The sequence below is a fragment of the Microbacterium sp. zg.B48 genome, from assembly GCF_024623505.1.
Taxonomy (GTDB): Bacteria; Actinomycetota; Actinomycetes; order Actinomycetales; family Microbacteriaceae; genus Microbacterium.
This window is the reverse complement of the sequence record NZ_JANJFE010000013.1, coordinates 57672-112513: the sequence shown is the minus strand read 5'-3', so window position 1 is coordinate 112513 and position 54842 is coordinate 57672. Positions and strand designations below refer to the sequence as shown.

Below are 54842 nucleotides of genomic sequence, written 5' to 3'. Positions count from 1 at the left end.
AACTCGCTGTAGACACCCGCTCTCGCACGCGCAGCCCAGGCTCCGCGTGCGACTGCACGAAGGGGTCCCGCCGATTCGGCGGGACCCCTTCGTCGTCCGCCACGGGTGTGCCCCCGCCGGTGCGGCGGCCCGTCGCAACCGCGCGCGGCGCGCGGCTGCGGCGTACCGTCGGAGGATCCGCACCGCGAGAGGACGGCCGCCATGCCCGCCACACTGCAAGACCTGCTGGGGATCGACGAGCCGATCGTGCTCGGGCCCTTCGGCGGGGCGTCGTCGGTCGAGCTGACCGCGCTGGTGAGCGACAGCGGCGGTCTCGGCTCGTTCGGGCTGTACGGGTACCCACCCGAGCGCATCCACGCCGTCATCACCGGACTGCGCGCCGCCACCGACCGGCCGTTCGCCGTCAACCTGTGGGTGCCGACCGGCGACGAAGTGACACCGGCGGACCTGGACCTGCAGCGGTTCCTGGATGTCCTGGCGCCGCTGTACGCCGATGTGGGGATGCCCGCTCCGACACCGCCGGCGGCCTTCCTGCCTTCCTTCGATGACCAGTTCGACGCCGTGCTGGATGCCGCACCGGCCGTCGTCAGCTTCGTCTTCGGCGTGCCCGCTACCGAGGTGATCGCCCGTGCGCATCGGCGCGGAATGGCCGTGCTGGCCACCGCGACCACCGTCGCCGAAGCCAGGGCACTGCACGAGGCGGGCGTGGACGCCATCGTCGCCAGCGGGATGGAGGCGGCCGGGCACCGGGTGTCGTTCCTGCGCCCCGCCGAGCAGTCGCTGGTCGGGCTGTTCTCACTCCTGCCTCAGGTCGCCGACGCCGTCGGCGTGCCGGTGATCGCGGCCGGCGGCATCGCCGACCGGCGCGGCGTCGCGGCGGCGTTCGCGCTCGGCGCCGTCGGCGTTCAGGTGGGCACGGCATTCCTGCGCACCCGCCAGTCGGCGGTTCCGGATGCACACCGCGCCGCCATCGCCGCCGCGGACGACACCGCTACGGTGCTGACCCGGGCGATGAGCGGCCGCCTGGCCCGCGGCATCCCGAATCACGCGATGCGCGAGATCGAGACCGGCGGCCTGATCGCCCCGTTCCCGGCACAGAACTGGTTGACCGGAGCCTTCCGCGCCGAGGCGGCCGCGCAGGACCGCGGGGAGCTGCTGTCCCTGTGGGCGGGTCAGTCCGCCGCGCTGACCCGCCACGACGACGCCGCTGACGTGTTCGCCGAGCTGCGTGCCGGCGTGCCCGGCTGAGGCGGCGGCGAAACGCAGCGTAACGATATGCGCTCGCCCGCCGGGTCGCGTGATGTACTGGTTCGTCCTGCCCCCAGCAGAGCCGATATCTCAGGAGCACCACAGCGCATGTCACGTCGTACCGTTTTCGCCGCCATCGCCCTCGCCGCTTCGGCCGCTCTCACCCTCTCCGCGTGCGGCGCCGGTTCAGATCCTGCCTCCTCCGCGCCGGCCGACGAGTTCGATCTGGTCCGGGCCGGAACCCTTACGGTGGCGACCGAGGGCACCTACCGACCCTTCAGCTTCCACGACGCATCCGGCGAGCTCGTCGGCTTCGACGTGGAGATCGCCGAGGCCGTCGCCGAGAAGCTCGGACTCGAGATCTCGTTCCAGGAGACGCAGTGGGACGCGATCTTCGCCGGTCTGGAGGCGGGCCGTTTCGACGTCATCGGCAACCAGGTCTCGATCAACCCGGAGCGCGAGGAGAAGTACCTCTTCAGCGAGCCGTACTCCGTCTCGCCGGGCGTGATCGTCGTCCCCGAGGACGACGAGTCGATCTCGAGCTTCGCGGACCTCGCCGGAAAGACGACGGCACAGTCGCTCACCAGCAACTGGTACGAACTCGCCCAGGAGAGCGGTGCCACCGTCGAAGCTGTCGAGGGCTGGGCTCAGGCCGTGGCCCTGCTCGCGCAGGGACGGGTGGATGCGACCATCAACGACAAGCTCACCTTCCTGGACTACGAGACCACAGACGGCCCCACCGGCCTGAAGATCGCCGCCGAGACCGACGATCCGGCCAGCAGCGCGTTCACCTTCACGAAGGACAAGCAGGCGCTGGTCGACGCGATCGACCAGGCGCTGGGTGAACTGCGCGAGGAGGGCGTGCTCGCCGAGATCAGCGAGAAGTACTTCGGCGCCGACGTCACGTCGTAGTCGCGGTGACACGGCCCGCCTCCTCGCGCGGCCGTGATCGGTGAGGAGGGGTGATGAACGAGACGTGGACCCTGGTCGTCGACTCGTTCTGGCCCCTGCTGTGGGCGGGACTGCGGGGGACCATTCCGCTGGCGCTGGCCTCGTTCGCGATCGGATTGGTGCTCGCCCTCGGCGTCGCCCTCATGCGGATCTCGGGGAGTCGCGTGCTGTCGGCCGTCGCCCGTTTCTACATCTCCGTCATCCGGGGCACGCCGCTGCTGGTCCAGCTCTTCGTGATCTTCTACGGGCTGCCCTCGCTCGGCATCGTGGTCGACCCCTGGCCGGCGGCGGTCCTCGCCTTCTCGCTGAACGTCGGCGGTTACGCCGCCGAGATCATCCGCGCCGCCATCCTGTCCGTCCCGAAGGGACAATGGGAGGCCGGTTACACCGTCGGACTCTCGCACGGCAAGCAGCTCACACGGATCATCCTCCCGCAGGCTGCGCGAGTGTCCGTGCCACCGCTGTCCAACACGTTCATCTCGCTGGTGAAGGACACCTCGCTTGCGTCGCTGATCCTGGTCACCGAACTGTTCCGTCAGGCCCAGACCATCGCCGCCTTCACCTACGAGTTCATGATCATCTACCTCGAGGCGGCGCTGATCTACTGGCTGTTCTGTCTGGTGCTCTCGGCCGGACAGGGTGCCCTGGAGAAGAGGCTGGACCGCTATGTCGCCCACTGACGTTCCCGGCTCCGATCCGCTCGCTCCACCGGCGGCCGCCCTGGCCGGACCCCTGCTGCGCGTGCGCGGACTGCAGAAGAGCTTCGGCGCCAATCGGGTGCTGAAGGGTGTGGACTTCGAGGTGCAGCGCGGCGACGTGGTCTGCTTGATCGGTCCCAGCGGGTCGGGCAAGACGACCGTGCTGCGCACGTTGAACGGGCTGGAGACGCCCGACGGCGGTGTGATCGAATTCGCCGACGCCGAGGTGACGGACTTCTCGCGCCGCCCGTCCAAAGCACAGCGGATGGCGCTGCGCGATCGCTCCGCGATGGTGTTCCAGCACCACAACCTCTTCCCGCACCTGACCGTGATCGAGAACGTCATCGAGGGTCCGGTCCACGCGCACGGCGTGCCCAAGGCGGTGGCGGTGCAGCGGGCCGAGCGGCTTCTGGACCGGGTCGGTCTCGCCGACAAGCGCGACGCGTATCCGTTCCAGCTGTCCGGCGGACAGCAGCAGCGCGTCGGGATCGTCCGCGCCTTGGCTCTGCAGCCCGACCTGCTGTTGTTCGACGAGCCCACCGGCGCGCTGGACCCGGAACTGGTCGGCGAGGTCCTCGTGGTGCTGAAGGAGCTCGCGGACGAGGGCTGGACCATGGTGATCGTGACCCACGAACTCGCCTTCGCCCGTGAGGTCGCGGACGAGGTGCTGTTCTTCGACGACGGCGTCATCCTGGAGCGCGGTGCGCCCAAGGCGCTGCTGGCCAACCCGACGCACGAGCGGACGAGGCGTTTCCTGGACCGCCTCCTGCGTCCGTTCGAGGACTGATCCGGCCCCGCGCCGCCGCGTCGGGAGCGGTACGGCAGACTCAGGCCGTCACCGCCCGATGAGCGCGCGCGTGCGTCGCGTCCGCCCACGGGCTCCACACGAACCACGTGGGCAGTGCCGCGACCAGCCGCGGCGAACCGCTCACCGAGATCGCCCCGGACCGGACCGCATCCTGCCAGCGACGGTATCCCTGGAAGACGTCGGCGAGATCGCCGGTGGCCATGGTCACCACCAGGTCGACGCTGAAGCCGGGATGCTGCGTGCACACCGACACCGCGGCGTGCTCGAGCACGAACCAGATCGTGTCCGGATCGGGTGCGGTGTGGCGCCACTCGATGACCGTCCGCCGGGGCGGGAATCGCGCGGTGTCCACCCTGCGATGCATCCACCACATGAGCGTCGTCGGCTCCACGTCGTGCGGCTCCAGGTCCTCGAACAGCCACTCGATCGCCCAGCGGCCCAGACTGTCCAGAACCCGCTCGAGGTCGCGTCCGGCGGGCGTGAGGTGGTACTCGCTGCCATGACCCGTCGGCGACGGCCATGTCTCCAGCACGCCACTGCGCTCCAGGTGCCGCAGGCGCTGCACGAGCAGGGAGCGCGAGATCCCGGGCAGGGCTCGCGCGATGTCGTTGAAGCGCGTGTTGCCCAGCACCAGCTCGCGCACGATCAGGGGCGTCCAGCGGTCGGCCATGACCTCGCTGGCCATCGCGATGGGACAGTACCGTCCGTAATCAGCCATGGCTCCATGGTCCCGCCGCCCATGCCGCCGCGGTAGTCCGGAATCTGGACCGGCGGAGTCCCGATCGTGCACTGGAGCGTGGGCTGCTCCCCGGCGGATGCTGTCCCCATGAGCACCATCGAGAGCATCCAAGACAGCGCAGCAGGGAGCGCTTCGGCTTCCCTGACCGACCGTGCGAACGGCATCGGTCCGATCCTCGCGGCGAACGCGGCGCGCCACGATCGGGAGGGCACGTTCGTCGTCGAGGCGTACGACGCCCTCAGGGAGGCAGGCCTGCTCAAGGCCGCTGTCCCCAGGGAGCTCGGCGGCGACGGGGCGAGCATCCGCGAGCTGGCGGACCTGCAGCGCACGCTCGGGCACTACTGCGGGGCGACCGCGCTGGCCAGCGCGATGCATCAGCACGTGACACGCTTCACGACCTGGCGATACCGGCGAGGTCTGCCGGGGGCCGAAGCGACCCTGCGCCGCATCGCCGACGAGCAGATCGTGCTCGTCTCCACCGGCGGGGGCGACTTCACCCACCCGACCGGCCAGGCCACCCCCGTGGCCGGAGGTTATCGCGTGAGCGGACGAAAGCGCTTCGTGAGCCAGGGCGCGGTCGGCACCGTGATGTCCACGATGTTCCCCGTCGCTGACCCGGAGCGCGGCATGCGCGTGCTGAACATGGCCATCCCGTTCGCCGCGGACGGCATCGTCCGGGCGGAGAACTGGGACGTGCTCGGCATGCGGGGCACCGCGAGCGACGACGTCGTGCTGACCGACGTGTTCGTCCCGCATGAGCGCGTGCTCGCTGACCGCCCGTACGGAGTCATCGATCCTCCGCTTCAGGTGATCGCGGGCATCGGGTTCGCGATCATCTCCGGTGCCTACCTCGGTGTCGCCGAGGCGGCGTTCGCTGAGGCCGTCGCGGCGGGTGCACGGCATCCCGATGACCTGACCGTCCAGCGGTCGCTGGGGCTCATGCGCCACCGGCTGCAGGTCGCCTCCTGGGCGCTCGCAGGCGCCCTGACCGAACTCGGCGACGATCCGACGCCCTCATACGACGCCTTCCTCGCTGTGATGGCGGCCAAGGCCGAGATCGCGCGCGCCGGCGCGGAAGTGTGCGATCTGGCGATGCAGGTGGTCGGGGGCGCGGGCTACTTCACGGGTTCGATCGTCGAGCGCTGCTATCGCGACATCCGCGCGGCGGCCTTTCATCCGCTCACCCCCGAGGCGACGTTGCTCGCGGCCGGACGACACGCGATGGGCCTGCCGCAGGAGTGACGCGCCTGCCGGCTCCGCGCGGGCGTGCCGTCCTGCTACCGCACGTCGAATGCGCGTTCGCCGGTCGGGACGGCATCCGTCACCCGCGCCTGGTCGACGCGCGCGCCGGGCGGGCCCTGCGCCATCCAGGCGAGGACCTCGTCCACCTGCGCCGGAGTCCCCTCGATCTCCGCTTCGACCGTGCCGTCCGGGCGGTTGCGCACCCACCCGGCGACGCCGGCGTCGACCGCGATCATGCGCATCGTGTAGCGATAGCCCACGCCTTGGACGTCCCCGCTCACGATCACGTGCACACGTTTCATTCCTCCATCGTGGTGCCCGTGGGGGTGTGCCGGCCAGTGGCGGGTGCGAGGATGCAGTCATGGGAACCGTCGATGACTACCTCAGCGGACTCGACGACGCCGACCGCGACGCGATCGCGCACGTCTACGCCATCGCGCGCGAGGTGGTCCCGGACGCGGAGCAGGGCAAGGGCTATGGGATGCCGGCGCTCGTGTACCGCGGCAAACCGCTGATCTCGGTGATGCGTGCCCGCAGGCACATCGGCGTCTACCCGTTCAGCCCGGAGGCCGTGACCGGAGTCGCCGGGGCGGTCGAACAGGTGGAGGAGTCGGGGCTGGACAAGGGCACCATTCGCTTCCAGCCCGACCACCCGCTCCCGGACGAGGTGGTCCGCGAGCTGGTGCGCCGGCGCCGCGACCAGATCGACGGCTGAACCCCGCCCATCGGGCTCAGTGGGGGAGGATCAGGCTGACCCCGATGCCGACCATGACCAGGGCGATGACCGCGTCCAGGATCCGCCACGCGCGCGGTGTGCCGAGCCACCGGCTGAGGTAGCGGGCGCCGAAGGCGAGCGCGAAGAACCAGATCACGCTCGCCGCCATCGCGCCGGCCGCGAAGAGCCAGCGCGCGTGGCCGTGCGTGCTGGCGATCGAACCCAGCAGGAAGACGGTGTCCAGGTACACATGCGGGTTCAGCCACGTCAGCGCCAGGCACGTCAGGGCCACCGGCAGGGCGCGCGGGGCGGCGCGGGCGATGAGCGCCGACGCCTGCGGTGTCTGCGGGGCGACCGTGGTCGCCCGCGGAGACCGGTCGAGGGGATCCGAGGGGGTCTCGGTGGGCGCGAGCGCCCCGCCGGACGGGCGCCAGGCGCGACGCGCGGCGAGCAGCCCGTAGGCGAACAGGAAGGCCGCGCCCGCCCACCGCACGACGTCGATCAGCCACGGCACCGCGGTCAGCACCAAGCCCACCCCCGAGACGCCGAGGGCGATGAGGACGGCATCCGAGATCGCGCAGATGGCGGCCACGAGGACGACGTGCTCCCGACGCAGGCCCTGACGCAGCACGAAGAGGTTCTGTGCGCCGATCGCGATGATCAGCGAGAAGCCCAGCCCGAGGCCGGCGAGCGCTGACGAGAACATACTCCGACGCTACGGTCCTCACCCTGATGAGTCCAACTGAAGATTCTACAGATGCATTAGCATCGCTTATCATGCGTATTCCGCTGGACCTGGCTGAGACCGTGGCGGCCGTCGCCGACGAGGGCACGCTGGACGCCGCGGCCCGCCGACTGCGGCTGACCCCGTCGGCGGTCAGCCAGCGCATCAAGGCACTCGAGGAGCAGCTCGGCCGCGTGGTCCTGGTGCGGTCCAAGCCGGCCCGGCTCACCGAAGCCGGTGCGGCCGTGGTGCGGATGGCCCGACAGGTGGCACTGCTGGAGCACGACACTCTCACCGAGCTCGGCGCGGGCGGCGACGAGGGTTCTCGCACGTCCGTCCCGCTCGCCGTGAACGCCGACTCGTTGGCGACCTGGTTCCTCGAGCCGCTCGCGCGGCTGGCCGAGCGGCATCCGATCGTCTTCGAGCTGCACCGCGAGGATCAGGACTTCACCGCCGCGCTCCTGGAGTCGGGCACCGTGATGGGTGCGGTGACCTCGCGCGCGACGCCGGTCGCCGGATGCCGCGTGAGCACGCTCGGTGCGATGCGGTACGAAGCCGTCGCCACACCGGCGTTCGCACGACGATGGATGCCGGATCCCGCGTCCCCGGCGACGCTGGTCGACGCGCCGGTGGTGGACTTCGACCGTCGCGACGACCTGCAGACGCTCTGGATGCGGGAGTGCGGTATCGACGAGTCCCTGCCCGCGCGGCACTACGTCCCCGCCTCGAACGATTTCGCTGCTGCCGTGCGCCTGGGCCTGGGGTGGGCGCTGCTGCCGACGTTCCAATCGCAGGCGGGCCTGGCGCGCGGCGACCTCGTCCGGCTCGGCGGCCCGCCCATCGACGTGCCCCTGTACTGGCAGCAGTGGAATCTGCGTTCCGCGCTGCTGGGCGCCATCGCGGACGAGGTCGTCGCCGAGGGTCGCCGGGTGCTGCGCCCGATCCGCGCGCAGGCCGCCGGCTGACTCAGTCGTCGCTGACGCGCAGGACGATCTTGCCGCGCGTGTGGCCCTGCTCCAGCTCGGCGTGCGCGGCCGCCGCATCCTTGAGGTCGAAGACGCGGTCGATGTAGACCTGGACGGCGCCGGAGTCCAGCAGGCGTCCGATCGTCGCCAGCGCGCTGCCGTCGGGAGTGACTTTGAAGCTCGTCGCCCTGACGCCGGCCGCGGCCGCGGCGGCGGCATAGCCCGGCCAGGAGCCGGTCGGCACGACCATGTACAGTCCACCCGGTCGCAGCACGGCCAGCGATCTCTCGCCGGTGTTCGCCTTCGCGTTCCCGACCAGGTCGATCACGACGTCGACGTCGGCGACGACATCCTCGAAGCGGGTCGTGGTGTGGTCGATCACCACCGATGCCCCCAGCTCCCTCAGCCACGCGGCGTTCCGCGCCGAGCCGGTCGCGGTGACGTGCGCGCCGAAGTACGCGGCGAACTGCACGGCCAAGTGGCCCACACCGCCGCCGCCGGCATGGATGAGCACCCGCTGCCCTTCGTGCGCGTGGGCGGTCTCGACGACCAGACCCCATGCGGTCAGGGCAGCGAGGGGAACGCCGGCGGCCTCCACATGCGACAGCGCCGCCGGCTTGCGCGCCACCGACTGCGACGGCACGACTGCGTACTCCGCATAGGTGCCGCCGGAGCGGGGGAAGGCCACCATGCCGTAGACCGGCGTCCCGGCGGCGAGGGGATGGGAGTCGTACGGCGAGGTGACCACGATGCCGCTGAAATCGAAGCCCGGCGTGGCCGGGTAGTCGCTGATCGCGGCGGACACGCCCGCACCGGCACGGGTCTTCGCGTCGATCGGATTGACCCCCGCAGCCACGACCCGCACGAGCAGCTCGTCCATCACCGGTGTGGGGACGGCCACGGACGCCGCGCGCAGCACGGTGGGGTCGCCGGTGGTCTCCATCACCGTGGCGCGCATGGTCTCGGGCGGGTCTGCCACCGCCGCGGTGGGCGCGGGGGCGGATGCGGATTGCAACGGCCGGAATCTCATCGCACGCTCCTTAGGAGTGCGCGTCGTCGTCGGCAGCACTCGTTGCCTGGTCCCCACAGTCAACCCTGACTATGTCTCGTCCGTGTTACGCGGGTGCTACCGGCCGGCTAAGCCGAGCCGGCCGCCGCGCAGCATCAGGGGTTCTCGCCGGTCGTCAACGAGTGCAGGAGCCGCGCGAGGTGGCGGATGTCTTCGACGGACCACTCCTGCAGGCTGTCCAGCAGCGCGCTGTCGTGCGGCTCGCGGGCCGCGGCCAGGCGCTCGATCCCTTCCGGGGTGGGGGAGAGGAGGCTGGATCGACCGTCGGCGGGGTCGGGGGTGCGGGTGACGAGCCCGAGCTCTTCGAGCTCGCGCACCGTGCGACTCACCTGACCCTTGTCGGCCGTCAGCGATTCGGCCAGGCAGGAGAGGGTGATGCTCTCGCGGCGGACGATCGTGGTGAACACCTTGTAGGCGCCGGGCAGCATGCCCGGGCTCACCCGCTCGGCGTTCTCGGCGATCAGGCGGCGGATCCGCGTGAGCAGTTCGCCGAACTCCGCCTCGAGGGCGCGCACCGCTTCGGTGCGCGCCTCTCGGGACTCCGGGTCCACCATGGCCGTCGACATCAGCCGCGGCGGGTCGCGGGCCTGCCGCCGACCGATCCGGCCGGCGCGTCCTCCGCGGTCGCCGGGATGGAGCCGGTCGCAGCCAGGGCCGACATCCCCTCGGCGGTCGTGATCGTGGCGAGGTCCGCCTCACCGGCGGCGATCCGCTCCGCCGTCGTCATGCGGGTCAGCGGCACGTTGGGCAGGAAGACGATCGCGATCAGGCTGATGATCGCCAGCGGCACGGCGATCAGGAACGACTGCGCGATGCCCTGCGCGTAGATGTCCTCGACGATGACCCGCACCGCGGTCGGCAGCAGGCTGACCTGGGGGAGCGTGCCGGACTGGAGCTGTTCGGCCACAGCCGCGCCATCCGCACCCAGATTCACGATCGCCGCGGTCAGCGCGTCCTTGCTGGAGGCGAACAGGCCGGTGACCGAGGTCGCCAGTGCGGCACCCATGACCGAGACGCCGATCGTTCCCCCCAGGCTGCGGAAGAACGCCACACCCGAGCTGGCCACGCCCATCTCCTCGGGCTTGGCCGTGTTCTGGACGATGAGCACGAGGTTCTGCATGGTCATTCCCACGCCCGCGCCGAGCAGGAACATGTACAGCGAGACCAGCACGAAGTTCGTGTCGTACCGCAGGGTGGACAGCAGCACCGAACCCGCGATCAGCAGCACGCTGCCCACGATCAAATAGATCTTCCACTTGCCGAAGCGGCTGATCAGCTGACCCACGATGATCGACGAGAGCAGCAGACCGCCGATCATCGGCAGCGTGAGCAGGCCGGCCTCGGTCGGGGTGGCGCCGCGGGCCATCTGCATGTACTGGCTGAGGAACACCGACGTGCCGAACATGGCGACACCGGTGGCGATGGAGGCGATCACCGAGAGCGTGTATGTGCGGTTGCGGAACATCGACAGCGGCACGAGAGGCTCGCGCGAGCGGAACTCCACGATCACGAACAGGATCGCACCGACGAGCGCGCCGCCTGCCATGAGGATCGTCTCAAGGCTCCACCAGTCGAACGTGTCGCCGGCGTTGGTGATCCAGACCAGCAGCAGCGAGACCGATGCGGCCAGGAGCACGATGCCGAGGTAGTCGATGCGCGCCTTCTTCTTGGGGCGCGTGGGGATGTGCAGGGTCAGCTGCAGGATGATCAGGGCGGCGATCGCGAAGGGGATCGCGACGTAGAAGTTCCAGCGCCAGCCGATGCCATCGGTGATGAACCCGCCGAGCAGCGGTCCGCCGATCGTGCCCAGAGCCATCACGGCGCCGAATAGGCCCATGTAGCGTCCGCGCTCCCGGGGGCTGATGATGTCGGCCATGATGATCTGGCTCAGCGCGGCCAGACCGCCGGCGCCGATGCCCTGCGCGGCGCGGAACGCGATGAGCGTGCCGGCGTCCTGCGAGAAGCCCGCGGCCGCGGTGGCCAGGACGAAGAGGATCAGTGCGATTTGGATGAGCACCTTGCGGTTGAACAGGTCCGCCAGCTTGCCCCAGATGGGGGTCGAGATGGCGGTGGTCAGCAAGGTGGCGGTGATGACCCAGGTGAAGGCGGCCTGATCGCCGCCGATGTCGTGGATGATGACCGGAAGCGAGGTGGAGACGACCGTCGCGGCGAGGATCGAGACGAACATTCCGAGCAGAAGGCCGGACAGCGCTTCGAGGACCTTCCGTCGGGACATGCGCGGCGGTTCGGTCGTCAGCGCCGAGGCAGGGGTATTGACAGACGCCAAGAGCGGGGCCTTTCGAGCGTGGAGACGTGCGCGGCGACGGTGACGCGATGGTTGACTGTAGTCAACTATATCGCAGATCGTTGACTCGCGTCAACCAATTCAGTCGGCCAGGGCGAGGGCGCGGAAGGGCTCGCGCGGGGCCGGTGGCCGCGGCATCCGTCCGTCGGGGTGTGCGCTCGGCGGGCCGGCGAGCGGCCGCAGGGTGGTCCGGCGGTGCAGCTCGTCGATGAGCGACGTCGCCAGGGCGACCAGTTTCGCGATCTCGACCTCGTCGCGGTCGACCCACTCGCAGCGAGGCTCGTCGCCGACCGGGACGAAATCGCTGTGCTCCTCCCACGCCACCAGGGTGCGCTCGGCGCCCAGGACATGCTGCTGCCACCACACCTGCCGCATGTACGGGCGGGGGATGCTGCGCCAGGACTTGTTGGTCGTCTTGATCTCACACAGGATGACGCGGCCCTGGGCATCGACGACGACCCCGTCGGGGGTGGCGAGGTGACGCTTCTCGACGACCGCGTGGAACAGCGCGCTGGAGGGCAGGATGCCGTGGGTCGCGGCGACCCAGCGGGCGATCTCGGGCTCGCGGATCCGGCCGTGGGCGGTGTAGGCGTTGCCCGAGAATCCGGAGCCCATGAGCTTCGCGTCGGCCGCCTTGGCGATGGCCTTCGCCGAGGTGAGCGATGCGACATCCGTCGCAGTGATGCCGCGTGAGCGAGCCCGGACCCAGGCCACCCGGTCGCGGGAGTCCGCGACGATGCGGGCGGCGAGTTCGGGGGTCACGTCTTCGAGGGTAACCCCGCAGGCGGACCCCGCCCGGCCGACATGCCCGGTCCGCGCCGGGCCGGACCGCATCCGCAGCGCGCCCCTTGCGCGCGCTGCGGACGGTGGCAGGGTCGGTGTATGGACACCATCACCGCAGACCAGTTCCGGGCGGAGCCCGGCGTCGAGGACTGGCGCCCGGGGCAGGCCGGCGCGATCGCCGAGTTCAAGACCGGAACCTTCGCCACGGGGGCGCGGCTGTTCGCCGCCATCGCCGAACTCGCCGAGGCAGCCGATCACCATCCCGATGTCACGGTGACCTACCCGAGGGTGACCGTGACGCTCATCACGCACTCCGCGGGCGGCCTGACCGCGAAGGACGTGGCCCTCGCGCGGCAGATCTCCGCCGCCGCCCGTGACCTCGGTCTCGCGCCGACGCCCCGCTGATCCGCAGTCCCGCTTCTCCTGCCCCGCGAGCGCACGGCGTGCCGCCGAGCGCACGGGGTGCCGCCGAGCGCACGGCTTGCCACCGGTCAGAAGCCGTGCACCCGACGGCAGGCCGTGCAGTCGGGAACGGAAGGGCGGCGTGCGCGCTCCTCCCCCCAGGAGCGCACGGCTTGCCGCCGGTCAGAAGCCGTGCACCCGACGGCAGGCCGTGCAGTCGGGAACGGAAGGGCGGCGCGCGCGCTCCTCCCCAGGGGAGCAGGGCGTGCCGCCTATCCCGATTCGCCTGCGCACCGCCGATGCGGGGCAACGGACGCCGGATGCTGAGGCATGCGCCGCGCTGCGTCGATCCCCGACCTGAGTCTGCTCGTCCGCTCCCGCACGGCCCTTCTGGCTGGAGGCTGGACGGAGCGGTCCATCCGGCTTGCGGTGGGCAGCGGCCGGCTCCGGGTGATCCGTCGCGGAGCCTTCATGGACGCGCAGGACGCCGCCACGCTGTGGCCGGAGGCGTGGCACCTGGCGCATGTCATCGCCGTCGCACGTGAGGCCACCGGCGACGGGGTCATCTCGCACGAGTCCGCGGGTGTCGCATGGTCGCTGCCGCTGTACCGCCATCGACCGCTCCGCGTGCACGTCACCACTCCGGCGCCGTCCCGCATCTCCAGTGGCGCGGACGTGATGAGGCATGTCGCGCCGCTCCCGGCGTCGGACATCGTCGTGCGCCACGGCATCCGCTGCACTTCGCTCGAGCGGACCGTCTTCGACATGGTGCGCACCCTCGGACCGGACGCATCGGTGGCCGCTGCCGACGCCGCTGAGCGGCAGTTCGCGCTGCGCGGCCGGGTGTGGGACGAGGATGCCGTCGCCTGCTGGCGCCGATCCATGCGGGAACGGGTCACCGCGGCGTCAGGCGCACGGGGGATCCGGCAGGCGCGGTGGGTGACCGCGTTCGCCGACGGCCGGGCTCAGCTGCCGGGGGAGAGCGTGAGCCGGCTCCAGCTGATGCGGCTCGGCTTCGACGCGCCGCAGCTGCAGGTTCCGGTGGCCGGGCCGGCGGAGAACACGTATTTCGTGGATTTCGGGCTGACCGACGTCCGCGCATTCGGCGAGTTCGACGGCAAGGACAAGTACCTCGACGTCGCGATGCGCCGCGGCGTCGCGCTCGAGAAGATCCTGCTCGAGGAGAAGCGCCGCGAGGACTGGATCCGCGGAACGACGCAGTGGCGATTCGCCCGCTGGGAGGACGAGCACAGCGTGACTCCGCAGGCGCTCGCCGCACGCCTGGCGTCTTTCGGCATCCGAGCGCCGGGCTGATCCGGTACCGGTCCGCGCGCGAGTGCACGACTTACACGCGAGTGCACGGCCTTCCGACACCGGAAAGCCGTGCACTCGACGCTACGCCGTGCACTCGACGCTGAGTCGGGAGGGACTCAGAACGCGGCGACGCCTGCTTCGGCGACGGAGTGGTCCTGTTCGCCGGAACCGCCGCTGACGCCCACCGCGCCGACGACGACGCCGTCACGCACGAGCGGGATGCCGCCGGCGAAGATCGCGACCTTGCCGCCGTTGGTGGCGTGGATGCCGTAGAACTGCTGGTTCGGCTGCGCGTTGTCTCCGAGGTCCTTGGTGGAGATGTCGAACGCCTTCGAGGTCCAGGCCTTGTTGATCGAGATGTTGACGCTTCCGATCCAGGCGCCGTCCTGGCGCACATGCGCGACGAGGTTGCCGCCCGAGTCCACGACGGCGATGTTCATGGGCTGGCCGATCTCGTCGGCCTTCTGCTCTGCGGCGGCGATGACGCGGCGTGCGTCTTCGAGGTTGACGTTGGTCATGGGTGTCTCCTTGGTTCTGCCCGGGATGCCGGGAACTGCGTGGTCGGGTGAGGTGGAAGGTCAGGCGGCGATGTAGCCGTTGGGGTTGAGGACGAACTTCGTGGCGGCGCCCGCATCGAACTCGGCGTAGCCCTGCGGGGCCTCGTCCAGCGTGATCGCCTTGGCGTTCACGGCAGCGGCGATGTGCACCTTGTCGTGCAGGATCGCCATCATCAGCTGCCGGTTGTAGCGCATCACCGGGCACTGCCCGGTGGTGAACGACAACGACTTCGCCCAGCCGGTGCCGAGACTGATCGAGAGCGATCCGACCTTCGCGGCATCATCCACTGCGCCGGGGTCGCCGGTGACGTACAGGCCGGGGATGCCGATCGCGCCACCGGCGGCGGTCACGCTCATGAGGGAGTTCAGGACCGTCGCCGGGGCCTCTTTCGCCTTCGCGCCGTGCCCTTCGCTGCGTGCCTCGAATCCCACCGCGTCGACCGCGGCATCCACTTCGGGCACGCCCAGGATCTGCTCCAGCTGGTCGGGGATGGACCCTTCGCCGACGTTCACCGTCTCGCAGCCGAAGCTGCGCGCCTGGGCGAGACGGTCCTCGTTCAGGTCGCCCACGATGACGACGGCGGCGCCGAGCAGCTGCGCGCCGGCGGCCGCGGCCAGCCCGACCGGCCCGGCACCGGCGATGTAGACGGTGGAGCCGACGCCGACGCCGGCGGTGACGGCACCGTGGAATCCGGTCGGGAAGATGTCCGAGAGCATCGCGAGGTCCAGGATCTTCTCCAGAGCCTGGTCGCGGTCGGGGAACTTCAGCAGGTTCCAGTCCGCGTAGGGGACCAGGACGTACTCGGCCTGACCGCCGACCCAGCCGCCCATGTCGACGTACCCGTACGCGCTGCCCGGGCGGTCGGGATTGACGTTCAGGCAGATGCCGGTCTTGCCCTCCTTGCAGTTGCGGCAGCGGCCGCAGGAGATGTTGAAGGGCACGGAGACGATGTCGCCGACCTTGATGAACTCCACACCCGGACCGACCTCGACGACCTCGCCGGTGATCTCGTGTCCGAGCACCAGCCCCTCGGGGGCGGTGGTGCGTCCCCGGACCATGTGCTGGTCTGATCCGCAGATGTTCGTCGCGATGGTGCGCAGAATCGCACCGTGCGGGATCTTCCTGCCGACGTTGGCCGGATTGACGCCCGGGCCGTCGTGGAGTTCGAAATCGGGGTAGTCGGTGTCGATCACTTTCACGACTCCGGGCCCCTCATAGGCGACCGCTCTGTTACCTGACATTTTCGTCCTTCCGTCGGGGCGAGTCTGCCCCGCCCCTTCTCCGATCCTGACCGATCCGTTCGGGTAGCGCGATCCCTCCTCAGGGTCGTTGTGACTACCCGAACGGGTGGCGCGATGCCTAGGGTTGGGGGATGCCGTCTGTTCAGAGCGATGCGAAACCCGGCGGTGTCGCTCAAGCGGCGGAGATCGTTCGGGGGCTGGCAGACGTCCTCACCGCGCCGTCCGCCCTCATTCCGCAGCGACTGTCCGCCTTCCTCGGCCCGCTGCTCGGTCACTCCGCTCTCGTGTTCCTCGTCGCCGACGCCGCCGGCGGACAGCGCGAGGGCGCCGGGGCGGCATCCTTCGTCGACGGGGTGTCGTTCCTCGCGTTGGACGAGCTGCGCCGCATGATCGGCCCCGGCCGCACGAGGCGGGGGGTGATCCCCACCTCTGCCGGTGACGTGGATACGTTCCAGGCGCTCTCGAACAACGGAGCGCTGCTGGTCCTCGCCGATCCGGGCGGGCAGGACACCGACGCGGCGGTGCTCCAGCTGTGGAACATCGTCGCGCTGCGCGTGCAGGAGCTGGCGGATGCTGCGTCCCCGGACTACCTGCAGCTGGCCCGCGCGACCTCCGGCGTGCGGATGGAGGCGCTGACCGAACTCGCCGACGAATACTCCACCACCCTGGAGTCCCTGCTGGCCGCCTTGCGATCCTCGAGCCTGGACGATCGCAGCGCCCGCAGAACTGCCACGCAGATCGCCGCGGAAGGCATGGTCCACCTGCGAACTGCGAGCGACCGGGTGCGCACGTTCACGGAGGAGCCCGTCACAACCGCCTTCGAGCGCCTGCGCGACGATCTGCGTCCGCTGGTGCGCTACCGCGACATCGACGTCCAGTTCGTCGAGCCGCCGGTGGACGGACGGGCACTGCCCAGCGAGATCGCCCATGGGGCGCGCGCGGTCGTGCGGGGTTCGATCCTCGCCCTGGTCGACCGGCACGACGTGAGCCGGGTGCGCGTGCAATGGGACTGCGACGGCACGAACCTGCTGATCAACGTGCGAGACGACGGGCCCGGCGACCTGTCCGGCGAGAGCGTGCAGCTGCGACTGGTCCGGCAGCGGGTGCTGGCGCTGAACGGCCGGCTCTCCTTCGAGGCGACGCCGGGCTGGGGAACGGAGATGTCGGTCGTGATGCCGTTGGACCCGCCCTCGGCGCTGGCCGCTGCGCCTCGCGCGTGGGACCTGGGTCCGCGCGAGGCCGAGGTGCTCAGCCTGCTGATCGCCGGGCAGCGCAATCGCGAGATCGCGGTCAACCTGGGCATCAGCGAGAACACCGTGAAGTTCCACGTCGCCAAGATCTTCCGCAAGCTCGGCGTCGCATCCCGCGCCGAGGCCACGGCGTTCGTCCTCGCCGGCCGGCACGGCGCGTCATCCGGACGCGCCTGAGTCCCTGGACAGGACGCCGCGTGCCGACGATTTGGCGAGGTGCGGGGGAGTACGTAGACTGGGGGAAGCCGAAGACCGCTGGTCATCGATGTGCACGCGAGTGCATGACGATCGAAGCTCTGCAGTGCAGGGGCCCGCGCAGGTGTACGAAACGAATCTCCTCCGAGTTTTCAGCTCCGTGCGCTTGCGCCGGAGCTTTTTCATTCGTCGAGTGAGATCCGATGAGCGGATGCCTCCGGCCGACGTCCCGCCATCGCGGAGCGTCTCGTACACACAAGGAGTGGCCATGGCGCAGAAGGATGCATCGGTCGCCGAGCTCACGAAGCATTTCGAGGACTCGACCGCCGTTCTGCTGACCGAGTACCGCGGTCTGACGGTTGCCCAGCTCAAGGAGCTGCGCATCAGCATTCGTCAGGATGCGGAATACGCCGTGGTGAAGAACACGCTGACCAAGATCGCCGCCAACAAGGCGGGAATCTCCACGCTGGACGAGGAGCTCAAGGGCCCCTCTGCCATCGCATTCGTGCACGGTGACCCGGTCGCCGTCGCGAAGGGACTGCGTACCTTCGCCAAGGCACACCCTCATCTGGTGATCAAGGGCGGGTACTTCGACGGTGCCGCCCTCACCGCTGATGAGGTCAACAAGCTCGCTGACCTTGAGAGCCGTGAAGTCCTGCTGGCGAAGCTCGCCGGTGCGATGAAGGCCTCGCTGTTCGGCGCCGCATATCTGTTCAACGCTCCGCTGTCGAAGGCCGTTCGCACGGTCGACGCGCTGCGTGAGAAGCAGGAGTCCGCCGCCTGATCAGGGCGCGGCACACACCCAATTCGTGACGGTTATCGAGTAGGTCGCGAAGCGGCCGTCTCGAGACACGAAACACAAGCAAGGAGAAACATCATGGCAAAGCTCACCACTGACGAGCTTCTCGACGCGTTCAAGGAGCTCACGCTCATCGAGCTCAGCGAGTTCGTCAAGAAGTTCGAGGAGACCTTCGAGGTCACCGCAGCGGCGCCGGTCGCCGTTGCCGGCCCGGCTGCCGCCGGTGCCGCTCCCGCCGAAGAGGTCGAGGAGCAGACGGCATTCGACGTCGTCCTCGAGGCTGCCGGCGAGAAGAAGATCCAGGTCATCAAGGTCGTCCGCGAGCTCACCTCGCTCGGCCTCGGCGAGGCCAAGGCCGTCGTCGACGGTGCACCCAAGGCTGTTCTCGAGGGTGTCTCGAAGGAGGCTGCCGAGAAGGGCAAGGCCGCTCTCGAAGAGGCCGGCGCGACCGTCACCCTGAAGTAGTCACTTCTTCACGAGAAGGCCCCGGATGCATGCATCCGGGGCCTTCTCGCATGCACGGCTAGATCGCGTCCATGCCGCCCCGGGCGTCAGAGACCATCACCGAGTGGTCCGCATCGACCGGCCCCGTCGATGCCCGCACGATCAGTCGCGCTGTGAGGGCGACATGCGCGGGCTCGGCCTCCGCGTCCGCCAGCTGAGCCTCCAGCAGCTCGACCGCCGCGCGCCCCTGCTCCCGCGGACGCTGCTGGAACGTGGTCAGCGCGAACATCTCCGCGTACTTGTGATCGTCGATGCCGACGACGCTGAGATCGCTGGGGACGCCGATCCCGAGTCGGCGGGCCGCGATGATGGCGCCGATCGCGACTTCGTCGCAGACCGCCACGATCCCGGTCGGCCGCGCCCGGTCGGCGAGCAGATCGACAGCCGCCCCGTACCCGCCCGGCAGTGACACCTCGGATGTGATGTGCTTCGCGCGGGCGGCGAGTCCCGCCTCGGCCATCGCGTGGCGATATCCGTCCAGTCGGCGCCGGTCCACGCTGGCCCACCGAGCGCTGCTTCCCCCGCCGATGAACGCGATGTGCTCATGGCCCAGGCTGGTGAGGTGGTGCGTGGCCCGGCGGGCCGCGTCGTTGTCGTCGATTCCGATGGCAGTGGTGCCGGCATCCGTTCCCACGACGCTCACCACCGGCCGCCCGATCTTCAGCAGCCGCTCCAGCTCGTGGTCCTCGGGCTCCAGGCCGACGGCGATGAGGCCGTCGAACCGCTTGCGTGCCAGAAAGTCCTCGAAGATGCGGCGCCTGCCCTCCGTGCCCGGGTTGGCGTCGTAGAGCGTCAGGTCCAGCCCGCGCTCCAGCAGCGCTGCCTGGATGCCTTCGAGCACCTCGGCGAAGAACCACCGGTGCAGGTACGGGATCACCACGCCCACGTTGCGGGTGCGACCGGTGACGAGGCTGGCCGCATTGCTGGAGGGGACGTAGTCCAGGGATGCCGCGACCGCAGCCACCTTGAGCCGCGTCTTCTCGGAGACGTAGCCGCCGCCGCTGAGCGCCCTGCTGGCCGTCGATTTCGAGACGCCGGCGAGGCGCGCCACATCCGAGATGCCGCTCATCGGTGCTCCTTCGCGTCAGGGCGCTGCGTTCTCATCGGCGGAGAGGGGAACCTCGGGTGGAACGCCATGAAACCGATTCCACATCGGACGACCGCGATCCGGCCGCCCGCGAAGCCGAGCCTAGCGCGCCTGCCGCACTCGGCGAGAAGACCCGTACGGCGAGGGTTACCGAGTTGTGACTACCTGTGATTGTGCGTCACTCTCGTTCTCGCCTACGGTGTCTATGGAATCGGTTCCCGACCGCACCAATCGAACGGGACTCGCGTGCGCAATCCGCACGGCACTCAACTAGGAGGCAGTAAATGACTGGAATGCGTTCACCCGCGCATCGCCGCACAGCAGTGGCATTCGGCGTGGTGGCGATCGCCGCGCTGACGTTGGCCGGCTGCGCCGAAGGCGGCGACGAGGCCGGCGACTCAGGATCGGTCGAGGGCGAAACCGTCACCATCTCGGGCGGCATCACCGGCGTCGAGGCCGAAGACCTGCAGGCATCCTTCGACGAGTTCACCGAAGAGACGGGCATCATCGTCGAGTACACCGGTGACAAGGCGTTCGAGGGCAACATCGTCACCAAGGTCAAGGGCGGCGACGCACCGGACATCGCGATCGTTCCTCAGCCGGGTCTGCTCAAGACCCTGGTCGAGACGGGCGAGGCGGTGCCCGCACCCGAAGCCGTCGAGGCCGAGGTCGACGAGAACTGGTCGCCGGACTGGAAGGCCTACGGCACGTTCGATGACGTGTTCTACGCCGCTCCGATGCTCGCGAACATCAAGGGCTACGTGTGGTACTCGCCGGCCTCGTTCGAAGAGTGGGGCGTCGAGGTGCCCACGACGTGGGATGAGCTGCTGGATCTGACCGCGACCATCCAGGAGAAGACCGGTGCCGCACCGTGGTGCGCCGGCTTCGCATCCGAGGCGGCCTCCGGCTGGCCGGGAACGGACTGGATCGAGGACCTCGTCCTGCGTCAGTCCGGACCCGAGGTCTACGACCAGTGGGTCGCCGGCGACGTGAAGTTCACCGACCCGGAGATCGCCGACGCGTTCGACGCGGTGGGCGAGATCCTGCTGAACCCGGCGTACGTCAACGCCAGCTTCGGTGACGTGGCCAGCATCAACTCGACCGCGTTCGCCAACGTGGCCGCCCCGGTCGCCAACGGCACCTGCGCACTGACCCACCAGGCGTCCTTCCTGTCGGCCAACTTCCTCGACGTGCAGAACGCCGAGGGACAGGTTCCGACCGTCGCCCCCGACGGTGACGTCTACGCGTTCGTGCTGCCCGGCTTCGAGGAGGACGCAGCCGCGATCGAGGTCGGTGGCGAGTTCGTCGTCGCCTTCTCCGACGACGCAGCCACCCAGGCGGTTCTGGAGTTCATGGCCAGCCCCGAGTTCGCCGACGCGCGCGTCGGTCTCGGTGGAGTCATCTCCGCGAACCTGAACGCCGACCCGAGCCTCGCCTCCAGCGAGTTCCTCACCGAGGCGATGCAGCTGCTGCAGGACCCGAACACGACCGTCCGTTTCGACGCGTCGGACCTGATGCCGTCCACGGTCGGCTCCGGCTCGTTCTGGAAGGGCATGGTCGACTGGGTCGATGGCAAGGACACCGCCACCGTTCTGAGCGACATCCAGGCCGGTTACGAGAACTAGTCAGGAACTGCGCTGCAGGGGGGTCGTTCGCCGAGGCGGGCGGCCCCACTGCGGCAAGAGGTGCAAGATAGGCAATACCGGCGTCCGCGACGGTCGTTCACCGCGTGACCGCCGTTCACAACAGAGTTCGCCGCCGCACTCGGAAGGTGCCCATGACCGGAACAACGCAGGTCCCTGACACGAGGAAGGCCTCGGCACCCCGCGCGGACGACGACGCCCTCGCCAAAGCAGAGGCGCTCTCGCGCAAACACCGAACGACCGTCCTCGTCGCGGCCGGCGGACTGATCGTCGTCGTCGCGCTCTTCCTGTTCATGATCACGCGACCGCCGGTGGATGCGCGGCCGGTGTCGCTGGGCTTCTCGCTGAACAGCTTCTTCCGGTGGCTGGGCGATCTGGGCCCGCTGGTGCAGATCCCGGCCGTGCTGGTCGCCTTCGGTGCCGTCGTGGGCATCATCCTCCTGCTGATCGAGTACGCGCCGCGGTCAGGACGCGGCTACTTCTGGCTCCGCCTGGTCGCCTGCTTCGCGATCCCGATCCTGGCGTTCATGCTGCTGCGTCCCTACCAGAACGCGGTCATCTATGTCCTCGGGATCGCCGTCATCCTGGGCGCCGTGCTGTTCTGGGCCGATTACCGGTCCCGCCGCGGCGCCGGCTACCTGTTCCAGCTGGTCATCTTCGCCGCCCCGGCGACCGTCCTGCTGCTGATCGGGCTGATCTACCCCGCGATCGCGACGATCGTCCAGTCCTTCTTCGACAAGACCGGCGAGAACTTCGTCGGCTTCGAGAACTACATCTGGACCTTCACCAACCCCGAGGGCTTCTGGTCGGTGATCAACACCGTCATCTGGGTGCTCGTGGTCCCCGCCGTCGCCACCGTGATCGGCCTCGCCTACGCCGTGTTCATCGACCGGGCGCGCTGGGAGAAGGTCCTGAAGATCCTGATCTTCATGACCTTCGCCATCTCGTTCGTGGGTGCCGGCATCATCTGGAAGCTCACGTACGACTACCGCCAGGGTGAGCAGGTCGGCATCCTGAACGCGATCGTGGTCGCCTTCGGCGGCGAACCGGTCTCCTGGCTGTCGGTGCAGCCGCTGATCAACACCTTCTTCCTGATGATCGTCTTCATCTGGAGTCAGACCGGCCTGGCCATGGTGATCCTCTCCGCGGCCGTCAAAGCGGTGCCGGCGGAGCAGATGGAGGCCGCCGAGCTGGACGGCGCGAACGCGTGGCAGCGATTCCGCAACGTCACGCTGCCCGGCATCCGACCCTCCATCGTGGTGGTGGTGACCACGATCGCCATCGGCTCGCTGAAGATCTACGACGTGGTCGCGGTCATGACCGGCGGCCGGTCCAACTCCTCGGTGCTCGCCTTCGAGATGGTCAACCAGCAGCAGCGCTTCCAGAGCTACGGGCACGCCGCCGCGCTGGCGGTGGTGCTGTTCATCTTCGTGATACCGCTGATCGTGTTCAACGTGATTCAGATCCGGAAGCAGAGGGAGATCCGATGACCATCTCGACTGTGGTAATCGAGCCCAACCCGGAGCCACGGACGGCCCGCCAGGTCGCCCGCGACACGCGCAAGCACGAGAAGATGGCGCAGAAGCGCCTGACCTCCAAAGGCGCCACGATCGCGGCGATCATCATCGCCTTCTTCTGGACGATCCCCACCTTCGGCCTGCTGGTGACCTCGTTCCGCCCGCCCGCGGCGACGCAGACCAGCGGCTGGTGGACGGTGTTCACCAATCCCGAGTTCACGCTCGACAACTACGCCGCGGCACTCACCGCCGGCGGCACCACCCTCACGCTGGGAGAGTCGTTCTTCAACTCGCTGGCGATCACGATCCCGGTGGTGTGCTTCTCGCTGGTGGTGGCTGCCCTGTTGGCCTACGCGTTCGCGTGGATCGACTTCAAGGGGAAGAACCTGGCCTTCATCGCCGTGTTCGCGCTGCAGATCGTCCCGCTGCAGATGGCGCTGGTTCCGCTTCTGAGCCTGTTCTCCCGCGGCTTCGAGATCAACGGCGTCACCATCTTCCCGGGCTTCGATCTGCGCGACGCCGACCACAGCTTTGCGACGGTCTGGATCGCGCACACGATCTTCGCACTGCCGCTGGCCGTGTTCCTGCTGCACAACTTCATCTCCCAGATCCCCAGTGAGGTCATCGAGGCGGCACGGGTGGACGGCGCCGGTCACGGCCAGATGTTCTTCCGCATTGTCCTGCCGCTGGCCGCGCCGGCACTGGCGTCCTTCGCGGTGCTGGAGTTCATCTGGGTGTGGAACGACCTGCTGGTGGCGACCATCTTCGCACCGTCCCGATCGTTGCCGATGACGCAATCTCTCGCGTCGCTGTCGGGCACGTGGGGCAACCAGTGGTTCCTGCAGGCCGCGGGGACGTTCCTGTCGATCCTGGTCCCGCTGATCGTGTTCTTCGCCCTGCAGCGGTTCTTCGTTCGCGGTCTGCTGGCCGGCTCGACCAAGGGGTGAGTTCTGCGGGAGGGCGGCCACGCGTCGTCCTCCCGCGCACCGCAATAGGGTGAGATCCATGGATGCCGCACCCGACCTCGCCGCAGAGCCCACGCCGGTCGATCCGGCCGTCGGGCTCTCCCAGCCCGAGGTGGACGAGCGGATCGCGGCCGGCCGCACCAACGCGTTCTCGGCGGACTCCAGCCGCAGCGTCTGGAACATCGTCCGCGCCAACGTCTTCACGCTCTTCAATGCGATCGTCGGCGGGTGCTTCCTGGTCCTGCTCGTGCTGGGTCGGTGGCAGGACGCGCTGTTCGGACTCGCCGCCTTCACCAACGCGATCATCGGCTGCGTGCAGGAGTTCCGGGCCAAGGCCAAGCTGGATCGCCTGGCGCTGCTGAACGCCCCTCGCGCGCGGGTGCGTCGCGATGGGGAGGAGCGCGAGATCGCCCCCGCGGAGGTCGTGCTGGACGACATCCTGATCCTGCGCGCCGGCGATCAGGTGCCCGCCGATGCGCTCGTCGTCTCTGGTCGGGCGCTCCAGATCGACGAGTCCATGCTGACCGGCGAATCCGAGCCGGTGGACAAGAGCCCCGGCGACGAGGCGCTGTCCGGCTCGGTCGTCGTGGCCGGCGAGGGGGCGGCCCGCACGACCCGGGTCGGCGCCGACTCCTACGCCAACAAGTTCGCCGACGAGGCGAAGCGATTCTCGATGGTCTCCTCGGAGCTGCGGACCTCGATCGACCGCGTGCTGACCTGGGTGGGCTGGGGGGTCGGCCCCATCGGACTGCTGGTGCTGAACGCGCAGATGATGGTCGCGGGCGGCTGGGTCGATGCCTGGCAGAGCGGGACCTGGGTGCAGGCGGTCGTGAACACCATCGCGTCCCTGACCGCGATGATCCCGCTCGGGCTGGTCCTGGTGACCTCGATCGCCTTCGCGGTCGGGGCGGCCAAGCTCGCCGGCCGGCAGGTGCTGGTGAACGAGCTGCCCGCGGTGGAAGGCCTCGCCCGGGTGGATGTCATCTGCCTGGACAAGACCGGCACGCTCACCGGCGGGGACATCCGCTTCGACGGGTCCCATCCTCTCGCCGATGCCGCGCCCGGATGGGAGTCCGCGCTCGCCTGGTACGGAGCCGCACCGGACGCCAACGCCACCGCCCGCTGCCTGCGCGAACCCTTCCCGGTGACCGGCGCACCCACGGAGGCCGCCGCATACATCCCGTTCTCCTCCGCCCGGAAGTGGAGCGCCGTCTCGTTCGGCTCGGGTGCGGCTGGGGGGACCTGGGTGTTCGGCGCCCCCGAGATGGTGTTCGGGGATGCCGCGTCCGACCGGGGCGGCGAGCTCGGACGCACCGTCACCGATCTCGCCTCGTCCGGTCGCCGCACGCTCGTCCTCGCGTACTCCGCCGCGCCGCTGACCGACGCCGACGTGGAGGCGGAGCGGCTTCCGGCCGCGGTGGTCCCGGCGATCGTGCTGACGTTCCGGGAGCAGGTGCGACCGGATGCAGCGCGCACTCTCGCCTACTTCACGGCGCAGGGAGTCGGCATCCGGATCATCTCGGGCGACAACCCGCGGACGGTCGCCGCCATCGCCCGCGAGGTGGGGCTGGACGTCGCGGAGGGCTATGACGCCCGCCAGCTCCCGGAGGATGACGAGCAGCTCGGGGAGATCCTGGACGGTCACACGGTCTTCGGCCGGGTGACACCGGAGCAGAAGCGGCGCATGGTGGTCGCGCTGCAGAGCCGCGGACACGTGGTGGCCATGACCGGCGACGGAGTCAACGACACATTCGCGATCAAGACCGCCGACATCGGCATCGCGATGAACTCCGGCGCGGCCGCGACGAAGGCGGTCGCGCGGCTGGTCCTGCTGGACGGCCAGTTCTCGCACCTGCCGGCCGTCGTCGCCGAAGGCAGGCAGGTCATCGCGAACATCGAACGCGTCTCGATGCTGTTCCTCACCAAGACCGCCTACGCGACCGCGCTGGCGATCCTGTTCGGCGTCCTGGTCCTGGAATTCCCGTTTCTGCCGCGCCAGCTGTCCATCACCGATGGGCTGACCATCGGCATCCCGGCGTTCTTCCTCGCGCTGATGCCGAACACGCAGCGCTACGTGCCGGGATTCCTCAAGCGTTCGCTGAGCTTCGCGATCCCCGCCGGACTGATCATCGCTGTCGCACTGACGCTGTACACGCTCGGAGCGATGTCGCTGGGCGTGGAGGAAGCGCAACTGCGCACCGGCTCGACGATCATCCTCGCGATCGTCGGGATCTGGGTGCTCACCGTGCTGTCCCGACCGCTGAACCGCTACAAGGTGCTCGTGATCGGGGCCATGTTCATCGGGCTCGTCGCGATCTTCAGCATTCCGCTGTCGACCGAGTTCTTCCAGCTCACCGATCCGGGGGAGGACTGCGCGTACCTGATCGCCCTCGTGGCGGCCTGCACGATCGGGGCGATCGAGGTGGTGCGGTTCATCCACAGGAGGTTTGTGGCGCGGTCGCTGGCGGCGTACGCGGCGCGAGGGATTCCCGAAGATGACCGGGCTCAGGCGGAGGGGATGCCCGTCTCCGGAGCCGAGGGCGTCTCGCGGAAGTAGCGAGACCCCGGCGGTGCCCAGACGGCCAGGAGGATGAACGCGTCCGCGGCGAGCTCCGCGAACGCGGACCAGTCCCACGCGTCCGAGGACACGATCGTGACGATCTGGAGGGCGGTCTGCGCGACCGTGTAGATGGTCAGGAGCAGCCGGGCCAGTCGGCGACCACGGGCGACGCCCGAGGCCACCGCGATCGTGAACAGACCGAACAGGATGACACCCGCGCCCAGGAGCGAGACGGGCAGGACGTCCGCCGGCTCCACCCGGTATCGGCTCAGCAGGACGAGGGTGCCCCCGATGGTGCTGGTGATTCCGCTGATGTAGATGATCACGACCGCGATCGTGACGACGAGCGGTCGGCGCCGGGCGGATGCGAGAGCGACGGTCACCCGTTCACTGTAGCGAGACCGGGGTGTACAAGAGCCGGCTCAGGGGGAGTGGCGTGTCAGCCGGTGCAGCCGAGGCGCCGCTGGATGCTCTGCATCGCGTCGATCTCGGCCGTCTGGCCGTTCTTCATGCTCGTCGCGACGGTCAGCACGCGCGGCACGGATCCTCGCTGGAGGATGGCTTCGGCCATCGGGATGGCGCCCTCGTGGTGCCGGATCATCAGCTCGAGAAAGAGGCAGTCCGCCTCGGTGCCGCTGGCGGTGCGCAGCTGCGCGAGCTGAGCATCGGTGGCCATGCCCATCCCGGCGCTCAGCTCGGCCTCGCTGAGGGGCTCGGATCCCGTGCCGCCATGTCCGGAATGCCCGCCGTCGGCGTCGGCCATCCAGCTCATGAGCGGCTCGCCGGCCTGCGGCAGACCCCACTGCACGAGCCAGTCGAACATCTCGCCGCGCTGGGCGGACTGCCCCGTCGCGATGTCGTATGCGAGTGTGCGCAATTCGGTGTCTTCGGTGGTGCGGAAGATCTGCATCGCCATCTCGACCGCCTGGGCGTGATGGACCTGCATATCGCGGGCGAAGCCGGCCTCGGCGGAGTCCGTGGCCGGCGTGGTGGCGGACGTGCCGAAGGCTGAGAAGCGGCCGATCGCGAAGGCCAGTCCGCCGATCGCCAGGCAGGCGAGCACGACGAGAAGCCAGCGCCGCGGCGCCCGGGCCGTCGACGCGTCGTCGGTCACGGCAACCTACTGCTTGCCGGGGGCGTCGAGCGCGCCGGAGCACGCTGCGTTGGGCTCGGGCGCGTTCTGGTTGCGCCAGTACGTTGTGAGGAACTCCGAGAAGCGGGGGTCGTCGGCCGAGTCGAGCTTGAGCTGTGCGTTCCACGCGCTCAGCACGATTGGCGAGTCCAGGCCCTCGTAGGGCGACAGCACGACGTAGCTGGAGGGGAGCTGCCTGCGCAGCGCCGTCAGCTCCTCGTCGCCGACGGCATCCGCGTCGTAGGTGATCCACACAGCACCGTGCTCGAGGGAGTGCACGGCGTTGACGTTCGGCACGGGCTGGTCGTAGATGCCGCAGTTGAGCCAGATCGCGTTGTGGTCACCGCCGGCCGGGGGCGTCTGCGCGTACTGGACGTCACCTTCGACGTGGTTCGCGGTGTTCTGGAACGTCTCGACACCCTCGATGGAACTGCCGTCTCCATCGCCCGGGCTGAGGGTCGGGGGAGGAGTGGGGGCGAACACGATGGAAGCGATGATCGCGGCGATGACGCCGATCGCGACGAGCGAACCGACGCTCCACCACACCAGCTTGCTGCGTCGGCGTTTCGCGAGCTGCCTCTGGTACTCCGCCAGCTTCTCCTGACGCTTCTGCTCACGCTGCTGCTTGACGGTCGAGGCGATCTGGGCCTGCGTGGCGGGGTTGCCGCTCGTCTGCTTGGATGCCGGGCGCGGGGGTGTCGGGGTCATGTGTGTGATCTCGGCTCAGGCGCCCGTCGGAACGAGTGGGCTGCGGTGCGGAAGGTACGGCCATCCTATTCGAGCGCATGCGCCTCGGCCTGGGAAGGCGCCGACAGGCCTCAGTGCGCCGGCTGCTGCGGGGCGCGGCGTCGGCGGCGCAGCGTGCCCGCAGGGGGCATCCGGTACGATAGATGGTCGAATCGATTCGGGACGGTTCGTTCTTGATCTGCGCGCCCCAGTCGATCCCTCCGCGGCCGCGTCCCGCCCTCCCCCCGACCACGAAGAGAACTGTGCTCGATACCGCCTCCACGCCTGCTCGCAAGCCCGCCTCCGACGCCGCCGCCACGACGGATCGCGCCCCCGACGCCTCCGCCCCGCGTCCCCCCGCCCTCACCACGGGAGCGATCCGCGCCCTGGGCAGAAACCCTGCGACCGCGCCGGTGATGCTGCACCCCGGCGACTCGATCCCCACCCGGCGCCGCGTGCTGTACATCGTGCTGCTCGGCGCGCTCACCGCGCTCGGCCCGTTCACGGTCGACCTCTACCTGCCGGCCTTCCCGGTGCTCGAAGCGGACTTCCAGACCACGGCAGCGGCGATCCAGCTGACCCTGACCGGCACCATGATCGGCTTCGCTCTCGGTCAGCTCGTCGTCGGTCCGCTCAGCGACAAGGTCGGTCGCCGGATCCCGCTCCTCGCCGTCACCGCTCTGCACGTGGTGGCCAGCGTCGCAGCCGCGTTCGCCCCGACGCTCGAGCTTCTCATGGTCGCCCGCGTCGGCATGGGCATGGGCGCGGCCGCCGGCGGAGTCGTGGCCATGGCGATCGTGCGCGACCTGTTCGGCGGCAGGCGGCTGGTGGTCATGCTCTCCCGCCTGGCCCTCGTGTCGGGGGTGGCGCCCGTGGCCGCCCCCCTCATCGGATCCGCACTGCTGGCCGTCATGCCGTGGCGGGGGATCTTCGTGGTGCTCGCCATCTACGGCGCGCTGATGCTGGTGTGCGCGATCGCGTTCGTGCCGGAAACGCTGCCGAAGGCCCGACGCAGCGACAAGGGCAGCACCACCGTGCTGCAGCGCTACAAGAGCGTGTTCAGCGACCGCGTCTTCGTCGGCGTCCTCATCATCGGCGGAATGACCTTCAGCGGCCTGTTCTCCTACCTGTCCGCGTCGTCCTTCCTGTTCCAGCAGAGTTTCGGGTTCGACGCGCAGACCTACGGCCTGCTGTTCGCAGTCAACTCCGTCGGAGTCGTCGTGGGCGTGCAGACCGCGTCGCGGCTGGCCGCTCGCTTCGGGCCGCAGTGGGTCCTGGCGTGCTCGACGGGCGTGCTGGTCCTGGCCTCGACCGCGATCATCGTGTGCGATGCGCTCGGCCTCGGCCTGTGGGGCACGTTGATCCCCCTGTTCGTGTTCATGACGGCGTGCGGGTTCACCTTCCCGTGCGTTCAGGTCCTCGCCCTCGATCGGCACGGGAAAGCTGCCGGGACGGCGGCGTCCGTCGTCGGCGCTGTGAACTTCGGTGTCGCGGGCTTCATCTCGCCCGTCGTCGGGTGGATCTCGCACGACGCCGGCATCACCGCGACGACGATGGCCTCGGTCATGGTGGGCTGCTCGATCATCGCCGCTCTGGCGCTGTGGATCGTCGTCCGGCCGCGAAGCGTTGCCCCGCTGACGCCGTGAGTCAGTCCGCCGCGCGCACCGGCTGCAGCCGGAACAGTCGCACGGTCCTGCCCGAGTCCCGCTCGTACTGGCGGTAGCCCGGCCACTGCGACTCGATGCGCGCCCATGCGGCATCGCGTTCCGCGGGCGGAATCGGTGTGGCGTGCACGGCCATGCGCGTGCCGCGTACGGTGATGGCGGCATCCGGGTGGGCGAGCAGATTCGCCGTCCAGGCGGGATGCCGTCCCCCGGCGAAGTTGGTGCCCGCCACGATCGCGCGACCGGACCCGTCCGGTGTGTACATCAGCGCGGCGTCGCGCGGCTCGCCGGATTTCGCGCCGCGGGTATGCAGCACCAGGGAGGGCACCAGAAGGCCGCTGAGCTGCACCCGCCCGCCGGACAGCGCTCCGACGACGCGTTCCAGCGGCGGCAGCGCGATCGGACCGACCCGGCGGAACCAGCGAGTGCGGGTGAGCGGCGCGATCGCCGCCCGGACGATATCAACGACACGGACCATGCCCCCATCATGGCGCGCCATCCGCGCGGGGGGGATCAGCCGCGGCGGTCGGCGGGCAGAATGGAGCGATGGATGCTGCGACAACGGCCCCGTCATCGAGGAGATCCCGGATCTGGCTGCTGGTGGCGGGAGTACTGCTGGTGGCCGCCGCATGCGGGCTGGGCGCCGTCATCCTCGCGCGCCCGATCCCGTTCGCCGTGGACACCGGGTGGAACTCGCTCCTGGTGGCGAACTCCTCCATGTTCCTAGACGGGTTCTCGCGCGTGATGAACTTCCTCGGCGGAACCTGGTTCGGCGTCCTCGTCGTCCCGATCGGCTGCGCGATCGCCCTCATCCTGCTGCGCAGACCGTGGTCGGCCGCCTTCTTCCTCACTGCGGAGGCAGCCTCGGCGGGTGCCGTGCAGGTGCTGAAGCACCTGTTCGGTCGGGCTCGGCCGGAGGACATCATCATCATCAGCGACTACGGCTCCTTCCCCTCCGGGCACGTGGCGAACGCGGCGACTCTGGCCACCGTCGCCGTCCTGCTCTTCCCGCGCCTCTGGGTGCTGCTGGTCGGGATCGCCTGGGTGCTGCTGATGGCGCTGAGCCGCACCGCCCTGCACGCGCACTGGCTCAGTGACACGCTCGGTGGCGCACTGATCGGTGTCGGTGTGGTGCTGATCGTCGGAGCCCTGTTCGCGCCGCTGATCGCGCGGGAGAGATCCGTGTCCCCGGCCCCGCTGCGTCAGTAGGCTGATCGCATGAGCGCGGCGGACTCGACCGATCCTGCTGTTGCCGCCGCGGAAGCCGAACTCGCGCGTCTGCGCGCGGAGGCGGAGGCTGCGGAGGCGCAACTGAGGGCCGCGCAGGCCAGCCGCGCTGGCCGCAGCCGAGGCCGCCGCCGCACACGCGCGGATCGCTCCGGACACTGCCGGGCCGGTGTCTGCGCCCGCGGCCGGCCCGGGCGCAGACACCGGGTCGCCCCGCTCCGCGGGGCCGCTCGATGCCGCAGAGGTACAGGCGGTCATCTCCGGCTACACCTTCACGACGCCGACCCTGGACCTGGGGGCGCTGATGAACGGCACCGCCGTCTCGGACGCGCAGATCCGCATACCGCTGGCCATGATGAACCGGCACGGGTTGGTGGCGGGCGCCACCGGCACAGGCAAGACCCGCACGATCCAGGGACTTGCCGAGCAGCTCGCGGCCAAGGGCGTCCCGGTCTTCGCCGCGGACATCAAGGGGGATCTGTCCGGCGTCGCCACGCCGGGGGAGTCCAGCGCGAAGCTGCTGGAGCGGACCCGTGCGATCGGCCAGGACTGGAAGCCCGCGGCATCCGCAACCGAGTATTTCGCGCTGGGCGGCATCGGCAAGGGCGTGCCGGTGCGCGCGACCGTCTCGGCCTTCGGGCCGCTTCTTCTGAGCAAGGTGCTGGGGCTGAACCAGACGCAGGAGTCGAGCCTGGGTCTGGTCTTCCACTACGCCGATCGCCACGGACTGGCGCTGGTGGACCTGGCGGATCTGCGCGCGGTGCTCAGCTACCTGACCGGTGACGAGGGCAAGGTGGAGCTGAAGGAGCTGGGCGGGTTGTCCGCGGCGACCGCCGGCGTCATCCTGCGCGAGCTGATCACGTTCGCGGACGGGGGTGCCGACGTGTTCTTCGGCGAGCCGGAGTTCGACGTGCGGGAATTCCTGCGCGTGGCTCCGGATGGCAGCGGGATCATCAGCCTGCTCGAGGTCCCGGGCGTCGCCGACAAGCCCGCGCTGTACTCGACGTTCCTGATGTACCTGCTGGCGGAACTCTTCGAGATCCTGCCCGAGGTCGGCGATGCGGACAAGCCGAAGCTCGTGTTCTTCTTCGACGAGGCGCACCTGCTCTTCACAGACGCGTCGAAGGATTTCACCGCCGCCATCGTGCAGACCGTCCGGCTGATCCGCTCCAAGGGCGTGGGCGTCTTCTTCGTCACGCAGACCCCCAAGGACGTCCCCTCCGACGTCCTGGCACAACTCGGCTCGCGCGTGCAGCACGCGCTGCGCGCCTTCACACCGGACGACGCGAAAGCGCTGCGCGCGACCGTGAACACCTACCCCCGCTCGGGGTACGACCTGGAGCGCGTCCTGCAGGAGCTGGCCACCGGTGAGGCGATCGTCACGGTCTTGAGCGACCGGGGTGCACCGACTCCGGTGGCGTGGACGCGCCTGCGTGCGCCGCAGGGCATGATGACACCCACACCGGATGCCGCGATCGAGGCGGCCGTGCAAGCATCCCCCCTGCTTGCCGAATATGGAACGGCCATCGACCGGGAGTCGGCGCGCGAGATCCTCACCGCCCGGATGAACGCGGCCGATGAGGCGGCCGCAGCGCAGGACGCGGAGCTGGCGAAGGCGAAGGCGGACGCGGAGTTCGCCACGCAGCAGGCGGCGATCGACAAGGCGAAGGCCGCCGCTGACAGGAGGGCTCAGGCCGAGTACGAGCGGCTGCTGCAGAAGACGTCGGGCATGACGCGGACGCGGCGGACCAGCCAGAAATCGCCGCTGGAGCAGATCCTCGGGTCCACATCGACGCAGACTATTCTCAGCGGGGTGATCCGCGGGATGTTCGGCACCGGCAGGCGCTGAGGCCGGGCATCCGGCGGGCGCTTGGACCCGTACCGATTTCAATACCTATTGGGATAGGTATTCACGTAGGATGGAACCATGGCGAAGAAGCCCCCCCACTCAGACATCGACGAGGCACAGGTCCACGTCTCCGGCCGCAAGAAGGTCGCCGTCGGCGTCCCTGCGGTGCTGCACGCCCTCAAGATCGCGAACGATCAGATGGGCATCAAGCGCAGTGTCGAGACGCTGCTGCAGGTCAACCAGAAGGACGGGTTCGACTGCCCCGGGTGCGCATGGCCCGAGGAGGAGAAGCGCCACATCGCGGAGTTCTGCGAGAACGGCGCCAAGGCCGTCGCCGAGGAGGCCACGGTCCGCCGGGTCACCCCCGAGTTCTTCGCCGAGCACTCCATCGAGGAGCTGCGCGGCCACGACGACTTCTGGCTCGGCCAGCAGGGGCGCTTGACGCACCCGATGGTGCTCGAAGAGGGCGCCAGCCACTACGTGCCGATCTCATGGGATGACGCCCTGCGCCAGGTGGCCGACGCGCTGCGCGGGCTGGATGATCCCGACGAGGCGGTGTTCTACACGTCCGGGCGGACCTCGAACGAAGCCGCCTTCCTGTACCAGCTGCTGGTGCGGGGACTGGGGACCAACAACCTGCCGGACTGCTCCAACATGTGCCACGAGTCCAGCGGCTCCGCGCTCGTGGAGACACTCGGCATCGGCAAGGGCACCGTCACGATCGACGACATCCACAACGCCGACCTCCTGATCATCGCCGGGCAGAACCCGGGCACGAACCATCCCCGCATGCTCAGCGCCCTGGAAAAGGCCAAGGGACGCGGCGCGACCATCGTCGCCGTGAACCCGCTGCCCGAGGCGGGGTTGATGCGCTTCGAGAACCCCCAGACGCCCCGGGGTGTCATGCTGGGCGGCACGAAGCTCGCCGACGAGTTCGTGCAGATCCGCCTCGGCGGCGATCAGGCCCTGTTCCAGGCGATCGGCAAGCACCTCCTCGAGGTCGAGGAACGCGAGGGCGGCGTGCTGGATCACCCGTTCATCGCTGCGCACACCACCGGGTTCGACGCATACGCCGAAGAGGTCCGAAACGTCGAGTGGCGCGATCTGGTCGCGGCGACCGGGGTCCCCGAGACCGCGTTGCGGCGCGTGGCGGAGCTCGTGCGAACCTCCAAGGCCACCATCGTCTGCTGGGCGATGGGACTGACCCAGCACAAGCACTCGGTCGCCACGCTGCGCGATGTCGTGAACGTGCTGCTGCTTCAGGGCAACATGGGCCGCCCAGGCGCCGGCGTCTGCCCGGTGCGCGGCCACTCCAACGTGCAGGGCGACCGCACGATGGGAATCTACGAGAAGCCCGCCGAGCACTTCCTGCAGTGGCTCGACGACGAGTTCGCGTTCCATGCTCCTCGCAAGCACGGCTACGACACCGTCGAGGCCATACGCGCGATGCGCGACGGCAAGGCCCGTGTCTTCGTGGCGATGGGCGGCAACTTCGTCTCGGCCACACCGGACACGAACGTCGTCGAAGCGGCGCTGGCGAACCTCGATCTGACGGTGCAGGTCTCCACCAAGCTGAACCGGTCGCACGCGGTGACCGGGCGCCGGGCGATCATCCTCCCGACGCTGGGGCGCACCGACCGTGACATCCGAGGCGGTGGCGAACAGCGGGTGACCGTCGAGGACTCGATGAGCGCGGTGCACGCGTCGCGGGGCCGTCTGGTCCCGCCGGCGAACGACATGCTCAGCGAAGTCGCCATCGTCGCGCGCCTGTGCGCGATGGTCTTCGAAAATCGGCCGAACGTTCCGGTCGCGGACTGGGCGGCGATGGAGGCGGACTACACGCGTATCCGCGACCACATCTCGCGAGTGGTGCCCGGGTTCGACGACTTCGAGTCGAAGATCGCCAAGGGCCGCACCCTGTACCTGCCGAACGCCCCGCGTGACGCGCGCCACTTCGCCACCGACAGCGGCAAAGCGGTGTTCACGGCCAATCCGCTGGAGTACCCGTTCATCCCGCACGGCCGGCTGCTGCTGCAGACGCTGCGCTCGCACGATCAGTACAACACCACCATCTACGGCAAGGATGACCGCTACCGCGGCATCCACGGTGGACGACGCGTGATCATGGTCAACGAGAAGGACATCCAGGCGCTCGGCTTCGTTGAGGACGACGTGGTGGACATCGTCTCGGAGTGGCGCGACGGGGTGGAGCGCCGCGCGGAGGAGTTCCGTATCGTGGCGTACTCGACCCCGCGGGGGAACGCTGCGGCGTACTACCCGGAGACGAACGTGCTGGTGCCCCTCGATTCGGTGGCCGATGTCAGCGGCACCCCGACGTCGAAGTCCGTGATCGTGCGGCTGGAGCGCAGGGCGTCCGCAGCCTGATCAGACTTCCGAGCGCCAGCCGCCCGCCAGCGACGTGATCTCGGCCACGGTCGCCCGCACCTGCTCCGGCGAACCGCCGGCCCGACCGGCGACGAGACCTGCGACGAACGCGCTCAGCGGGGCGGCGGGGCGGGCGACACCGACCGCGACATCGCGCGCCAGATCCAGGATCAGCGGGATCGGCACGTCGTCCGCGGCCAGGCCGAACAGCTCGCGCAGGGCGTCCGCCCACTGGTCCAGTGCTTCCGGTGGCAGGTGCTCACTCACGGGTTCCTCCTTCGTGCCTCGTGCAGATCATCCCAGGTGTCGATGTCGGCGGTGATGTCATCGGATGCCGAGACCTCGGTGACCTGCAGGCCCTCCAGCAGGGCGCGCACCGAAGCTCCGTGGCCGTGGCCGTGCAGCGTTGCGCCCGCGGCCCGCAGTGCGTCGGTCCGGTAGACGCCCGCGAGGAGCTGGCGGCGGCCGGACTCATCGATCAGGCACGCGCCGTCGGCGTCGAACTGCGCGGCGCGCAGAAGGGCTACGGCCGCGCCGACGCGGGGCAGGTCACAGGCCAGGATCAGCGTGTGCGGGGCGGAGATCAGCGGCAGCGCGGCGAGGATCGCCGCGACCGGTCCGCCGAAGGGTGGATCCTCACGAACCCAGGTGACGGGCGCGATCGGAGCCTGGGTGCTCACGACGGGTGCGCCGACCGCGATGATCGGGTCGCACCCGGCAGCGTGCGCCGCGGTCACCGCAGCGTCAAGGAGGGTGCGGCCACCGACTTCGAGCAGCGGCTTGTGCACGCCGCCCATCCGCGAACCGCGCCCGCCCGCGAGGAGGATGCCGGCAAATTCGTTCACGAGACGAGCATGACATCGACAAGGTCGCCATGCGAGACCGTGTCCACGTCCGCCGGGATCACCGCATACGCTTCGGCGCCGGCCAGCCCGCCGGCCAGGTGCGAGCCTCCGGCCGTCGCCGGGGCGACGCCCCCGTCCACCAGCACGACCGGGAGGTACTGCCGGCGTCCCTGTGGCACTCGCCAGCCCTGGGCTGCAGGCAGGCGCAGCATCCGGCGGTGAAGATCCGCACGTCCCTGCATCGCCAGCAGGGCCGGGCGCACGAACGCCTCGAACGACACCGCGGCGCTGACCGGGTTGCCGGGCAGCCCGAACAGAAGCGGCGGGCCTGCGGCGAACCCCTGCGGCTTGCCCGGCTGCATCGCGACCTTCTGGAACGTCATCTCCGCGATGGTGTTCTTGACGACCTCGAACGCGCCGGCGCTCACTCCGCCGGAGGTGATCACCGCATCGGCCCCTCGAGCGGTGGCCTCCGCGAGCGCCGCACGCAGGTCATCGTCCACGTCCCCGACGGTCCCGCGCAGCACCACCTCGGCCGCGGTCTCGGTCGCCAGGGCGCTGAGCAGGAGCGCGTTGGATTCCGGGATCTGCCCGTGCGACAGGGCGGAGCCCGGTGGGACCAGTTCGCTGCCCGTGGAGATCACCGCGACACGCGGTCGGCGGGACACGTCGACCCGGTCGCAGTTGCCCGCGGCGATCGCCGCCACCTGCAGCGGCCCGAGACGGACCCCCGCCGGGACGAGCACCGTTCCGGCGGCGCAGTCCTCCCCGCGCCGGCGGATGTGCGCTCCGGCAGCGCGCGGGGGCCGCAGCACGCGCACCACGTCGAGTGAATCCTCGAGGCCGCCGGCGGTGTCTTCGAAGGGCACGATGGCATCGGCGCTGACCGGCACCGGCGCACCGGTCATGATCCGCGCCGCCTCCCCGACGCCCAGGACCGGCGTCAGAGCTGTGCCGGCGGGCAGGTCGGCGATCACGCGCAGAACCGCCGGCGTGGCCGGGCTCGCGTGCGAGACGTCGACGAAGCGGACGGCGAATCCGTCCATGGCCGAGTTGTCGAACACCGGCAGATCCACGGCGGCATGCACGGGCGCGCGCAGCGTGCGACCGTGCGCGTCGGCCAGCGCGACCGTGCTCGACTCGACGGTCGTCACGGCGGACAGAATCCGCGTGAGATACGCGTCGACCGAGATCACGGCTGCGGGCAGGTGATGGTGCGGGGGAGGGCCATCAGTCCAGGCTATCCGCCGGTCGCCCCAACCCGCCCACCTCCGATTCGGGCCCGGCCCGCACGTGCGCGCGTAGGCTGGCGGCATGGGTCGAATCACCGTGCGCCGCCCCGTCACCAAGCTCACGCTGGGGGCCGAAGCCATCCGTCGTTCCGACACGCTCGCGGTCGAGGAACCGCTCGAGATCCGCGTCGGGGGCATGTCGCTGGCCGTGACGATGCGGACACCCGGGAACGATGTCGAACTGGCCGCAGGGTTCCTCGTCTCCGAAGGGGTCATCTCCCGCGGCGACCAGTTCCGTTCCGCGATCCACTGCGGCGGTCCCGGCACCGGAGGACCGATCACCGGCATCTCCATCGGCGCTCCCGCCGACGGGAACACCTACAACGTGCTGGATGTGACCCTCGCTCCTGGGGTGAAGCCGCCGGATCCCGAACTGGCTCGGGCGTTCTATACGACCAGCTCCTGCGGGCTGTGCGGCAAAGCATCCATCGACGCCGTCGAGACCACGTCCGTCTACGACGTCGCGGGCGACGGTGTGACCGTGCAGGCGGCCGTGCTGGCCGGCTTCCCCGATGCGCTGCGCGCTCGGCAGGCGGTTTTCGACAAGACCGGCGGTCTGCACGCGGCGGCCCTGTTCGATGCCGTGACGGGCGAGCTGCTGGTGCTGCGCGAGGACGTCGGGCGGCACAACGCGGTCGACAAGGTCATCGGGTGGGCCGTCCTGCAGGACCGTCTGCCGCTGCGCGGCGTCGTCCTCCAGGTCTCCGGGCGGACGAGTTTCGAGCTCGTCCAGAAGGCCGTGATGGCCGGCATCCCCGTTCTGGCGGCCGTCTCGGCGCCGTCGTCCTTGGCCGTGGAGCTGGCCGCCTCGGCCGGTCTCACCCTGATCGGGTTCCTGCGCGGCCCGTCGATGAACATCTACACGCGCGACGATCGCATCCTCGAAGGCAGCCCCGAGGCGGTCTCGGCCGGTGTGGCACAGACGGCGGTCGAATCGGTGCGGGCCTAGGCGCGATGCCGCAGATCCGTCGGTTCCGCTCCGGTGATGAACCCGCGCTCGCAGACATCTGCCTGCGCACCGCGGATGCCGGAGGCGATGCCACGGGATTGTTCCAGGACGATTCGATCTGGGCTGAGATCTTCGTGCTGCCCTATGTGCACCGGCATCCCGAATTGGCGTTCGTCGTCGAGGCCGAGGACGAACGCGTCGTCGGGTACATCGTCGGCGCTGCGGATTCCGACGAGTTCGAGGGCTGGTTCCACGACGAGTGGTGGCCGGCGCGCGCGGCCCGGTGGCCGAAGCCGGAGGTGGAGCGAACGCGACAGGACGGGACGCTGATCTACGCGTACTCGCGTCGCCGGGGAGCGGAATCGTACGGCGACGAGTTCCCTGCCCACCTGCACATCGATCTGCTGCCGGAAGCGCAGGGACAGGGCTGGGGGCGGCGGCTGATCGATACGTTCGCGTCCGCGCTGCGCGAGCGGGGCGTGACCGGTGTGCATCTGGCCGCGTCGACGGACAACGCCGGTGCGATCGCGTTCTACCCTCGCGTGGGGTTCACCGCGATCCCTTCTCATCCCGGCGTGCAGGCCTTCGGGATGCGACTTTCCGCCGACGGCCCCGGCCAGCGGCCCCGGGCGTAGCCTTCGGAGCATGGACGATCTGACCGCGCCGACCGGTCGTGAAGAAGCACTGCGGGCGGTGCCGCGTCCCGACGGGACCCCGCCACGCGCAGTGGTCCTGGGCGCGACCGGCTATCTCGGCGGGCGTCTCGTACCGCGGCTGCTCAACGGCGGCTATCGGGTCCGCGTGCTCGCCCGCGACGCGCAGCGCGTGGCGGCGTTCGACTGGGGGAACCGCGTCGAGGTCATCGAGGGCGACGCCACCGATGCCGTCGCCGTGGGCACAGCGGTCCGCGACGTGGACATCCTCTACTACCTCGTTCATTCGATGGGAGCGGGCAAGGGGTTCGAGCGCGCCGACCGGGCGGCGGCGACCACCGTCGCCGCCGCGGCGACCGCGGCAGCCGTGCGACGGATCGTCTACCTCGGCGGTCTGCACCCAGAGGGCGCGCCCGTCAACGACCCCGGTGGCCGGCCCGCATCCTCGGGCGATGACGCGCTGTCACCCCATCTCCGATCGCGTGTGGAGGTGGGGCGGATCCTTCTGGGCAGCGGCGTGCCGACGCTCGTTCTGCAGGCCGGTGTCGTCATCGGGTCGGGGTCCGCGTCCTTCGAGATGGTGCGCCACCTGACCGAGGTGCTTCCGTACATGCCCGCGCCGAAGTGGGTGCGCAACCGCATCCAGCCGATCGCGGTGCGCGATGTGCTGCACTACCTGCTCGGCGCGGCCCGGGTCGATCCCGAGGTCAATCAGGCGGTCGACATCGGTGGTCCCGACGTGCTGCGCTACGGCCAGATGATGAACGGCTACGCGGTCGAGGCCGGCCTGCGGCAGCGGGCGATCGCAGCCCTGCCCGTGCTGACGCCGCGACTCGCCTCGCACTGGGTCAACCTGGTCACCCCGATCCCGCGACGCGTGGCCATGCCGCTAGTGGAGTCGCTGCAGAACGAATGCATCGTGAAGGACTCCGCGATCGACGCCCTGATCCCGCCGCCGGAGGGCGGTCGCACGCCGTATCGCACGGCCGTCCGCCTGGCGCTGCGCCGGGTCGAGGTCGACGAGATCGAGACGAGCTGGCAGGATGCCGATGTCCTCGGCGTTCCCAGCGACCCGCTGCCGAACGACCCGGAGTGGGCGGGTCAGGTGGTCTTCACCGACGTGCGAACAGCGCGCACCAGCGCGTCGCAGGAGTCGTTGTGGCGGGTGATCCAGGGGATCGGCGGCGAGCGGGGGTGGTACTCCAACCCGGTGCTGTGGGCGATCCGCGGCTGGATGGACAAGCTGGTCGGCGGGGTGGGTCTGAGGCGGGGACGCCGGCACAGAGACCGCCTTCTGGTCGGGGATGCCGTGGACTTCTGGCGCGTGGAGGCGATCGAGCCGGGCTCTCTGCTGCGGCTGCGCGCCGAAATGCTGGTGCCGGGAAAGGCATGGCTCGAGTTGCGCGCATGCCCGGATGCGGACGGTGCCCGCTACGACCAGCGCGCGGTGTTCTTCCCGCTCGGCCTCGCCGGACGGCTGTACTGGTTGGCCGTGCTGCCCTTCCACGGGTTCATCTTCGCCGGCATGGCCCGCAGCATCACCGCCGCTGCCGAGGTCGCCGACGCGCGCTCGCCTTCCGACCGACCTGCACGCGCGCGGCCGGTTCGGACGCTCTGACCCATCTGAAAGCGCGCTCGCACCGAAGAACCGGTGAGTGGGACGCATCCCGCGGACAGGGGGCCCACCATGGCGCAGAGCAGTGTTCGAACACGGGTCGGCGTGTTCGCGTGGGCGGCGCTGGCGGGGGCGGTCAGTGCGGGCGCGTTCCTCGCCGCCGCCGAACTGGTCGCACTCCTGGCAGCCCCCGAGAGCAGCCCGATTCTGGCCGTCGGATCGTTCGTGATCGACATCGTGCCGCAGCCGCTGAAGGAACTGGCCATCGCGACCTTCGGCGCCTACGACAAGATCGCGCTGCTGGTGGGGCTGGCACTGGCCGTGCTGGTCGGGTCGGTGGTCGCCGGCGTGCTGCAGTTCGCCGTTCCGCCGGCGGGGGTGGCGGTGCTGGCGGTCGCCGGCGGTCTATCGGTCGCGGCCACCATCACGCGTGCCGGCGCGACGGCGCTCGCAGCGCTGCCGCCGATCGCGGGAACGGTGGCGGGGTGCCTGGTCCTGTGGCTGCTGATCCGGCTGCTGCGCCCGGCGACTCCCGCGGTCGTGGCATCCGATCGAGGGGAAGACGCCCGCGACAGCGTGCAGGCCGTGCCTGCCGAGCACCCCACCGTGCACGAGAAGGGCGCCGCTGCGCGAGTCGATCGGCGCATGTTCTTCCGCGTCAGCGCGGTCGTGGCATCCTCGGCCGTCCTCGTCGGCGTCGGCGCTCGGGCCCTGATCAACGCCGGCTCGTCGTCGATCGCGGCGGTGCGCACGGCGCTTCGGCTGCCCGCGCCGCGCACCACTGTCACCGTGCCTGCCGGAGCCGAATTCGACATCCCCGGGCTGTCTCCTCTGTTCACACCCAATCGGGACTTCTACCGCGTCGACACGGCACTGACCGTACCGTCGGTGGATCCAGCCGAGTGGCGGCTCGTGATCGACGGAATGGTGCAGCAGCGGGTCGAGCTGACCTTTTCAGACCTGCTTGAGCTGGGCCTGGACGAGTACCCGATCACGTTGACGTGCGTGTCCAACGAGGTCGGCGGCGACCTGGTCGGAAACGCGATCTGGCTCGGTGTGCCGGTGCGGGACGTGCTCCGGATGGCGCGGCCGAGCAGCGGCGCGGACATGGTGCTCTCGCGCAGCATCGACGGATTCACCGCGAGCACGCCGCTGGAATCGCTCACGGATGACGGGCTGGACGCGATCCTGGCCGTGGGAATGAACGGCGAGCCGCTGCCGCTCGAACACGGCTTTCCCGTGCGCATGGTCGTACCCGGTCTGTACGGCTATGTCTCGGCGACCAAATGGCTGAGCGCACTGACGGTGACCCGGTTCGACGCGGACGAGGCGTACTGGACCCCCCGCGGGTACAGCGCCCAAGCGCCCATCAAGTTCTCCGCACGCATCGACACGCCCCGCAGCGGGACGCGCGTTCCGGTGGGACGCGCCGCGATCGCCGGTGTGGCGTGGGCGCAGACAGTCGGCATCGAGCGCGTCGAGGTCAGTATCGACGATGGAACCTGGCAGCCGGCGGCGGTGTCCGCGCCGATCAGCGATGACACCTGGGTGCAGTGGTACCTCGACTGGGACGCCACGCCCGGCGCGCATTTCGTCGCCGTGCGCGCGGTGAACAGACACGGCGAGGTGCAGAACGAGCAGCGGGCGCCGATCGCGCCGGACGGCTCCAGCGGTTGGCAGCGGACGCTGATCCAGGTGGGCTGAGAGGGCCTCCGGCTCGCCGGGCCAGCACGGAGTCGGTGCGCTGTCAACGGCCCCGAGCGGTCGGTGAACCCATGGGAATATCGGCTCGATGACCGATCTCCGACTGTCCGGCCCGGCCCTTGCCGGCGCGCTGCTCGATGACCGCTATCGCCTGAAAGAGCTCATCGGCGAGGGCGGCATGGGGTCCGTGTGGCGCGCCGTCGATGAGGCGCTGGAGCGCACGGTCGCGGTGAAGATCTTCTCGATGGGCTCGACCGAGGAAGCGCTGGCGGTGCGGCGGGAGTCGGAGAAACGGCTGCTGGCATCGCTCAACCACCCCTCGCTGGTGACCCTCTTCGACGCCCGCCTTTCGCCGTCCGGTCGGTCCTACCTCGTGATGGAGTACATCGACGGCGGGACGCTCGCCGACCGCATCGCTCGCGGCCCGGTGTCCGCGTGGGATGCGGCAGCGCTGGCGGCGGACCTGGGTGAAGCGCTGCACGTCGTGCACGAGGCGGGAATCGTGCACCGGGACGTGAAACCGGCGAACGTGCTCCTGCGGCCACCGCTCACGCCGCAGCACAGCTTCCGCGCCGTGCTGGCCGACTTCGGGATCGCATACCTGATCGACACCGCGCGGATCACCACTCCGGGCACCGCGTTGGGCACCGCCGCGTACATCTCGCCCGAGCAGGTGCGCGGGCAGACGCCGACGCCGGCATCCGACGTGTACAGCCTCGGTCTGGTCCTGATCGAGGCGCTCAGCGGTGAGCGGGCGTTCCCGCAGCGCGATGCGGCCGAGGCCATCGCTGCCCGGTTGACGATGCAGCCGACCATCCGCGGTGACTGGGGGTACGGCTGGCGTGCACTGCTGACCGCGATGACAGCGCTGGACCCCACGGCACGGCCGACCGCGCTCGAGGTCGCCACGCGCGGGCGTGCGCTGGATGCCGCAACCGGCGAACCGGACATCACCGCGCTGGATGCCGGAACCGGCGAACCGGACATCACGGCTCTGGTGGCAGCGTCCCCGGCCGAGCCGGCCGCTGTCGGTCTGCTACGCACCCGCGTGCTCGTCCCGCAGCCGTCGGCGTCCCCGCCGCTGGGTCAGACCGCACCGACAACGGCCCTCCCCGGCTCGCACTCGGCGCGCGAACGCATCGGCTCCGACGACCAGTCCGGAGCGCCCTCGCCTGTGCGCCGACGTCTCCCGCTGCTCATCAGCGTGTCGACGATCCTCGTGGCCGCGGTCGTCCTGGCCCTCTTCCTGTGGAGCGGCGTCCTCGACGCGCCTGCGCCTGCTCCCGATCTGCCTCGGCTGGAAGAGCCCCTCGGCACCCATCTGCGGGACCTGATGAACGAGGTGTCGCAGTGATGAGGCGCCTGGTCTCGTTCGCGGTCGGAGCGGTCCTGGGGACGGCTGTCCTCGCCGGCTGCGCGGCAGCGGACTCGGACATCTCCACCGCCGCGGCTGCGGAGATGCAGACCACGGTCCTCGCCATCGCAGAATCCGCCGCGGCCGGAGATGCACCGGGCGCGCTCGTGCAGCTCGACCGGCTCCAGCAGCAGCTGGACGGCGCAGTGACCGACGGGTCGGTGGATGCGGCACGGGCGAGGGTGATTCAGACCAGGATCGACGTGGTGCGCGCCGATCTGCAACCGGACCCGGTCGTCGAGCCGGGACCTGCCCCCTCCATCGACACCGGCGGCACCGAGAACGGCCCGGTGGGCGACACCGGCAACGGCAACAGTGGCGACAACGGCAACGGGAACGGGAACAACGGGAACGGGAACAACGGGAACGGCAACGGGAACAACGGGAACGGGAACAACGGGAACGGCAACGGGAACAACGGGAACGGCAACTCCGGCAACGGCAAGGGGAACAACGGGAACGGCAAGGGGAATGGCAATGGCTGAACGCCCGTGCGGAAAACGGGCCGCCTATACTCGCGGGAATGAGCATCTGGGCGTTCGCGGCGACGGTTGAGGAGATCAATGCGATGGCGGGCGGGTCGCTGATCGCCACCCTCGGAATCGAGGTCACCGAGGTGACCGACTCGAGCCTGAAAGCGCGGATGCCGGTGGACTCCCGCACGACGCAGCCGGCGGGTGTGCTGCACGGCGGGGCCTCGGTGGCGCTGGCCGAGACGCTCGCTTCCTGGGCCGGCTATCTCGCCGTAGACCGGACACGGTTCCACGTCGTCGGGCAGGAGATCAACGCCAACCACATCCGTCCGGTGGCCGCCGGTGCTTGGGTGTTTGCCGAGGTCACTCCGGCCGCGATCGGTCGTCGTTCGCACGTGTGGGAGGTGCGCATCACGAACGAGGACGGCAAGCTCGTCTGCATCTCTCGGTGTACCCTCGCGGTGATCGAGATGGAAAGCGGTTACGCGCCCGAGGCTCGGCGGGGCGGCGTCGCTTCCGTCGCGGGCTGAGTCTGCCGCCCCCGGAATCGATCACGATCGGAGAAGCGCGGGGCGGCGCCCGTGCCTAATCTGGCAGAGAGGGGTGCCGTGACACGGCACCGCACGATACCGGCGAAGGAGCATCCCGTGACCGAGGCTGAGACATCCGCAGGGCTGAGCAAGGCGGAGCGCGAGGCAGTGAAGGACCGCGCGAAGGAACTGCGCGACCAGGCCAAGGCCGGCAAGAACCGCGCCGCCGGCGAGAAGGCCGTTCAGGCCGTCATCGAGGAGATGCCGGCCGGAGATGCCGAGATCGCCCGGCGCGTGCACGAGATCGTCGCAGACGCAGCGCCGGAGCTCATGCCCAAGACGTGGTACGGCCAGCCGGCATATGCGAACAAGGACGGAAAGGTGATCGCGTTCTTCCAGGGCGCAGCCAAGTTCGGCACCCGCTATGCCACGCTCGGATTCAACGAGGACGCGAACCTGGACGACGGTGAGATGTGGGCCACGGCGTTCGCGGTCACGAAGCTGACCCCCGCGGTCGAGCAGCGGATCCGGGACCTGGTCCTGCGCTCGATCCGCTGAGCCGCTGCTGCCGGAACCCCACGTGCCACCCGGCGTCGTATCGTCCTAGCGGGCGGGGGAGACGGCGCCGCCCTCGACCGCAACGATGCGATGGTCCTCATCGTGGGTCAGCTCGGTGCGGAGGAAGTGCTCGTCGGTCGGCAGGCGCAGGTCGAAGCGCGAGTATGCCGCGAGCTTGAGCTCCGCAGCGCCGATGATCACATCCAGGACGTGACCGCCGATGCTGCGATCGTCGGCGATGAAGTGGACATGCAGGCCCGCGACGGTGACGCCCTGGTAGATGGCCGGAGCCCAGAAGCCCACCAGCGTGCCGCGCGCATCGGCGATGACGGTCTCGATCTGGCCTTTCGTGACCTCGGCGAGGGGGCGGAAGGGGTGCTCCTGACGCTGCGTGACCCGAACCCGGACGGCGGTGAAGACACCGTCGACGCGGACCGCGTGGAAGAGGTTTCTGCTGACGAGCTGGCCCTCGACCTGGGCCGTGAATGCAGAAAGGTCCGCGCCCGTGATGGGCTGCGCCGAGACGGTGTGGAACCGGCAGACATCCACGAACGGGAGGATCTGCTCATCGGTCATGCGATCCGGCCGCTCGTCGATGGTGCACTCGAACACGTCGCCATCCAGGATGATGACCTCGCCGCCGAGGCTCTCACAACAGCCGATGCCGAAGTCGCCGAGTGCTCGCACCTCTCCGACCGGGATGCCGGAGTCGTATGCACCCGCCAGCAATGCGTCGAGGACGGCGAACTGGGTTACCGCGGCATCCGCGAGGCGCTGTTCAGTGGTCACGATGCGAGGCTATCGCGCGATGGTCCGCGCGACGGATCCGCCCCTACCCGTCAGGGTCTGCCTGCGTACCAGATCGGCGTTGCCCACGGCCCGCACGGACTGCTCGGCGACACCGGATGAGACGACCGCTCCGGTCTCGTCGATGCCGTACTGGCCGCCCACGTAGATCGTCGTGGCGCCGGGCGGGACGACGGCCGCATGACGGAACGCAGGGCTGGCCATGAGCCCCGGCGGCTGGTCAGCGAGATGTTCATGCCACCGATGGTGGCACCGGTCACCGACAGTCGCGTGCCGCGGTCAGCGCGTCGCCGGCAGTCTAATGCCGCGCTAAACGGCGCCGCGCTCGCGTTCGCCCCTGAGCGCGGGGTGTTCGCGGCCCGCGGCAGTGAGATCAGTCGGGCGGCGGACGGCGCAGCCGCTTGAGGTCGGTGCGCCGCTTCTTCGCGGACAGGCGCCGCTCCTTCGCGCCCCGGCTGGGTCTCGTCGGTCGTCGTGCCGGCGCGGGCGGTCGGAGGGCGTCGGACACGACCTCGGTCAGGCGAGCGCGCGCGGCATCCCGGTTGCGCAGTTGCGCGCGATGCTCGGATGCTGTGATCGTCAGCACGCCGTTGACCAGACGGCCGCTCAGGTTCTCGAGGAGCCGCTGTCGTTGGACCGGCGAGAGCGCTGCCGAGGACGCCGCATCCCATACCAGCTCCGCACGGGAGTCGGCCGTGTTCACGCCCTGCCCGCCCGGTCCCGACGAGCGGGAGAATCGCCAGGACAGCTCGGACTCCGGGATCGTCAATCCGGAGCCGATCCGAAGTCCGGGCCGATGGGCAGCAGGCATGGACCCATCATCCTCTTGCCGGCGGGTCCCCCCACGCCGTCGTCTTCGAGACGACTCCGATCGCGTTCGCGCTGCGCGAGGTCCTCCCCGGCACCGGCCGAGGCCGGCGACAGGAGCGGACTACGAACTGGTGCCCTCGGCCGACGGACGCCTCCGCTGCTGCCAGCCTGGCCAGCCGGTCGCGTCGATCACGCAGAACCGGTTGCCCTCCGGGTCCTGCATGATCACGTAGTCCGCGTCCGGCGGCCGCTTGTCCCACGGGACCGGTGTCGCTCCCAGGCCGAGCAGTCGAGCGACTTCGGCGGCCTGGTCCTGCGCGTACAGATCCAAGTGGATGCGCGGCGGCAGAATCCGCTCTGACGGGTGCGCGTCCAGCGACACGTTCGGTCCGCTCCCGTCGGTCGGCTCGAGCAGAGCGAAGTCCTCGTCGATCGGCTCGCGCACCGAGTAGTTCAGCGCGGCCGACCAGAAACGGATCTGCTCGGCAAGGTCGTCCACCCGGATGACGACGGACCCGACGATCAGCATCGCCTCGCCGCCGTGGCCGGAACGCCCGCGGTGACCACCGTCTTCAGTCGATTCCCACCGCGCGGGACAGCGCGGCGATCTCGTCGTCGCTCAGCTCCAGGTGCGCGGCAGCCGTTGAATCCACGATCGATGCAGGGCGGCGGGCACCGGGGATGGGAATGACGTGCGGATCCAGCGCCAACTCCCAGGCGAGGACGACCTGCTGCGGGCTGACCCCGTGTTCCTGGCCGATCTGACGGAAGAGGGTGAACCGGTCTCCGACGCCTCGAGCGCCGCCACCGGTGCCGCCGAGCGGACTCCAGGGAAGGAAGGCGATGCCGTGTCGCCCGCAGTAGTGCAACTCGTCGATGCTCCCGGGATGCCGGGGAGAGAACTCGTTCTGCACGCTTGCGAGATTGCCCTCGCCGAGCACCTGTTGCGCGATCTCGATCTCTTCGATGCTCGCATTGGAGATGCCGACGGCGCGGATGAGCCCCTCCTGTTGCAGGCCGGCCAGCGTGCTCATCACGTCGCCGTAGACCAGCGTGCGGTCGGGCCGGTGGTACTGGTAGAGGTCGATCACGTCGACGCCGAGGTTCTCGAGCGACGTCTCGACGGCTCGACGCAGATACTCGGCGGAACCGTCACGCCCCCACACCTCGCCCGCGTTGCGGGTGATGCCGCCCTTGGTTGCGACGAGTATGCCCGAGCTGTCGCCGCTCCAGCTGCGCACCGCCTCGGCGACGATGCGCTCGTTGTGGCCCATCTGGTCCCAGGACGGCGCGTAGCAGTCCGCGGTGTCGATGAGGGTCACGCCGGCGTCGAGGGCAGCGTGCACAGTCGCGACGGCATCCTCGTGCGAGGGGATCTGATTGTCGTTGTTCATCGACAGGGGCATGGCGCCCAGCCCGATCGCGGATACCTGCCGGCCCGCCAGCGTGCGCTGCTGCATGTGTCGCTCCTTGTGTTCGGTTCTCCGCAACGGCCGAGCATGCGCTCGTGGGCCGTCCGCCCGACAGTTTAGGTCGCGGTGGTTGCGCTTTCGACTCGGCCAGCGGCCGGCTTCGGCGGCGGTCGGGCCGTGCCGTCGATCCTCAGCTTGGTGCGGCGGCGCGGGCGATCAGAAGTGAGGCCGGGATGTGACCGGCCGCGAGGACGAGTGCTGACCCGATCACCCACAAGTTCCCGAGCCATGCCCCGGTGGCGGCGAAGATCACCACCGGCAGTATCGCCATGGGGACCGGCACTTTCCACGCTGCTGCGTACAGGAGTGCGCTGGTACGCCCGGCTGCGAGATATCGCGCCCAGAGGGCGTAATACCCGACGAGGCCGATCCCCACCACGACCGCCGCCCACTGCCACCGCTGCGGTCCCGGTTCGGTGATCACCGGGATGACCAGACAGAGCGCCTGCCCAGCGCGTTCCAGCCAGCTGAGGATCCCCGGCAACCGCACCGGCGGGAAACCTCCGCGTGGCGGCAGCCACAGCAGGAGCGCATTGGGCGCCAGGACGGCGAGTGCGACGATCAGGCCCAGCGGCGAGAACCCCATCTGCGGCACTCGCCTTCTCCGGTGATGACGCTGGAGGTCACGTTCAGCGCGCGGCGCCTGGTTCGAGGCGTCCCAGCTCCGAGCCGGTCGAATCCAGCAGAACGAGGGTGTGCCCATCGAATCCTGCCAGCCGCGCGGATGCGACCCAGGCCGGCACGGGGACGCCGTCGCAGCCGATGAGGGTGCTGACGCCTGCGGTGGCGAGGAAAGCGCCGTCCACCCCGAGCACCCAGCGCCCGGTGCCGCCGTTGCATCCGTCCGAACCGGCCCAGGACCCGTCCGGCGCGAACTGGGCGTGCGCATCACTGGCCGTTCCGGATGCCGGCACCCATCCGCCGACCAGGCTCGACGTGTCCGCCGCGATCAGCGGGTCAGGCAGAGCGGGAGGTTCGGTGAAATACGCCCGCGTCCGCTCCGTCACCACCGGCGCGCGGGCGTACTGCTCCGCGATCGTCGGAAGGGTACCGGGAGCACCATCCTCACGCAGGCTCGCAACGGGCACGCCGTCCCGGTCTCGGAACTCCCAGCCCTCATCTGTCCGCTGGTACGTCGTCGCTGCGGCAAGCCACGCCACATCGGGCGGCACTCCGTCCGTGGCGCACTCGCCGGCAGCGCCCCATGTCGACGCGGTGATGATGCCGCCGCCTGCCTGCCAGGACCCGAGGAGCGGTCCGCACTCGCGCCACAGATGCAGCTCACCGGCGTCGAGCCGGAGCCAGGTGTCGGGACTCTCGGCTTCGGCGCCCGACACCCGCCACAGCCCGACGAGATCGACCGCGTCACCGTGGGCAGGCGGGGGGAGCGCGGCGTCCGCGCGCGGCACGGCGGACGCGCATCCTGCGAGCGTCACCACCACCGCCACCGCAGCGATCACCACAGCCCCACGGCGGCGGACACCGCGGCTGCGCGGTATGGATCGGGAAACCATGGCTCGAGCATACGACGGCGCTCCGCTCGCCCACCGGTGCAGTCCGAACGGGGCTCACCGGCACGCCGAGCGAGCACTGAGGTAGGTCGGACGGATGCGGGCGGCAGCAGATCACCCTGACCGCTCGCGGTGACCTTCCAGTACCGTGGAGTGCACGCAGGTCCTCGCTCGTCAGCGGGAGGCGCCCGCAGCCTGCAAAGGAGTCGCCAATGACCGAATCCGCGCGCCGTCCAGGCTGGATCTCCGCGGCAGAGTTCCATCGGGCGGGGACTGTTCGGCACTGGCGTGTCACGAGCACCGGCCCGCAGGCCGTGTTCACTGCGACCTCCCTCTCCCACTCCGCCAGCCTGATGGGCCCTGTCGTCGCCGCCGCGGAGCGATTCGGCGTGCTGCCCGACGTGGACGTGCGTCCCGAGGGGGTCGTCGTGCGCATCCCATACCGCGGCGCGGACGGCATCCCCGCCGCTGCCACGGAGTTCGCGGCGGCCGTCTCCCGGGCTGCCGACGAATTGGGGCTGCCCGCCGACCCTTCGATGGCCCAGTCGATCGGCATCTACGTCGCCCAGCATTCCGGCGCCGACGTACGGCCGTTCTTCATGGCGGCGCTGGGCTACGAGCAGCTGGGCGAGACGGACGCTGTCGACCCCCTCCGGTGCGGCCCGCAGTTGGCGTTCAACCCGATCACCGGCGACGTGGCGGCCAGGGGCCGCACACATCTGGATGTCTTCGTGCCGGCTGACCAGGCGCGGGCGCGAGTCGAGGCGGCGCTCGCCGCCGGGGGCAGGCTCGCTGACGAATCCAACGCGCCAGCGTGGTGGTCGCTCGCGTCGCCGGACAATCACGGCGTCGACATCGCGTCCTGGACCGACACCTACGAGTAAGGACCACCCGGCGACGGGCAGGAACGCGAGGGGTTGAGGGGCGGACGAGTGTCTGCGACCGTGGACGAATGACGGATCAGACTCGCCCCGCTTCGGCCGCCGAGACCGGCTACGTGCAACTGGACGAACTTCGCATGTACTACGAAGTCCACGGCGATCGCGGTGACAGTGCGCCGCTGGTGCTCTTGCACGGCGGATTGTTCGACATCGATCAGCAGTTCGGCGCGCTCATTCCCGACCTCGCCGCACGGAGGCGGGTGATCGCGGTGGACTTCCAGGGACACGGGCGCACGAACGACATCGACCGGCCGTTCTCCGCGGCGGCATTCGCCGGTGACGTGTCGGGCGTGCTGGATCACCTGCGCGTGCGGGATGCCGACATCTGGGGGTTCAGCGTCGGCGGCGCCGTCGCGCTGGAACTGGCCATCAACCACCCAGCGCGGGTTCGGAAGCTGATCGTCTCCTCGACACCGTTCGCCGCCTCAGGTGCGCGCGGCTCCGAAAACGCGGATGCGGTGGCAGCGATGACCGTGGAGATGATCGCCGGTACCCCTATGCAAGTCGCCTACTTCGACAAGTCGCCGCATCCGGATCGCGACCATCTCCAGAGGCTCCTGGACAAGCTCGGTGCGACCTACGAACACGGCTTTCCTGATCGCACCGAAGCGGAGATCCGCGCGATCGAGGCGCCGACGCTGATCACCGTGGGGGATGCCGACATGGTCTCGCTCGAGCACGCCGTCGAGTTCCTGCGCCTTCGCGGCGGTGACGTCAACGGCGACCTCGTCGGCGTTCCGGCATCCCACCTCGCCGTCTTCCCCGGGACGACGCACTTCTTCGGACTGGCGCGGACGGACCTCGTTCGGGACGTCGTCAACGGCTTCTTGGACGCATCGTCCGCCTAGCGCCTTCTCTCCATCGTCTCCGTCGGCCGAGGTCACCGGATCACCGGGACCGACGGATGCGGGCAAGATGAGTGCGTGAGAACTTCACCGTTGCAGACCTCGCCGTCGGGGACGCCACACTGCATGTCAGGCACGGGGGAGAGGGCCCACCGGTCCTGCTCCTGCACGGGCATCCGCGCACCGGCGCGACATGGCACCGGGTCGCCCCTCGGCTGGTCGCGGCGGGTTTCGGCGTCGTCTGTCCCGACCTGACCGGGTACGGTCGATCCGCGGGGCGGGCCACCAGCCCGGATCACAACGCCCATTCGAAGCGCGCCGTCGCCGGCGACATGGCGCAGCTGATGAGCGCCCTCGGTCACGACCGGTTTCATGTGATCGGCCATGACCGGGGAAGCTACGTCGCACTGCGATTGGCGCTTGACCACGGGCACCGGGTGGATCATCTCGTCCTGATGGACTGCATTCCCATCAGTGAGCACCTGGCCCGCGCGGACGCACGATTCGCGACGATGTGGTGGCACTGGTTCTTCTTCGCCCAACCGGGCACTCCAGAGCGCGTCATCAACGCGGACCCCGACGCCTGGTACCTCGGTGACCCCGAGACGATGGGCGCCGAGAACCATGCCGAATGGCGGCACGCCATCCACAACCCGCAGGTGGTGCGGGCAATGCTGGAGGACTACCGTGCAGGACTCACTGTGGACCGGGCACACGAGGAAGCCGATCGGGCTGCCGGACGGCGCCTGCAATGTCCGCTGCTGGTGCTGTGGTCGCTGCGCGACGACCTCGAAGAGCTCTACGGCGATCCGCTGGAGATCTGGAGGGAGTGGGCTGCTGACCTGCGCGGGCACGGCATCGACTGCGGACACCATATGGCCGAAGAGGCGCCCGGCGCACTCGCCGACGCGGTCACCAACTTCTTCCCACCACCCACCGGCAGCCCCCTGCGCACGATTGCGCCGAGGCTTGCTTGACCGCCCTCCGAGGCTTGGTTGACTGGGTGCATGCGCCGAGTGCTGATACTGGGCGGTACGGGATGGCTGGGCCGCGAGATCGCGCGGGATGCGGTGTCTCGCGGCGCGGAGGTCGTCTGTCTGGCTCGAGGGCGGTCGGGCCATGTTCCCGAGGGGGCGCGACTCATCCAGGCGGACCGGACCTCCCCGGGGGCGTACGACGCGGTGCAGTCGGAGTGGGACGAAGTGGTGGAGCTCGCATACGAGCCGTCGCTCGTTGCCTCCGCAGTGGATGCGCTCGCTCCCCGCGCCCGGCATTGGACTCTGGTGTCGTCGGTATCCGTCTACCGCACGAACGACGAGGTGGGTGCTGATGAATCCGCTCCGCTGGTCGAGCCGCATGACCTGTCCCGATACGCCGACGCGAAGGTTGCGGCGGAACGCCGCAGTGCGGCCGCGCTCGGCGATCGCCTTCTGATCGCCCGCCCGGGCCTCATCGTCGGTCCCGGCGATCCCAGGGCCGCGATCTCTGCCGCTCTGGCTCCCTGAGGTGGACGCAGCATTCGCGCGGCGGTCCGGAGCCGCTTTTGTGGCCAGCGGCGGCACGCTATCGGCCATCCAAGGGACGCTCGCCCGGGTGCTGGAGGACGAAATCTCCCGGGGTGTGACGCGTGAGCGTCGGGCCGGGCTCACGCCGTCCGAGGAGATGGCGGTGCTTCGGGCGGTGCGCTGACGCGTCCGGATGCCGTTCGGCTCGGCCGAACGTCGAACGCTCGATATGCTGGGATCGGGGCGTCGGGAAGTCTGGTCGACATTCTCCTTGTCGACCGACCCGAATGGCCAGTGATGACGCGATCGCATGCGCGCCCCTCCTCTTCCATCTTTCCTGAGCGCGGCACTTTCGCCGAAGTCAGTCGGATCGGCAAGATCCTGCGGAAGGAGGCCGTCGGCGGAGCCCTTCTCGTGGCGGCGGCCCTCATCGCGGTGATCTGGGCGAACAGCCCGGCCGCCGATGGGTACTTCGCCCTGCGTGACTTCCGCATCGGCTACGAGCCGTGGCATCTGGAGTTGTCGCTGGGGGTCTGGGCCGCTGACGGACTCTTGGCGATCTTCTTCTTCCTAGTGGGGCTGGAACTCAAGCGCGAGGTCGTCGTCGGCGATCTGCGACAGTTTCGCACGGCAATCGTTCCCGTAGCCGCCGCCGTCGGCGGGGTCATCGTCCCGGCGGCCATCTACGCCGCTGTTGTCGCGCAGCAGCCCAACCTCGCGGTGGGGTGGGCGATCCCCACGGCAACCGACATCGCCTTCGCGGTGGCCGTCCTCGCGATAGTCGGCTCGCATCTGCCGACTCCGCTGCGGATCTTCCTGCTGACGCTGGCGGTGGTGGACGACCTGATCGCGATCCTCATCATCGCGATCTTCTATACGAGCGAGATCGACCTGGGCGCCCTCTTCGTCGCGGTCGTGATGGTCGCTGGCTACGGCTTCATCGCACAGAGGTATCAGAAGGTGTTCCATCTGAAGCCTGCCGCGGCCTGGCTGATCCTGCTCCCGATCGGATTCGCCGCATGGGCGTTCATGCACGCGTCCGGGGTGCACGCCACCATCGCGGGCGTCGCGCTCGCGTTCACCATCCCCGTGCGGCCGCCGAAGGGGCCCGTGCTCTCGGCGCGGTCCGGCGGGCTGGCCGAGGAGTTCGAACACCGCTTCCGGCCGTTGTCGGCGGGATTCGCCGTGCCAGTGTTCGCCTTCTTCGCCGCCGGTGTCGCACTGGGTGGAATCGACGGCATCGTACGAGCCGCGACGGACCCGGTGACGCTGGGTGTCGTCGCCGGACTCGTCCTCGGCAAGCCCCTGGGAATCGTTTTGACGACCCGTCTGCTCACCGCCGTCACCCGCGCCCGTCTGGACCCCGCGCTGCGGTGGATCGACCTGATCGGCGTCGGCATCCTCGGGGGAATCGGCTTCACCGTGTCGCTGCTCATCGCCGACCTCAGCTTCGGCCCCGACAGCTTGCACAACGACGACGCAAAGATCGCGATCATGATCGCCTCCGTGATCGCGTCGCTGGTCGCCTCTGTCATCCTGCTCACGCGCAACCGCCAGTACAAGCGCATCGCGGCAGCGGACGCCGTCGACGCAGATCGGGACGGCGTCCCGGATGTCTATCAGGGCGCCGAGAGCGAGCCCGAACCGGGCACC

At 69.6% G+C, this 54842-nt stretch carries 57 protein-coding genes and 2 pseudogenes (2 of these 59 cut by a window edge); 35 read left to right on the top strand and 24 right to left on the bottom strand.

The window, feature by feature from the left end:
* From rplA to NQ152_RS10560, 5 genes are all read left to right on the top strand, one after another.
* A protein-coding gene (rplA, locus tag NQ152_RS10580) for a 50S ribosomal protein L1 (protein WP_257503043.1) crosses the window boundary here: on the top strand, positions 1–12 show its 3' end. 678 nt of this gene lie to the left of the window's left edge; 12 of the gene's 690 nt are visible here — the last part of the coding sequence; the start codon falls outside the window, past its left edge; the stop codon is at positions 10–12.
* A 189-nt stretch (positions 13–201) separates the two neighbouring features.
* Entirely contained in the window at positions 202–1248 is a 1047-nt protein-coding gene (locus tag NQ152_RS10575; RefSeq protein ID WP_257523950.1) for a nitronate monooxygenase family protein, read from the top strand.
* A 108-nt stretch (positions 1249–1356) separates the two neighbouring features.
* Positions 1357–2160, top strand: a complete 804-nt coding sequence (locus NQ152_RS10570) for an amino acid ABC transporter substrate-binding protein (protein ID WP_257523949.1) — start codon at positions 1357–1359, stop codon at positions 2158–2160.
* A gap of 53 nt (positions 2161–2213) precedes the next feature.
* On the top strand, positions 2214–2879 hold the full coding sequence (locus tag NQ152_RS10565) for an amino acid ABC transporter permease (RefSeq protein WP_257523948.1): 666 nt from the start codon (positions 2214–2216) through the stop codon (positions 2877–2879).
* Positions 2866–3684, top strand: coding sequence for an amino acid ABC transporter ATP-binding protein (locus NQ152_RS10560; RefSeq protein WP_306815852.1), 819 nt, complete (start codon positions 2866–2868; stop codon positions 3682–3684). The genes NQ152_RS10565 and NQ152_RS10560 overlap by 14 nt, the downstream gene beginning before the upstream one ends.
* Positions 3685–3724: 40 nt before the next feature.
* On the opposite strand, the gene NQ152_RS10555 is transcribed toward NQ152_RS10560, so the two are convergent.
* A complete protein-coding gene (locus tag NQ152_RS10555) occupies positions 3725–4423 on the bottom strand; it encodes a winged helix-turn-helix transcriptional regulator (protein ID WP_257523947.1) in 699 nt (232 codons plus the stop codon).
* A gap of 108 nt (positions 4424–4531) precedes the next feature.
* Here NQ152_RS10555 and NQ152_RS10550 point away from each other — a divergent pair, with 108 nt between their 5' ends.
* Entirely contained in the window at positions 4532–5686 is a 1155-nt protein-coding gene (locus NQ152_RS10550; RefSeq protein WP_257523946.1) for an acyl-CoA dehydrogenase family protein, read from the top strand.
* Between the two features lie 35 nt (positions 5687–5721).
* Here NQ152_RS10550 and NQ152_RS10545 read toward each other — a convergent pair whose 3' ends face one another.
* Positions 5722–5988, bottom strand: coding sequence for an acylphosphatase (locus NQ152_RS10545; protein WP_257523945.1), 267 nt, complete (start codon positions 5986–5988; stop codon positions 5722–5724).
* 59 nt (positions 5989–6047) lie between these two features.
* Here NQ152_RS10545 and NQ152_RS10540 point away from each other — a divergent pair, with 59 nt between their 5' ends.
* A complete protein-coding gene (locus NQ152_RS10540; protein WP_257503036.1) occupies positions 6048–6401 on the top strand; it encodes an iron chaperone in 354 nt (117 codons plus the stop codon).
* 16 nt (positions 6402–6417) lie between these two features.
* Here the strand turns inward: NQ152_RS10540 and NQ152_RS10535 are convergent, their stop codons facing one another.
* Positions 6418–7107, bottom strand: coding sequence for a LysE/ArgO family amino acid transporter (locus tag NQ152_RS10535; RefSeq protein WP_257523944.1), 690 nt, complete (start codon positions 7105–7107; stop codon positions 6418–6420).
* Positions 7108–7178: 71 nt separating this feature from the next.
* Here NQ152_RS10535 and NQ152_RS10530 point away from each other — a divergent pair, with 71 nt between their 5' ends.
* A complete protein-coding gene (locus tag NQ152_RS10530) occupies positions 7179–8090 on the top strand; it encodes a LysR family transcriptional regulator ArgP (RefSeq protein ID WP_257523943.1) in 912 nt (303 codons plus the stop codon).
* 1 nt (position 8091) lies between these two features.
* Here NQ152_RS10530 and NQ152_RS10525 read toward each other — a convergent pair whose 3' ends face one another.
* From NQ152_RS10525 to NQ152_RS10510, 4 genes are all read right to left on the bottom strand, one after another.
* Positions 8092–9120, bottom strand: a complete 1029-nt coding sequence (locus NQ152_RS10525; RefSeq protein ID WP_257523942.1) for an NADP-dependent oxidoreductase — start codon at positions 9118–9120, stop codon at positions 8092–8094.
* A gap of 134 nt (positions 9121–9254) precedes the next feature.
* A complete protein-coding gene (locus tag NQ152_RS10520) occupies positions 9255–9725 on the bottom strand; it encodes a MarR family winged helix-turn-helix transcriptional regulator (protein ID WP_257523941.1) in 471 nt (156 codons plus the stop codon).
* Positions 9725–11395 (bottom strand): MDR family MFS transporter, encoded by a 1671-nt coding sequence (locus NQ152_RS10515; RefSeq protein WP_257523940.1) that lies wholly within the window; start codon positions 11393–11395, stop codon positions 9725–9727. Before NQ152_RS10515 ends, NQ152_RS10520 begins: the two co-directional genes overlap by 1 nt.
* A 150-nt stretch (positions 11396–11545) precedes the next feature.
* A complete protein-coding gene (locus NQ152_RS10510) occupies positions 11546–12226 on the bottom strand; it encodes a YqaJ viral recombinase family protein (protein WP_257523939.1) in 681 nt (226 codons plus the stop codon).
* 120 nt (positions 12227–12346) lie between these two features.
* Between NQ152_RS10510 and NQ152_RS10505 the strand changes: the two genes are divergently transcribed.
* On the top strand, positions 12347–12652 hold the full coding sequence (locus NQ152_RS10505) for a 4a-hydroxytetrahydrobiopterin dehydratase (protein WP_257503029.1): 306 nt from the start codon (positions 12347–12349) through the stop codon (positions 12650–12652).
* A 327-nt stretch (positions 12653–12979) separates the two neighbouring features.
* Complete coding sequence (locus tag NQ152_RS10500; protein ID WP_257523938.1) at positions 12980–13963, top strand: hypothetical protein; 984 nt, start codon at positions 12980–12982, stop codon at positions 13961–13963.
* Between the two features lie 116 nt (positions 13964–14079).
* On the opposite strand, the gene NQ152_RS10495 is transcribed toward NQ152_RS10500, so the two are convergent.
* Together NQ152_RS10495 and fdhA are read right to left on the bottom strand one after the other, a co-directional pair.
* Complete coding sequence (locus tag NQ152_RS10495) at positions 14080–14481, bottom strand: heme-binding protein (RefSeq protein ID WP_257503027.1); 402 nt, start codon at positions 14479–14481, stop codon at positions 14080–14082.
* Positions 14482–14541: 60 nt separating this feature from the next.
* Complete coding sequence (gene fdhA, locus NQ152_RS10490; RefSeq protein WP_257523937.1) at positions 14542–15762, bottom strand: formaldehyde dehydrogenase, glutathione-independent; 1221 nt, start codon at positions 15760–15762, stop codon at positions 14542–14544.
* A gap of 131 nt (positions 15763–15893) precedes the next feature.
* Here fdhA and NQ152_RS10485 point away from each other — a divergent pair, with 131 nt between their 5' ends.
* The 3 genes from NQ152_RS10485 (at position 15894) to rplL (ending at position 18471) form a co-directional block, all read left to right on the top strand.
* Positions 15894–17189, top strand: a complete 1296-nt coding sequence (locus NQ152_RS10485) for a LuxR C-terminal-related transcriptional regulator (protein WP_257503025.1) — start codon at positions 15894–15896, stop codon at positions 17187–17189.
* A 286-nt stretch (positions 17190–17475) separates the two neighbouring features.
* Positions 17476–17991, top strand: a complete 516-nt coding sequence (gene rplJ / locus NQ152_RS10480; protein WP_257503024.1) for a 50S ribosomal protein L10 — start codon at positions 17476–17478, stop codon at positions 17989–17991.
* 93 nt (positions 17992–18084) lie between these two features.
* The gene (rplL, locus tag NQ152_RS10475; RefSeq protein ID WP_257503023.1) at positions 18085–18471 is read left to right on the top strand and encodes a 50S ribosomal protein L7/L12; all 387 of its coding nucleotides are present in this window, start codon (positions 18085–18087) and stop codon (positions 18469–18471) included.
* 58 nt (positions 18472–18529) lie between these two features.
* On the opposite strand, the gene NQ152_RS10470 is transcribed toward rplL, so the two are convergent.
* Positions 18530–19579, bottom strand: a complete 1050-nt coding sequence (locus tag NQ152_RS10470) for a LacI family DNA-binding transcriptional regulator (protein ID WP_257503022.1) — start codon at positions 19577–19579, stop codon at positions 18530–18532.
* Positions 19580–19890: 311 nt separating this feature from the next.
* Between NQ152_RS10470 and NQ152_RS10465 the strand changes: the two genes are divergently transcribed.
* The 4 genes from NQ152_RS10465 to NQ152_RS10450 all read left to right on the top strand — a co-directional run bounded on the left by NQ152_RS10465 (position 19891) and on the right by NQ152_RS10450 (position 26279).
* A complete protein-coding gene (locus tag NQ152_RS10465) occupies positions 19891–21222 on the top strand; it encodes an ABC transporter substrate-binding protein (protein WP_374113587.1) in 1332 nt (443 codons plus the stop codon).
* Between the two features lie 311 nt (positions 21223–21533).
* On the top strand, positions 21534–22730 hold the full coding sequence (locus NQ152_RS10460; RefSeq protein ID WP_257503239.1) for a carbohydrate ABC transporter permease: 1197 nt from the start codon (positions 21534–21536) through the stop codon (positions 22728–22730).
* On the top strand, positions 22727–23704 hold the full coding sequence (locus NQ152_RS10455; RefSeq protein ID WP_257503020.1) for a carbohydrate ABC transporter permease: 978 nt from the start codon (positions 22727–22729) through the stop codon (positions 23702–23704). Before NQ152_RS10460 ends, NQ152_RS10455 begins: the two co-directional genes overlap by 4 nt.
* A 58-nt stretch (positions 23705–23762) precedes the next feature.
* On the top strand, positions 23763–26279 hold the full coding sequence (locus tag NQ152_RS10450) for an HAD-IC family P-type ATPase (RefSeq protein WP_257523936.1): 2517 nt from the start codon (positions 23763–23765) through the stop codon (positions 26277–26279).
* Here the strand turns inward: NQ152_RS10450 and NQ152_RS10445 are convergent.
* The 3 genes from NQ152_RS10445 to NQ152_RS10435 are packed head-to-tail and all read right to left on the bottom strand — an operon-like array spanning position 26228 to position 28122.
* The gene (locus NQ152_RS10445) at positions 26228–26665 is read right to left on the bottom strand and encodes a hypothetical protein (protein ID WP_257503018.1); all 438 of its coding nucleotides are present in this window, start codon (positions 26663–26665) and stop codon (positions 26228–26230) included. The genes NQ152_RS10450 and NQ152_RS10445 overlap by 52 nt on opposite strands.
* Positions 26666–26721: 56 nt before the next feature.
* Positions 26722–27396: a DUF305 domain-containing protein gene (locus NQ152_RS10440; protein ID WP_257523935.1), complete on the bottom strand. Its 675-nt coding sequence runs from the start codon at positions 27394–27396 to the stop codon at positions 26722–26724.
* A gap of 6 nt (positions 27397–27402) precedes the next feature.
* The gene (locus NQ152_RS10435) at positions 27403–28122 is read right to left on the bottom strand and encodes a DUF3105 domain-containing protein (RefSeq protein WP_257523934.1); all 720 of its coding nucleotides are present in this window, start codon (positions 28120–28122) and stop codon (positions 27403–27405) included.
* A 281-nt stretch (positions 28123–28403) separates the two neighbouring features.
* Here NQ152_RS10435 and NQ152_RS10430 point away from each other — a divergent pair, with 281 nt between their 5' ends.
* A complete protein-coding gene (locus NQ152_RS10430; protein ID WP_374113585.1) occupies positions 28404–29786 on the top strand; it encodes a multidrug effflux MFS transporter in 1383 nt (460 codons plus the stop codon).
* 1 nt (position 29787) lies between these two features.
* On the opposite strand, the gene NQ152_RS10425 is transcribed toward NQ152_RS10430, so the two are convergent.
* Complete coding sequence (locus NQ152_RS10425; RefSeq protein WP_257503015.1) at positions 29788–30282, bottom strand: nitroreductase family deazaflavin-dependent oxidoreductase; 495 nt, start codon at positions 30280–30282, stop codon at positions 29788–29790.
* Between the two features lie 68 nt (positions 30283–30350).
* On the opposite strand from NQ152_RS10425, the gene NQ152_RS10420 reads away from it, so the two are divergent.
* From NQ152_RS10420 to NQ152_RS10410, 3 genes and pseudogenes are all read left to right on the top strand, one after another.
* On the top strand, positions 30351–31013 hold the full coding sequence (locus NQ152_RS10420) for a phosphatase PAP2 family protein (RefSeq protein WP_257523933.1): 663 nt from the start codon (positions 30351–30353) through the stop codon (positions 31011–31013).
* A 9-nt stretch (positions 31014–31022) separates the two neighbouring features.
* A pseudogene (locus tag NQ152_RS10415) lies at positions 31023–32880 on the top strand (helicase HerA-like domain-containing protein).
* 78 nt (positions 32881–32958) lie between these two features.
* Positions 32959–35265 carry an FdhF/YdeP family oxidoreductase gene (locus NQ152_RS10410; protein ID WP_257523932.1) on the top strand — a complete coding sequence of 769 codons (2307 nt, stop codon included), beginning with the start codon at positions 32959–32961 and terminating at the stop codon, positions 35263–35265.
* Here NQ152_RS10410 and NQ152_RS10405 read toward each other — a convergent pair whose 3' ends face one another.
* The 3 genes from NQ152_RS10405 to glp are packed head-to-tail and all read right to left on the bottom strand — an operon-like array spanning position 35266 to position 37306.
* Positions 35266–35532 (bottom strand): DUF6457 domain-containing protein, encoded by a 267-nt coding sequence (locus NQ152_RS10405; protein WP_257523931.1) that lies wholly within the window; start codon positions 35530–35532, stop codon positions 35266–35268.
* Positions 35529–36110, bottom strand: a complete 582-nt coding sequence (locus NQ152_RS10400) for a molybdenum cofactor guanylyltransferase (protein WP_257523930.1) — start codon at positions 36108–36110, stop codon at positions 35529–35531. Before NQ152_RS10400 ends, NQ152_RS10405 begins: the two co-directional genes overlap by 4 nt.
* Positions 36107–37306 (bottom strand): gephyrin-like molybdotransferase Glp, encoded by a 1200-nt coding sequence (glp, locus tag NQ152_RS10395; protein WP_257523929.1) that lies wholly within the window; start codon positions 37304–37306, stop codon positions 36107–36109. The genes NQ152_RS10400 and glp overlap by 4 nt, the downstream gene beginning before the upstream one ends.
* Positions 37307–37424: 118 nt before the next feature.
* On the opposite strand from glp, the gene fdhD reads away from it, so the two are divergent.
* The 8 genes from fdhD to NQ152_RS10355 all read left to right on the top strand — a co-directional run bounded on the left by fdhD (position 37425) and on the right by NQ152_RS10355 (position 45298).
* Entirely contained in the window at positions 37425–38351 is a 927-nt protein-coding gene (fdhD, locus tag NQ152_RS10390) for a formate dehydrogenase accessory sulfurtransferase FdhD (RefSeq protein ID WP_257523928.1), read from the top strand.
* A gap of 5 nt (positions 38352–38356) precedes the next feature.
* Positions 38357–38986 (top strand): GNAT family N-acetyltransferase, encoded by a 630-nt coding sequence (locus tag NQ152_RS10385; RefSeq protein WP_257523927.1) that lies wholly within the window; start codon positions 38357–38359, stop codon positions 38984–38986.
* A gap of 10 nt (positions 38987–38996) precedes the next feature.
* Positions 38997–40622, top strand: a complete 1626-nt coding sequence (locus NQ152_RS10380; protein WP_257523926.1) for an SDR family oxidoreductase — start codon at positions 38997–38999, stop codon at positions 40620–40622.
* 69 nt (positions 40623–40691) lie between these two features.
* Entirely contained in the window at positions 40692–42323 is a 1632-nt protein-coding gene (locus NQ152_RS10375; protein WP_257523925.1) for a molybdopterin-dependent oxidoreductase, read from the top strand.
* 88 nt (positions 42324–42411) lie between these two features.
* Positions 42412–43677 (top strand): serine/threonine-protein kinase, encoded by a 1266-nt coding sequence (locus NQ152_RS10370; RefSeq protein WP_257523924.1) that lies wholly within the window; start codon positions 42412–42414, stop codon positions 43675–43677.
* The gene (locus tag NQ152_RS10365; RefSeq protein ID WP_257523923.1) at positions 43677–44222 is read left to right on the top strand and encodes a hypothetical protein; all 546 of its coding nucleotides are present in this window, start codon (positions 43677–43679) and stop codon (positions 44220–44222) included. The genes NQ152_RS10370 and NQ152_RS10365 overlap by 1 nt, the downstream gene beginning before the upstream one ends.
* A 38-nt stretch (positions 44223–44260) precedes the next feature.
* A complete protein-coding gene (locus tag NQ152_RS10360; protein ID WP_257503002.1) occupies positions 44261–44740 on the top strand; it encodes a hotdog fold thioesterase in 480 nt (159 codons plus the stop codon).
* 117 nt (positions 44741–44857) lie between these two features.
* Positions 44858–45298 (top strand): iron chaperone, encoded by a 441-nt coding sequence (locus tag NQ152_RS10355; protein WP_257503001.1) that lies wholly within the window; start codon positions 44858–44860, stop codon positions 45296–45298.
* A gap of 45 nt (positions 45299–45343) precedes the next feature.
* Here the strand turns inward: NQ152_RS10355 and budA are convergent, their stop codons facing one another.
* The 3 genes from budA to arfB all read right to left on the bottom strand — a co-directional run bounded on the left by budA (position 45344) and on the right by arfB (position 46916).
* Positions 45344–46087, bottom strand: a complete 744-nt coding sequence (gene budA / locus NQ152_RS10350) for an acetolactate decarboxylase (protein ID WP_257523922.1) — start codon at positions 46085–46087, stop codon at positions 45344–45346.
* 9 nt (positions 46088–46096) lie between these two features.
* Entirely contained in the window at positions 46097–46309 is a 213-nt protein-coding gene (locus tag NQ152_RS10345) for a hypothetical protein (RefSeq protein ID WP_257523921.1), read from the bottom strand.
* A 169-nt stretch (positions 46310–46478) separates the two neighbouring features.
* Positions 46479–46916, bottom strand: a complete 438-nt coding sequence (gene arfB / locus NQ152_RS10340) for an alternative ribosome rescue aminoacyl-tRNA hydrolase ArfB (protein WP_257523920.1) — start codon at positions 46914–46916, stop codon at positions 46479–46481.
* Positions 46917–46939: 23 nt separating this feature from the next.
* Here arfB and NQ152_RS10335 point away from each other — a divergent pair.
* Positions 46940–47011, top strand: a pseudogene (locus tag NQ152_RS10335) (VOC family protein); the annotation flags it as partial.
* A 25-nt stretch (positions 47012–47036) separates the two neighbouring features.
* Here NQ152_RS10335 and NQ152_RS10330 read toward each other — a convergent pair.
* The 4 genes from NQ152_RS10330 to NQ152_RS10315 all read right to left on the bottom strand — a co-directional run bounded on the left by NQ152_RS10330 (position 47037) and on the right by NQ152_RS10315 (position 49901).
* On the bottom strand, positions 47037–47444 hold the full coding sequence (locus NQ152_RS10330) for a VOC family protein (protein WP_257523919.1): 408 nt from the start codon (positions 47442–47444) through the stop codon (positions 47037–47039).
* 43 nt (positions 47445–47487) lie between these two features.
* Complete coding sequence (locus NQ152_RS10325; RefSeq protein WP_257523918.1) at positions 47488–48375, bottom strand: aldo/keto reductase; 888 nt, start codon at positions 48373–48375, stop codon at positions 47488–47490.
* Between the two features lie 142 nt (positions 48376–48517).
* Positions 48518–48973, bottom strand: a complete 456-nt coding sequence (locus NQ152_RS10320; RefSeq protein ID WP_257524039.1) for a hypothetical protein — start codon at positions 48971–48973, stop codon at positions 48518–48520.
* 43 nt (positions 48974–49016) lie between these two features.
* Positions 49017–49901: a hypothetical protein gene (locus NQ152_RS10315; RefSeq protein ID WP_257502995.1), complete on the bottom strand. Its 885-nt coding sequence runs from the start codon at positions 49899–49901 to the stop codon at positions 49017–49019.
* Positions 49902–50110: 209 nt separating this feature from the next.
* Between NQ152_RS10315 and NQ152_RS10310 the strand changes: the two genes are divergently transcribed.
* The 5 genes from NQ152_RS10310 to nhaA form a co-directional block, all read left to right on the top strand.
* Complete coding sequence (locus NQ152_RS10310) at positions 50111–50782, top strand: VOC family protein (protein ID WP_257502994.1); 672 nt, start codon at positions 50111–50113, stop codon at positions 50780–50782.
* A gap of 68 nt (positions 50783–50850) precedes the next feature.
* Complete coding sequence (locus tag NQ152_RS10305) at positions 50851–51687, top strand: alpha/beta fold hydrolase (RefSeq protein ID WP_257523917.1); 837 nt, start codon at positions 50851–50853, stop codon at positions 51685–51687.
* Between the two features lie 71 nt (positions 51688–51758).
* Positions 51759–52661 (top strand): alpha/beta fold hydrolase, encoded by a 903-nt coding sequence (locus NQ152_RS10300; RefSeq protein WP_257523916.1) that lies wholly within the window; start codon positions 51759–51761, stop codon positions 52659–52661.
* 30 nt (positions 52662–52691) lie between these two features.
* Positions 52692–53189 (top strand): NAD-dependent epimerase/dehydratase family protein, encoded by a 498-nt coding sequence (locus tag NQ152_RS10295; protein ID WP_306815851.1) that lies wholly within the window; start codon positions 52692–52694, stop codon positions 53187–53189.
* Positions 53190–53486: 297 nt separating this feature from the next.
* Positions 53487–54842, top strand: partial view of a Na+/H+ antiporter NhaA gene (gene nhaA / locus NQ152_RS10290; protein WP_257523915.1) — the 5' portion only. The gene runs 15 nt beyond the window's last position; the window shows 1356 of its 1371 coding nt (coding positions 1–1356); the start codon lies at positions 53487–53489; the stop codon falls past the right edge of the window.

What these genes read in the sequence shown, in the direction of transcription:
- NQ152_RS10575 (WP_257523950.1), top strand. Translation starts at nt 202, where the DNA reads ATGCCCGCCACACTGCAAGACCTGCTGGGGATCGACGAGCCGATCGTG.
- NQ152_RS10570 (WP_257523949.1), top strand. Translation starts at nt 1,357, where the DNA reads ATGTCACGTCGTACCGTTTTCGCCGCCATCGCCCTCGCCGCTTCGGCC.
- NQ152_RS10565 (WP_257523948.1), top strand. Translation starts at nt 2,214, where the DNA reads ATGAACGAGACGTGGACCCTGGTCGTCGACTCGTTCTGGCCCCTGCTG.
- NQ152_RS10560 (WP_306815852.1), top strand. Translation starts at nt 2,866, where the DNA reads ATGTCGCCCACTGACGTTCCCGGCTCCGATCCGCTCGCTCCACCGGCG.
- NQ152_RS10555 (WP_257523947.1), bottom strand. Translation starts at nt 4,423, where the DNA reads ATGGCTGATTACGGACGGTACTGTCCCATCGCGATGGCCAGCGAGGTC.
- NQ152_RS10550 (WP_257523946.1), top strand. Translation starts at nt 4,532, where the DNA reads ATGAGCACCATCGAGAGCATCCAAGACAGCGCAGCAGGGAGCGCTTCG.
- NQ152_RS10545 (WP_257523945.1), bottom strand. Translation starts at nt 5,988, where the DNA reads ATGAAACGTGTGCACGTGATCGTGAGCGGGGACGTCCAAGGCGTGGGC.
- NQ152_RS10540 (WP_257503036.1), top strand. Translation starts at nt 6,048, where the DNA reads ATGGGAACCGTCGATGACTACCTCAGCGGACTCGACGACGCCGACCGC.
- NQ152_RS10535 (WP_257523944.1), bottom strand. Translation starts at nt 7,107, where the DNA reads ATGTTCTCGTCAGCGCTCGCCGGCCTCGGGCTGGGCTTCTCGCTGATC.
- NQ152_RS10530 (WP_257523943.1), top strand. Translation starts at nt 7,179, where the DNA reads ATGCGTATTCCGCTGGACCTGGCTGAGACCGTGGCGGCCGTCGCCGAC.
- NQ152_RS10525 (WP_257523942.1), bottom strand. Translation starts at nt 9,120, where the DNA reads ATGAGATTCCGGCCGTTGCAATCCGCATCCGCCCCCGCGCCCACCGCG.
- NQ152_RS10520 (WP_257523941.1), bottom strand. Translation starts at nt 9,725, where the DNA reads ATGTCGACGGCCATGGTGGACCCGGAGTCCCGAGAGGCGCGCACCGAA.
- NQ152_RS10515 (WP_257523940.1), bottom strand. Translation starts at nt 11,395, where the DNA reads ATGTCCCGACGGAAGGTCCTCGAAGCGCTGTCCGGCCTTCTGCTCGGA.
- NQ152_RS10505 (WP_257503029.1), top strand. Translation starts at nt 12,347, where the DNA reads ATGGACACCATCACCGCAGACCAGTTCCGGGCGGAGCCCGGCGTCGAG.
- NQ152_RS10500 (WP_257523938.1), top strand. Translation starts at nt 12,980, where the DNA reads ATGCGCCGCGCTGCGTCGATCCCCGACCTGAGTCTGCTCGTCCGCTCC.
- NQ152_RS10495 (WP_257503027.1), bottom strand. Translation starts at nt 14,481, where the DNA reads ATGACCAACGTCAACCTCGAAGACGCACGCCGCGTCATCGCCGCCGCA.
- fdhA (WP_257523937.1), bottom strand. Translation starts at nt 15,762, where the DNA reads ATGTCAGGTAACAGAGCGGTCGCCTATGAGGGGCCCGGAGTCGTGAAA.
- NQ152_RS10485 (WP_257503025.1), top strand. Translation starts at nt 15,894, where the DNA reads ATGCCGTCTGTTCAGAGCGATGCGAAACCCGGCGGTGTCGCTCAAGCG.
- rplJ (WP_257503024.1), top strand. Translation starts at nt 17,476, where the DNA reads ATGGCGCAGAAGGATGCATCGGTCGCCGAGCTCACGAAGCATTTCGAG.
- rplL (WP_257503023.1), top strand. Translation starts at nt 18,085, where the DNA reads ATGGCAAAGCTCACCACTGACGAGCTTCTCGACGCGTTCAAGGAGCTC.
- NQ152_RS10470 (WP_257503022.1), bottom strand. Translation starts at nt 19,579, where the DNA reads ATGAGCGGCATCTCGGATGTGGCGCGCCTCGCCGGCGTCTCGAAATCG.
- NQ152_RS10465 (WP_374113587.1), top strand. Translation starts at nt 19,891, where the DNA reads ATGCGTTCACCCGCGCATCGCCGCACAGCAGTGGCATTCGGCGTGGTG.
- NQ152_RS10460 (WP_257503239.1), top strand. Translation starts at nt 21,534, where the DNA reads ATGATCACGCGACCGCCGGTGGATGCGCGGCCGGTGTCGCTGGGCTTC.
- NQ152_RS10455 (WP_257503020.1), top strand. Translation starts at nt 22,727, where the DNA reads ATGACCATCTCGACTGTGGTAATCGAGCCCAACCCGGAGCCACGGACG.
- NQ152_RS10450 (WP_257523936.1), top strand. Translation starts at nt 23,763, where the DNA reads ATGGATGCCGCACCCGACCTCGCCGCAGAGCCCACGCCGGTCGATCCG.
- NQ152_RS10435 (WP_257523934.1), bottom strand. Translation starts at nt 28,122, where the DNA reads ATGACCCCGACACCCCCGCGCCCGGCATCCAAGCAGACGAGCGGCAAC.
- NQ152_RS10425 (WP_257503015.1), bottom strand. Translation starts at nt 30,282, where the DNA reads ATGGTCCGTGTCGTTGATATCGTCCGGGCGGCGATCGCGCCGCTCACC.
- NQ152_RS10420 (WP_257523933.1), top strand. Translation starts at nt 30,351, where the DNA reads ATGGATGCTGCGACAACGGCCCCGTCATCGAGGAGATCCCGGATCTGG.
- NQ152_RS10410 (WP_257523932.1), top strand. Translation starts at nt 32,959, where the DNA reads ATGGCGAAGAAGCCCCCCCACTCAGACATCGACGAGGCACAGGTCCAC.
- fdhD (WP_257523928.1), top strand. Translation starts at nt 37,425, where the DNA reads ATGGGTCGAATCACCGTGCGCCGCCCCGTCACCAAGCTCACGCTGGGG.
- NQ152_RS10385 (WP_257523927.1), top strand. Translation starts at nt 38,357, where the DNA reads ATGCCGCAGATCCGTCGGTTCCGCTCCGGTGATGAACCCGCGCTCGCA.
- NQ152_RS10380 (WP_257523926.1), top strand. Translation starts at nt 38,997, where the DNA reads ATGGACGATCTGACCGCGCCGACCGGTCGTGAAGAAGCACTGCGGGCG.
- NQ152_RS10375 (WP_257523925.1), top strand. Translation starts at nt 40,692, where the DNA reads ATGGCGCAGAGCAGTGTTCGAACACGGGTCGGCGTGTTCGCGTGGGCG.
- NQ152_RS10370 (WP_257523924.1), top strand. Translation starts at nt 42,412, where the DNA reads ATGACCGATCTCCGACTGTCCGGCCCGGCCCTTGCCGGCGCGCTGCTC.
- NQ152_RS10365 (WP_257523923.1), top strand. Translation starts at nt 43,677, where the DNA reads ATGAGGCGCCTGGTCTCGTTCGCGGTCGGAGCGGTCCTGGGGACGGCT.
- NQ152_RS10360 (WP_257503002.1), top strand. Translation starts at nt 44,261, where the DNA reads ATGAGCATCTGGGCGTTCGCGGCGACGGTTGAGGAGATCAATGCGATG.
- NQ152_RS10345 (WP_257523921.1), bottom strand. Translation starts at nt 46,309, where the DNA reads ATGGCCAGCCCTGCGTTCCGTCATGCGGCCGTCGTCCCGCCCGGCGCC.
- arfB (WP_257523920.1), bottom strand. Translation starts at nt 46,916, where the DNA reads ATGCCTGCTGCCCATCGGCCCGGACTTCGGATCGGCTCCGGATTGACG.
- NQ152_RS10330 (WP_257523919.1), bottom strand. Translation starts at nt 47,444, where the DNA reads ATGCTGATCGTCGGGTCCGTCGTCATCCGGGTGGACGACCTTGCCGAG.
- NQ152_RS10325 (WP_257523918.1), bottom strand. Translation starts at nt 48,375, where the DNA reads ATGCAGCAGCGCACGCTGGCGGGCCGGCAGGTATCCGCGATCGGGCTG.
- NQ152_RS10320 (WP_257524039.1), bottom strand. Translation starts at nt 48,973, where the DNA reads ATGGGGTTCTCGCCGCTGGGCCTGATCGTCGCACTCGCCGTCCTGGCG.
- NQ152_RS10315 (WP_257502995.1), bottom strand. Translation starts at nt 49,901, where the DNA reads ATGGTTTCCCGATCCATACCGCGCAGCCGCGGTGTCCGCCGCCGTGGG.
- NQ152_RS10310 (WP_257502994.1), top strand. Translation starts at nt 50,111, where the DNA reads ATGACCGAATCCGCGCGCCGTCCAGGCTGGATCTCCGCGGCAGAGTTC.
- NQ152_RS10305 (WP_257523917.1), top strand. Translation starts at nt 50,851, where the DNA reads ATGACGGATCAGACTCGCCCCGCTTCGGCCGCCGAGACCGGCTACGTG.
- NQ152_RS10295 (WP_306815851.1), top strand. Translation starts at nt 52,692, where the DNA reads ATGCGCCGAGTGCTGATACTGGGCGGTACGGGATGGCTGGGCCGCGAG.